This window comes from Thioalkalivibrio sp. ALE19, assembly GCF_000428605.1.
GTDB lineage: Bacteria > Pseudomonadota > Gammaproteobacteria > Ectothiorhodospirales > Ectothiorhodospiraceae > Thioalkalivibrio.
The window spans coordinates 1-50,438 of the sequence record NZ_AUAG01000029.1 but is presented as its reverse complement, the minus strand read 5'-3'; the positions used below and the strand labels follow the sequence as shown (position 1 = coordinate 50,438).

42 protein-coding genes and 1 pseudogene are annotated in these 50,438 nt (G+C 68.4%); 21 read left to right on the top strand and 22 right to left on the bottom strand.

Annotated elements, in window-relative coordinates; translation table 11 throughout:
- The 6 genes from F787_RS16500 to F787_RS0111830 form a co-directional block, all read right to left on the bottom strand.
- Positions 1 to 3,170 (bottom strand): autotransporter domain-containing protein (locus F787_RS16500; RefSeq protein WP_081694128.1); only part of this gene is annotated, 3,170 nt, incomplete at its 3' end.
- A gap of 150 nt (positions 3,171 to 3,320) precedes the next feature.
- Entirely contained in the window at positions 3,321 to 4,859 is a 1,539-nt protein-coding gene (locus F787_RS0111850; RefSeq protein ID WP_028492313.1) for a glycosyltransferase family 39 protein, read from the bottom strand.
- On the bottom strand, positions 4,856 to 5,617 hold the full coding sequence (locus F787_RS0111845; RefSeq protein ID WP_028492312.1) for an SDR family oxidoreductase: 762 nt from the start codon (positions 5,615 to 5,617) through the stop codon (positions 4,856 to 4,858). The genes F787_RS0111850 and F787_RS0111845 overlap by 4 nt, the downstream gene beginning before the upstream one ends.
- Complete coding sequence (locus F787_RS0111840; protein WP_028492311.1) at positions 5,614 to 6,906, bottom strand: FAD-binding oxidoreductase; 1,293 nt, start codon at positions 6,904 to 6,906, stop codon at positions 5,614 to 5,616. Before F787_RS0111840 ends, F787_RS0111845 begins: the two co-directional genes overlap by 4 nt.
- Positions 6,907 to 7,134: 228 nt before the next feature.
- The gene (locus F787_RS0111835; RefSeq protein WP_028492310.1) at positions 7,135 to 8,112 is read right to left on the bottom strand and encodes a lysylphosphatidylglycerol synthase transmembrane domain-containing protein; all 978 of its coding nucleotides are present in this window, start codon (positions 8,110 to 8,112) and stop codon (positions 7,135 to 7,137) included.
- Entirely contained in the window at positions 8,109 to 9,032 is a 924-nt protein-coding gene (locus F787_RS0111830; protein ID WP_019589506.1) for a UbiA prenyltransferase family protein, read from the bottom strand. The genes F787_RS0111835 and F787_RS0111830 overlap by 4 nt, the downstream gene beginning before the upstream one ends.
- Before the next feature lie 166 nt (positions 9,033 to 9,198).
- Between F787_RS0111830 and F787_RS0111825 the strand changes: the two genes are divergently transcribed.
- The 3 genes from F787_RS0111825 (at position 9,199) to F787_RS0111815 (ending at position 11,019) form a co-directional block, all read left to right on the top strand.
- On the top strand, positions 9,199 to 9,702 hold the full coding sequence (locus tag F787_RS0111825; protein ID WP_028492309.1) for a hypothetical protein: 504 nt from the start codon (positions 9,199 to 9,201) through the stop codon (positions 9,700 to 9,702).
- Between the two features lies 1 nt (position 9,703).
- On the top strand, positions 9,704 to 10,597 hold the full coding sequence (locus F787_RS0111820; protein WP_028492308.1) for a DMT family transporter: 894 nt from the start codon (positions 9,704 to 9,706) through the stop codon (positions 10,595 to 10,597).
- Positions 10,598 to 10,665: 68 nt separating this feature from the next.
- Complete coding sequence (locus F787_RS0111815) at positions 10,666 to 11,019, top strand: DUF4870 domain-containing protein (RefSeq protein WP_019569908.1); 354 nt, start codon at positions 10,666 to 10,668, stop codon at positions 11,017 to 11,019.
- A 30-nt stretch (positions 11,020 to 11,049) separates the two neighbouring features.
- On the opposite strand, the gene fdxA is transcribed toward F787_RS0111815, so the two are convergent.
- Positions 11,050 to 11,373, bottom strand: a complete 324-nt coding sequence (gene fdxA, locus F787_RS0111810; RefSeq protein WP_018870469.1) for a ferredoxin FdxA — start codon at positions 11,371 to 11,373, stop codon at positions 11,050 to 11,052.
- Positions 11,374 to 11,490: 117 nt separating this feature from the next.
- Complete coding sequence (mutS, locus tag F787_RS0111805; RefSeq protein WP_028492307.1) at positions 11,491 to 14,145, bottom strand: DNA mismatch repair protein MutS; 2,655 nt, start codon at positions 14,143 to 14,145, stop codon at positions 11,491 to 11,493.
- A gap of 177 nt (positions 14,146 to 14,322) precedes the next feature.
- Between mutS and F787_RS0111800 the strand changes: the two genes are divergently transcribed.
- Positions 14,323 to 15,528 carry a hypothetical protein gene (locus F787_RS0111800; RefSeq protein ID WP_019589503.1) on the top strand — a complete coding sequence of 402 codons (1,206 nt, stop codon included), beginning with the start codon at positions 14,323 to 14,325 and terminating at the stop codon, positions 15,526 to 15,528.
- A 68-nt stretch (positions 15,529 to 15,596) separates the two neighbouring features.
- Here F787_RS0111800 and F787_RS0111795 read toward each other — a convergent pair whose 3' ends face one another.
- Positions 15,597 to 16,334, bottom strand: a complete 738-nt coding sequence (locus F787_RS0111795; RefSeq protein ID WP_018870466.1) for a hypothetical protein — start codon at positions 16,332 to 16,334, stop codon at positions 15,597 to 15,599.
- Positions 16,335 to 16,462: 128 nt separating this feature from the next.
- On the opposite strand from F787_RS0111795, the gene F787_RS0111790 reads away from it, so the two are divergent.
- Together F787_RS0111790 and F787_RS0111785 are read left to right on the top strand one after the other, a co-directional pair.
- Positions 16,463 to 16,789 (top strand): PilZ domain-containing protein, encoded by a 327-nt coding sequence (locus tag F787_RS0111790; protein WP_018945592.1) that lies wholly within the window; start codon positions 16,463 to 16,465, stop codon positions 16,787 to 16,789.
- A complete protein-coding gene (locus F787_RS0111785) occupies positions 16,786 to 17,295 on the top strand; it encodes a CinA family protein (protein ID WP_028492306.1) in 510 nt (169 codons plus the stop codon). The genes F787_RS0111790 and F787_RS0111785 overlap by 4 nt, the downstream gene beginning before the upstream one ends.
- Positions 17,296 to 17,333: 38 nt before the next feature.
- Here the strand turns inward: F787_RS0111785 and F787_RS16495 are convergent, their stop codons facing one another.
- A complete protein-coding gene (locus F787_RS16495) occupies positions 17,334 to 17,510 on the bottom strand; it encodes a PLDc N-terminal domain-containing protein (protein ID WP_018870463.1) in 177 nt (58 codons plus the stop codon).
- A 468-nt stretch (positions 17,511 to 17,978) separates the two neighbouring features.
- Between F787_RS16495 and F787_RS0111770 the strand changes: the two genes are divergently transcribed.
- Together F787_RS0111770 and F787_RS0111765 are read left to right on the top strand one after the other, a co-directional pair.
- Positions 17,979 to 18,425, top strand: coding sequence for a YaiI/YqxD family protein (locus tag F787_RS0111770; RefSeq protein WP_028492305.1), 447 nt, complete (start codon positions 17,979 to 17,981; stop codon positions 18,423 to 18,425).
- A gap of 117 nt (positions 18,426 to 18,542) precedes the next feature.
- The gene (locus F787_RS0111765) at positions 18,543 to 19,766 is read left to right on the top strand and encodes a hypothetical protein (RefSeq protein WP_028492304.1); all 1,224 of its coding nucleotides are present in this window, start codon (positions 18,543 to 18,545) and stop codon (positions 19,764 to 19,766) included.
- A gap of 53 nt (positions 19,767 to 19,819) precedes the next feature.
- On the opposite strand, the gene cysZ is transcribed toward F787_RS0111765, so the two are convergent.
- Both cysZ and F787_RS0111755 read right to left on the bottom strand, forming a co-directional pair.
- The gene (gene cysZ / locus F787_RS0111760; protein WP_028492303.1) at positions 19,820 to 20,530 is read right to left on the bottom strand and encodes a sulfate transporter CysZ; all 711 of its coding nucleotides are present in this window, start codon (positions 20,528 to 20,530) and stop codon (positions 19,820 to 19,822) included.
- 94 nt (positions 20,531 to 20,624) lie between these two features.
- Positions 20,625 to 21,251: a bifunctional 2-polyprenyl-6-hydroxyphenol methylase/3-demethylubiquinol 3-O-methyltransferase UbiG gene (locus tag F787_RS0111755; protein WP_028492302.1), complete on the bottom strand. Its 627-nt coding sequence runs from the start codon at positions 21,249 to 21,251 to the stop codon at positions 20,625 to 20,627.
- Positions 21,252 to 21,471: 220 nt separating this feature from the next.
- Here F787_RS0111755 and F787_RS0111750 point away from each other — a divergent pair, with 220 nt between their 5' ends.
- The 4 genes from F787_RS0111750 to F787_RS17345 all read left to right on the top strand — a co-directional run bounded on the left by F787_RS0111750 (position 21,472) and on the right by F787_RS17345 (position 29,305).
- Complete coding sequence (locus tag F787_RS0111750; protein ID WP_028492301.1) at positions 21,472 to 23,097, top strand: methyl-accepting chemotaxis protein; 1,626 nt, start codon at positions 21,472 to 21,474, stop codon at positions 23,095 to 23,097.
- A 77-nt stretch (positions 23,098 to 23,174) separates the two neighbouring features.
- Positions 23,175 to 25,721 carry an EAL domain-containing protein gene (locus F787_RS0111745; protein ID WP_369774278.1) on the top strand — a complete coding sequence of 849 codons (2,547 nt, stop codon included), beginning with the start codon at positions 23,175 to 23,177 and terminating at the stop codon, positions 25,719 to 25,721.
- A gap of 171 nt (positions 25,722 to 25,892) precedes the next feature.
- Entirely contained in the window at positions 25,893 to 27,224 is a 1,332-nt protein-coding gene (locus F787_RS0111740) for a DEAD/DEAH box helicase (protein ID WP_028492299.1), read from the top strand.
- A 170-nt stretch (positions 27,225 to 27,394) separates the two neighbouring features.
- A complete protein-coding gene (locus F787_RS17345; protein ID WP_028492298.1) occupies positions 27,395 to 29,305 on the top strand; it encodes a methyl-accepting chemotaxis protein in 1,911 nt (636 codons plus the stop codon).
- A 7-nt stretch (positions 29,306 to 29,312) separates the two neighbouring features.
- On the opposite strand, the gene F787_RS0111730 is transcribed toward F787_RS17345, so the two are convergent.
- The 7 genes from F787_RS0111730 to egtC form a co-directional block, all read right to left on the bottom strand.
- Entirely contained in the window at positions 29,313 to 29,666 is a 354-nt protein-coding gene (locus F787_RS0111730) for an ArsC family reductase (protein ID WP_018870451.1), read from the bottom strand.
- Entirely contained in the window at positions 29,659 to 30,480 is an 822-nt protein-coding gene (dapD, locus tag F787_RS0111725; protein ID WP_018870450.1) for a 2,3,4,5-tetrahydropyridine-2,6-dicarboxylate N-succinyltransferase, read from the bottom strand. The genes F787_RS0111730 and dapD overlap by 8 nt, the downstream gene beginning before the upstream one ends.
- Positions 30,481 to 30,553: 73 nt before the next feature.
- The gene (dapC, locus tag F787_RS0111720; protein ID WP_019569928.1) at positions 30,554 to 31,750 is read right to left on the bottom strand and encodes a succinyldiaminopimelate transaminase; all 1,197 of its coding nucleotides are present in this window, start codon (positions 31,748 to 31,750) and stop codon (positions 30,554 to 30,556) included.
- Between the two features lie 97 nt (positions 31,751 to 31,847).
- Positions 31,848 to 32,168 (bottom strand): rhodanese-like domain-containing protein, encoded by a 321-nt coding sequence (locus F787_RS0111715; protein ID WP_019569929.1) that lies wholly within the window; start codon positions 32,166 to 32,168, stop codon positions 31,848 to 31,850.
- Between the two features lie 24 nt (positions 32,169 to 32,192).
- A complete protein-coding gene (locus F787_RS0111710) occupies positions 32,193 to 32,936 on the bottom strand; it encodes an SIMPL domain-containing protein (protein WP_019569930.1) in 744 nt (247 codons plus the stop codon).
- A gap of 34 nt (positions 32,937 to 32,970) precedes the next feature.
- On the bottom strand, positions 32,971 to 34,152 hold the full coding sequence (locus F787_RS0111705) for an SUMF1/EgtB/PvdO family nonheme iron enzyme (protein WP_028492297.1): 1,182 nt from the start codon (positions 34,150 to 34,152) through the stop codon (positions 32,971 to 32,973).
- A 15-nt stretch (positions 34,153 to 34,167) separates the two neighbouring features.
- Entirely contained in the window at positions 34,168 to 34,950 is a 783-nt protein-coding gene (gene egtC / locus F787_RS0111700) for an ergothioneine biosynthesis protein EgtC (RefSeq protein ID WP_018870445.1), read from the bottom strand.
- A 115-nt stretch (positions 34,951 to 35,065) separates the two neighbouring features.
- Here egtC and egtD point away from each other — a divergent pair, with 115 nt between their 5' ends.
- The 3 genes from egtD to F787_RS0111685 are packed head-to-tail and all read left to right on the top strand — an operon-like array spanning position 35,066 to position 38,125.
- On the top strand, positions 35,066 to 36,094 hold the full coding sequence (gene egtD, locus F787_RS0111695; protein ID WP_018870444.1) for an L-histidine N(alpha)-methyltransferase: 1,029 nt from the start codon (positions 35,066 to 35,068) through the stop codon (positions 36,092 to 36,094).
- Positions 36,095 to 36,098: 4 nt separating this feature from the next.
- Positions 36,099 to 36,602: a histidine phosphatase family protein gene (locus F787_RS0111690; RefSeq protein ID WP_018870443.1), complete on the top strand. Its 504-nt coding sequence runs from the start codon at positions 36,099 to 36,101 to the stop codon at positions 36,600 to 36,602.
- Positions 36,603 to 36,604: 2 nt separating this feature from the next.
- Positions 36,605 to 38,125 (top strand): Ppx/GppA phosphatase family protein, encoded by a 1,521-nt coding sequence (locus F787_RS0111685; RefSeq protein WP_028492296.1) that lies wholly within the window; start codon positions 36,605 to 36,607, stop codon positions 38,123 to 38,125.
- 32 nt (positions 38,126 to 38,157) lie between these two features.
- On the opposite strand, the gene ppk1 is transcribed toward F787_RS0111685, so the two are convergent.
- Positions 38,158 to 40,248, bottom strand: coding sequence for a polyphosphate kinase 1 (gene ppk1 / locus F787_RS0111680; RefSeq protein ID WP_028492295.1), 2,091 nt, complete (start codon positions 40,246 to 40,248; stop codon positions 38,158 to 38,160).
- A gap of 232 nt (positions 40,249 to 40,480) precedes the next feature.
- On the opposite strand from ppk1, the gene F787_RS0111675 reads away from it, so the two are divergent.
- The 6 genes from F787_RS0111675 to F787_RS0111650 all read left to right on the top strand — a co-directional run bounded on the left by F787_RS0111675 (position 40,481) and on the right by F787_RS0111650 (position 48,979).
- The gene (locus F787_RS0111675; RefSeq protein WP_018870440.1) at positions 40,481 to 41,062 is read left to right on the top strand and encodes a superoxide dismutase; all 582 of its coding nucleotides are present in this window, start codon (positions 40,481 to 40,483) and stop codon (positions 41,060 to 41,062) included.
- Positions 41,063 to 41,174: 112 nt separating this feature from the next.
- On the top strand, positions 41,175 to 42,371 hold the full coding sequence (locus F787_RS0111670) for an acetylornithine transaminase (protein ID WP_028492294.1): 1,197 nt from the start codon (positions 41,175 to 41,177) through the stop codon (positions 42,369 to 42,371).
- Positions 42,368 to 43,282, top strand: coding sequence for an ornithine carbamoyltransferase (gene argF, locus F787_RS0111665; protein ID WP_018945616.1), 915 nt, complete (start codon positions 42,368 to 42,370; stop codon positions 43,280 to 43,282). The genes F787_RS0111670 and argF overlap by 4 nt, the downstream gene beginning before the upstream one ends.
- Positions 43,283 to 43,285: 3 nt before the next feature.
- Complete coding sequence (locus F787_RS0111660) at positions 43,286 to 44,836, top strand: SLC13 family permease (protein WP_028492293.1); 1,551 nt, start codon at positions 43,286 to 43,288, stop codon at positions 44,834 to 44,836.
- Positions 44,837 to 44,963: 127 nt separating this feature from the next.
- On the top strand, positions 44,964 to 46,874 hold the full coding sequence (locus tag F787_RS0111655; RefSeq protein WP_018870436.1) for a methyl-accepting chemotaxis protein: 1,911 nt from the start codon (positions 44,964 to 44,966) through the stop codon (positions 46,872 to 46,874).
- 194 nt (positions 46,875 to 47,068) lie between these two features.
- Positions 47,069 to 48,979 carry a methyl-accepting chemotaxis protein gene (locus F787_RS0111650; RefSeq protein ID WP_028492292.1) on the top strand — a complete coding sequence of 637 codons (1,911 nt, stop codon included), beginning with the start codon at positions 47,069 to 47,071 and terminating at the stop codon, positions 48,977 to 48,979.
- Positions 48,980 to 49,027: 48 nt separating this feature from the next.
- On the opposite strand, the gene F787_RS0111645 is transcribed toward F787_RS0111650, so the two are convergent.
- Both F787_RS0111645 and F787_RS15685 read right to left on the bottom strand, forming a co-directional pair.
- Complete coding sequence (locus F787_RS0111645; protein ID WP_018870434.1) at positions 49,028 to 49,453, bottom strand: glutathione S-transferase N-terminal domain-containing protein; 426 nt, start codon at positions 49,451 to 49,453, stop codon at positions 49,028 to 49,030.
- Positions 49,454 to 49,518: 65 nt separating this feature from the next.
- Positions 49,519 to 50,296, bottom strand: a pseudogene (locus F787_RS15685) (MBL fold metallo-hydrolase).
- Between the last annotated feature and the right edge of the window lie 142 nt (positions 50,297 to 50,438).

Sequence of the window (50,438 nt, the reverse complement as noted above, 5' to 3'; positions counted from 1 at the left end):
CCGCCGTAGGCGGCGAGGTGGATGGAGTCGACGTCGATGTCGCCCCCGGCGGTGTCGCCGCGGTTGCGGGTGTACCCCATGGCCGCACCGAGATGGAGTTCTTCGGAAATCGGGGCATCAAAGCCGACCGTGAGTCCGGTGAAGCGATAGTCGGCGCCGCTGGCGTTGGTGGTGTCGTCGATGTCACCGCGGCCACCTTCGGCATTGACCCACCAGCCCCGCGATGTTCCCGGGGAGTCGTCCAGCAGCCCTCGGGGCTGTCCGGCGGAGGCGAGCTGGAGGCCGGCGAGCTGCGCCAGGCTGGCGGTTTCGCGCGGTGCCTGCGCGCCCCCGGGCCCGGGCATCCGCCCGGTGAGGCCGGCACGGAAACGCTGGGCACCGCGCAGCCCGATCTGCTGGACGTGGGTGTGGTCGACGCCGGACAGGTCGTCCAGTGAGGCGCGGGCGTTGTCCTCGTCCATCGCGATGAGTGTATCCAGAACGGGAGACATGTCGGCATTCTGCGTCTGTTCATCGAGGCCGCCCGCTACGGCCCGCTGGTTGCGGGTACGCGCTACATCAACGAAATCCGCCACCTGAGTCAGGGTCAGATAGACCTGATCCGAACCGTAGCCCAGTTCGGATTCCAGAAATGCGAAATCATCGGTGACATCGCCAAACTCGCCGTACACCGCCTGCTCGGCGTTGAGGATCGTGTACGTCGTTTCGGGGTCCCACGTGCTTCCGTCATCGGTGCCGTTTTCGGCGGTGACGTGCACGCTGGCACTGTCGTCGATATGGATGTCACCTTCGACGGTCACGTAATCGTTGTGGACCCCGGCGGTATTGCCACCATCGTTGACTTCCACCCGATACACCGAGTCCTGGTCCAGTGTCAGGTCGCCGTTGGTGATGGTCAGGCTGCCGATGGAATTGCCGGGTGCGAGCATCCCGCGAATGGTGGCGTCGCCATGAACCTGTCCGTCGCCTCCCAGTTGGCCTCCGGATTCGACTTCGAGGCCGTCCTGGCTGGCGAGGATCCCGTTGACCACCAGCGTTCCCCGTGCATCCGGATCGTCTGCCACGATCACCCGGCTTCCGGCCGAGACTTCGGAATCCGGGGCGATTTCCAGATGACCCCGGCCCTGGAAGCCGACCGTGAGGCTCTCGGATACGATCCATTCGGAGTCCGATCCGGAGAGGTACACGGAACCTTCAGCGCTGTCGCGACCGCCGATGTACCCCCAGTCGCTGGTGACGCTTGCCCCGTCCTCGATATCGAGCCGCGCGGTGCCTTCGTCTCCTATGACCAGGGGGACATCCGTGTCCCAGGTGGAATCGGGGCCGGCAATCCGCGCACTGGCGCTGCTGTCCGGCTGAACGGCGAGAAGGGCCATGGACTGACTTTCGACTCGGGCGCCATCCAGGATCTCCAGTTGGCCGTGGCCGGCGCGCCCGATTTTCAGGGTGTCGCCGGTCTGCAGAATCGAGTCCGGTCCGGTGATGCTGACTTCGCCATGAGAACCGGATTCGGCCCCGATCCAGCTCTCGCCTCCAACGATGACGTGCCCTCCGTCGCGGACTGCGAGATCGGCCGAGCCATCCCAGCCGATAAACAGCCCGTCGTGCACCGTCCACCCGGATCCGTTGCCCCGGATCGTCGCCGTTCCCCGGGCGCCGTCTTCGATGCCGAGCCCACCGACGATGGATTCCGCCTCCCCGCCGTTGCTGAGCTCGAGGTCGCCTTCGCCTCCGATCCCGATTCCCAGGACGGACTCCGGGCCCTGGCCGGTGATCTCCAGCATCGAATCGGACCCGTCGATGACAACGGAACCCTCCGAGCCGGATTCATCGGCCACAAGGACGCGTTCATCGGCCTCGAGCCGAGCTCCGTCAAGGATGTGGAGTGCTCCTTCGCCCGCTTCTCCGACGAAGAGGTCGTCCCCCGCCTCCCAGCGGGAACCCGGACCGCGGAGCCGGACGAAACCATCGCTGTCTTCAACGTAGGCAATGTGGCTCATCCCTTCGGTGACCAGTTCGCCCCCGTCCAGGACCTCAATCTGGCCACTGCCGGCATCGCCGATGGCCAGGGCACCCTGCGCGGTCAGGCGAGAACCGGAGTCGGTAATGGTTGCTTCGCCCCGGCCCGAGGCCAATCGACCCAGAAACACGTTTGCACTGGTCACTTCGCCCCCGTTCCGGATGTCGAGGTGGCCTTCACCGCTCCATCCGGCCGTCAGGTCGCTGGTGGTCCAGCTGGATTCGTCCCCGTCGCCGGAAACGGTTGCGGTCCCGTGACCGGTAGCGTCAAAGCCAAGATAGGTATTGCCACTGGTGACCTCACCGCCGTTGGCGATGGTCAACTCCCCGTGACCGCCGCGCCCGACGGCCAGATAGGTCGTGATGTCCCACTCCGCATCATCGACTTCAACCGATCCGCTGGAGCCTTCGTGATATCCCACGTCGGCGTCCCAGTGTTCGGCAATCGCTTCGTCGTCCATTTCGAGCGAGCCGGTTCCCCTGTTGCCGACTCGTATGGAGTCCCCGACAAGCGTTGCATCGGTGATCCGGATGGTTCCGTTCGAGTCGGCGCCATTCCCCACGAAGTTGGTTCCCGATCCCTGCTCGAGTCGGGCGCCATCCTCCAGGACCAGTGTGCCGGTACCACCTATGGTACCCACATTCAGATTGAGATCGTTGTGCTGCCATTCCGCATCACCGCCGGAGATCACGGCTTCTGCGTCGGCCGAAGACCATATCCCGATGTCGACACGGGCGTTGGTGACGACGGCGCCTTCCACCTGGAGGTTCGCGGTTCCCCGGAGACGGAAATTGTCGTGGGTTTCGAGCGAACCGTCCGCCGTGATTTCCAGCTCTCCGTCAAGGAGTTGAATCCCGTCGGCTTGCGCTCCCGTATCAGCAATCTGTACGCGGTCATCCTCGTCGAGGATCAGGGCCTCGGTGTCAGCATCGGGGGCATCCTGATCCCAGTTACCGTCCTGAAACCAGTCGATGTTGGCCACAACGTCGTCGGTCCATTCGGTCTGATCGGCGCCGGCTCCGTTGATCCCGATGGCGAGGATGGCGGGGCCCACCAGTCCGGGGATGGTCCAGTGGCGGCGGGCGGAGGCGCGCGGCCTCAGAGCACGGTAAACGGCATGACTGAGCGGGGTGGGTCGAAATACTGGCATCCTGAGTCTCCCTGGAATCCTTGTGTGAACGAAACACGAAGACCCGCGATATCGGCGGGTACAGGGATTCTGGCGCCTCATGGCGCGCCGGGCCCCGTCTGAACAGGGGGGGTGCAGAACTTTTCGGGGCGGTCGTGTCGCCCCGTGGGTTCACGGGGTGTCGGCGTAGCGCTCGCGGAAGGCGCAGCGGCCTTCGGGGAGCCAGGCGGGGATGTCGTAGTAGCGTTCGAGGATCGGGCGCAGGATGTCCTCGTGGTAGGCGGCGTAGTCGAACCCGTGGCCTTCGGCGACCTGCCAGGGGATGCCGCCGGCCTCGCCGGTGCGGATCTCGATGCGGTCGAAGAACGGTGCCAGCTCTTCGCGGTCGACCTCGCCGCGGCGCGGGATGAACACGAAGTTCTCGCCGTCGAGGGCACGGAAATCGGTGATCAGGTCGTCCTGGCGGCCGTAGTGCGAGCCTTCGCCGAAGACCCCGAAGTAATGCCCGGAGTAATGGCTCAGCATGGCCGAGCGCGAGTAGCTGCGGGTGAAGAAATGCCAGTCTGCGTCGGACCGGTCCGCGTTGGAGTAGGGCTCGGTCAGCGCGGCGACCTCCTCGGGCGCGAGGTAGAACACCGCACTGGCGTGGTCGCCGTGGCCGCGCAGCCAGTCCACCGGCAGGGTGGCGATGGCCAGCAGCAACAGCGCGTGCAGCAGGGCCAGCAGGCCGGACAGCCAGACCGAGATCCGCAGGGCGCGGGTGGTGAGGAACAGCGCGGGCACCAGCAGCAGCGGGGCGAACACTGCCAGCCAGTGCAGCCCGATCCCGGCGAACGGCGAGAGCAGGGCGAACAGGCCCAGTGGGATCAGCCCGGCGGAGACGAACACCCCGAGGCGGTGTTCGCGCACGCCCTGCACCACGGCCCGGCGCTGGCGCGCGAGGAACCACAGCAGCCAGGGCGTGAACAGGTACACCAGCAGGGCGGCATAGGTCAGGGTGCCGCCGGGGTCGAAGCCGTCCCCGCCGTGGCGGTTCACCACGTTGAACATCACGTTGTACCAGCAGTTGTCCCAGTTCCAGTACAGGTTGAGGGCCACCGGCGGCAGCACGCCGAGGATGATCAGCAGCAGGCCGCGCCAGTGCTCGCGGGCGAACAGCATGATGTGCAGGCCGATGGCCACGCCCAGCAGCACGGCGAAGTATTTCGACAGGAACGCCAGCCCCAGCGCGACCCCGCCGAGGAAGAAGGCCAGCGCCGCCACGCCCGGGCGCGGTTCCCGCAGCGCGTACCACACCAGGCCGGTGGCCAGCAGGGCGAACAGGATCAGCGGGGTGTCGGTGGCCACCAGCACGGCGATGAACAGCAGCGGCATGAACAGCGCCAGCAGCGAGACCAGGCGGGCGCGCACCGGGTCGTGCCGGTGCCACAGGGCGAGGATCAGCAGCGCCGGGGCCACGGACACCAGGATGCCGGGGATACGGATCACCAGCGGCTGTTCGGACAGCGCGGTGACCGCGCTCAGCCACCAGCCGATCATCGGCGGGTGGTCGTAGTAGCCGAGATCCGGGTGGGCGGCCCAGATCAGGAAATAGGCCTCGTCGCCGGTGATCGGCAGCAGCGCGGCGATCAGTGCCTTCAGCGCGATCACCGCGAGCAGCACCGCCGGGTAGTGGCGGGCGGGCCCGGGGGCGTCGGCGGGCAGGCTCACAGCCGCAGATGCCGGAACAGCGGGTCGGGGATGGCGCGGATGATGGTCATGATCACCCGCCAGAACCACGGCAGATAGGCCACCGCGCGGCCCCGGCGCAGCGCGCGCAGGATGCCGCGGGCCACGCTGTCGGGCGAGGCCCACAGCGGTCCCGAGCGGTCGAAGCCCTCGGTCATCGGGGTGCTTACGAAGCCCGGCTTGAGGGTGACCACGTCGACGCCGGCCGGCGCCAGGCGGTGGCGCAGGCCCTGAAGATAGGTGGCCAGCATGCCCTTGGCGGTGCCGTAGACGTAGTTGCTCTGGCGGCCGCGGTCGCCGGCGACCGAGCCGATGGCGCCGATCACGCCATGGCCCTGCGCCTCGAAGTCGGGGGCGATGCGGGTGAGCAGGGCGACGGCGCTGGTGCCGTTGATGCGCAGCGCCTCCTGGGTGGCCTCCACCGAGTTATGGCTGGTGGCGGGATCGGGCAGGCTGCCCCAGGCCAGCAGCGCGGCATCCACCTCGCCCAGGTGTTCGCGGGCGGCGGTCCAGGCGTTCTCGTGGGTGGCCGGGTCGGCGGGATCGGCGGCCAGGCCGCGGATGCGCTCGCCCGCCGGGTCGTCGCCGCGCACCCGCAGGTCGGCCAGCAGGCTTTCCAGCCGTTCGGCATTGCGCGCCACGCAGAACAGGTGCGCGCCATCGGCGGCCAGGCGGCGGGCCACGGCGGTGGCGATGGCGGAGGTCGCTCCGAAGATCACGACGTGGTTGAGCGGATTCATGCGGTCACCCGGCGCCAGAAGCTGGAGGAGAATTGAGGGTCGGTCAACTTAGCGAACTCGATCCATTCGGGAAACCCGGCGCGGAACATCGCGCCGGACATGCGCGCGTCCTTGGCCGGGTACAGCGCCCCGTGCGCCTCGCGCACCACACGGTCGAGGCGCTCGAACAGCGCATGGGTCGCCGCCCCGCGATCGGGGAAATCCAGGGCCAGGGTGGTGCCCGGGCGCGGGAACGACAGCATCCCGGCCGGCGGCTGGCGGCCGAAGGTCTTGAGCACCGCGAGGAACGAGCCCTGGCCGCTGCGCGCGATCTGGCGCAGCAGTTCGGCGACGGCATCACGCGCGGTGCGTTCGGGGAGCACGCACTGGTACTGATAGAACCCGCGGCGGCCGTAGATGCGGTTCCAGTCGCGGATCCCGTCCAGCGGGAACAGCCAGCCGCGATGATGCGCCGGATGCGGGCTGCGGCGCAGCGGCTGGCGGAAATACAGCTCGTTGAACGCGCGCAGGCCGGGGCCGTTGACCAGCGAGAACGGCGGGTCCACCGGCACCCGCCGCCGGGGTTCGCGGAAGCGGGCGCGCGGGGGCGGGGTGACCGCGTGGCGCCCGGCGGAATAGATCCCGCGGCCCGGGGGATGGCGCCGGCCATCGGCCAGGCAGTCGATCCAGGCCACGGTGTAGGGCCATTCGCGGCGCGCGCGGGCATCCAGGGCCCAGAAATCGTCCAGGCTGTGGAAGCGTTCCGACCACACCGACATCCAGGCCGAGGACACCGGCACCAGCTGCAGGGTTACGGTCTCGATCAGCCCGGTCAGGCCCAGCCCGCCGATGGTGGCGGCGAACCAGCGCGGGTTGTGCTCGGGGCTGACCTCGACCCGGCCGGCATCGCTGCGGTGCAGAGTCAGGCGCTGCACGTGCGCGCCGAAGCTGCCGGCGACGTGATGGTTCTTGCCGTGCACGTCGTTGGCCACCGCGCCGCCCAGGGTCACGAAGCGGGTCCCCGGGACCACCGGCGGGAACCAGCCGCGCGGCACGCTCAGTTCCAGCAGTTCGTCCAGCGTGACCCCGGCCTCGGCGGTGAGGATGCCGGTCGCGGGGTCGAACTCGACGAAGCGGTCCAGCCCGCGGGTATGCAGCAGATGGCCGCCGGCGTTGAGGCAGCAGTCGCCGTAGGAACGCCCCATGCCGTGGGCCAGCAGCGGCCCGGCCGGCAGCCGGTCCGGGCGGAACGCCGGCGCGCTGTGCGCGGCGTGTTCCACCCGCGGGATGCGGTTCCAGCTGGCAGTCATGGCCCGCCCACCTCGTCGTTGCGATCCCCTGCAGGAGGCCAGCCCCCTGGCCGATTGGGCGCAGCTAATATCCTCTGCGCCTGAATGCGCGGGCGTCCACGCATCCGCAGGCCCCCGGTTGCCGGGGGTGCGACATTCCCTCGGGTACAGCCCGACAGCATGACGCCCAATCGGCCAGGGGGCTGGCCTCCTACAGGGCTTCGCCATGACGTGGTGAGAGCGAAGCGCCTACGCATGGTGCTCGTCCGGGAGTTCGCGGCCACGGGCTTCGGGATTGGTGCTCAGCGCGATCAGGCCCAGCAGCACCGCGAACCACAGGGTGGTCAGGCGGATCAGCGTGGTCGCGGCCACCGCATCCGCCGCCGGCATGTCGTGCAGCAGGAGCAGGCCGATCATCACCGCCTCGGTGCCGCCCAGCCCGCCGGGCAGGAAGCTCAGCGCCCCGGCCAGCATGGCCAGGGCGAACACGAAGGCGGCGAACGCGAATCCGGCCTCGAACCCCATCGCATTGAGGATCCACCAGAAGGCCAGCGCCTCGGCGCTCCAGGCCACCACGCTGAGGGCCGTGGCGCCGGCGAGCAGGCCGGGTGCGTGGCAGCGCCGCGCCTGCAGCAGGATGGTGGCGGCGTGATGCAGGCCGCGCCACAGCCGCCGGCCGGGGCGGTCCGCGTGGCGTTGCAGGGCCTCCAGCGGTCGCCGTTGCGACAGCACCAGCAGGCCCGCGGCCACGGCCGCCACGCCGGCCAGGATCAGCGAGGTCCCCTGAGTCACCAGCGTGAGCCCCAGCAGCGACAGCAGTACCACCGCCACCAGATCCGACAGCCGTTCGCTGACGAACGCGGCGAAGCTGTCCGGATAGGGGACACCCCGGCGCTTGAGCAGTACGCCGCGCAGGGCCTCGCCGGCCTTGCCCGGGGTGGTGGTCAGGGCAAAGCCGGCGAGGTAGATGTGCAGGCTGGCGGGCGCGGCGACGTGATGCGCCAGCGCCCGCAGGTACAGCTGCCAGCGGGCGAACCGCAGGCTGTAGTTGACCAGCGACAGCGACAGGGCCAGCAGCAGGCCGAACGGGCCGACCTGCACCAGCGCGTGCCAGACCTCTTCCGCACCGGCCCAGATGGCGATGCCCAGATACGCCGCGGCGGCCACGATCACCGACAGGATCAGTCCGCGCAGGCGCCAGCCGGTCAGGACCGGGTTCCCGCTCACGACAGCACCGCGAGAGTCACGCCCAGCCAGGCCACCACCGTCACCAGCAGATGGGCATCGGTGAACAGGTCGCGCGAGGTGTCGCCGCCGCGCCCGCGAAAATGCAGCAGGTACAGGTAGCGGAAGATCCCGTAGATCACGAACGGCAGGGTGTAGATCAGCTCATCGGTGCCGTGCAGGGCGATGACCTCCGGGCTGACGGTGTAGAGCCCGTAGGCGATCACCGTGCAGGCCGCGCTGATCGCGATGAACTGGTCCAGCAGCGCGGTGGAATAGTCGTCCAGCACGCGCCGGGTGTCGCCCCGAGTGTCGCCCCGGCTGTCGTCCCGGGATTCGGGGGCGGGGTCCGCGGGCGCCGGGCCGGCGGTCACGGCGGTTTCCGCCAGTTCCGAGCGGCGCTTGGCGAAGCCCAGGAACAGGGTCAGCATCAGGCCGCACAGCAGCAGCCACTGCGAAGGTTCGATGCCCAGCCCCAGGGTTCCGGCCAGGATGCGCAGCATGAAGCCGCCGGCGATGCTGAACACATCCAGGATCACGACATGCTTGAGCGCCAGCGAATAGGCGATGTTCAGCACCAGATAGCCCGCCAGCAGCCCGGTGACCCAGGCGCTGACCAGCAGGCCCAGAGCCAGCGCCAGCACCACCAGCACGCTCAGGATGATCCGCGCGGCCGGGATGCCGATGGCCCCGCTGGCCAGCGGGCGGCGGCATTTGGTCGGGTGCCGGCGGTCGGCTTCGACGTCGAGGATGTCGTTGAGCACGTACACCGCGCTTGCCATCGCGCAGAAGGCGAGGAACGCGAGCGTGGCCGCCAGCAGGGTCTCGCCCTCCCAGGCATGCGCGAACACCGGTCCGAGGAACACGAACCCGTTCTTGATGTACTGGTGCGGGCGCAGCAGTTTGAAAATCGGCTGGAGCATCGGTGCGTGCGGAAAGGCCGGCGGAACGGGCTGGCAGTGTAGGCAAATGCGCCGTCCGGTGCACCCGCGAAGATGGGCACGTGCCCGGTTTCGCAGTGTGCGCGGGTGCGATCGGTTACCATCCGGGACGTTTCTCCGATCAATCCGCTGTCACCGGGAGTCTGTCATGCAAGCACTGTCCGTCCTGAAGAAAACCGTCGTCCTGTCTGCCGGCCTGGGCCTGCTGCTGGCCGCCGCGCCGGCGGCCGCCGATCTGTCCGAGGGCGACGCCTTCCCCGACGTCACCCTCAACGACCAGCACGGGGAGCCGCTGGAGCTGCCCGGCGATGCGCGCGTGGTGCTGATGACCGTGGAGATGGCTCCGGCCGACATCACCAATGATGTCCTCGGGGACATGGGGCCCGAGGCGATCGAGGAGGCCGGCATCCGCTACGTGGCCGATACCCACGGCATGCCGCCGTTCGTGCTCGAGAACGTGGTCATGCCGCGCATGCAGGAGCGCCCCTATCGCACCGGGGTGACCGAAGGCCCCGGGGACATGGGCTTCATGCCGCATCAGCGCGATCATGTGAGCGTGGTGTTCCTGGATGGCGAGGGTACGGTGACCGGCACCGGCGCGGCCGCCAGTGAGGCCGCCCTGCGGCAGATGCTGGAGGGCGCCGGCGACTGAAATGGCCTTCCTGCTGGGCCTGCTGACCGCGCTGGGCTACGGCGCGGGGGATTTTCTCGGCGGCCTGGCCTCGCGGCGGGTTTCGGCGCTGGTGGTGGCCTGCTATTCGCAGCTGCTGGTCACCGCACCGCTGCTGATGCTGGCATTGCTGATGGCGGGGCTGCCCGGGGAGGCGGCCCTGCTGTGGGGCGGTGCCTCGGGCGTGGCGATGGCGCTGGGCCTGCTGGCCTACTACCGCGGGCTGGCCGAAGGCTACATGGGGCTGGTCGCGGCGGTGACCGGGGTGCTGTCGGCGCTGGTGCCTCTGGCGGCGGGGCTGGCTCTTGGCGAACGCCCGGGATGGTTGTCGCTGGCCGGGATCGTGGCCATCGTGGTGGCGATCGCGCTGGTGTCGGGCGGGGCCCGGGAGGCCAGTCCGCGTGACCCGGACGCGCCGGTGCGGGGGGCGGATGGCCACGGTCACCGCGGGCCGCATCCGCTGCTGGGGGTGTTCGACGGCGTGCTTGCCGGGGTCGCCTTCGGCCTGGTGTTCGTGTTCCTTGACCAGGCCAGCGAAGGCTCGGCCCTGTGGCCGGTGGTCATGGCCGGCGGCGTGGGCGGGCTGGTGCTGCTGGGCGTGATGCTGCTGCATCGCCCCGAGCGACACATGGCCCGCAGCACGCTGGTGCTGGTTGCGCTGGCGGGCCTGCTGCCGGGGCTCGCCACCCTGGCCTTCGTGGTGGCCGTGCGCATCGGGCTGTTGTCGGTGATCGCGGTGGCCGGGGCCCTGTCGCCGGCGCCCACCGCACTGCTGGCGCGGTTCTTTCAGGCCGAGCGCATGAGCCGGCTGCAGCTGGCCGGCTTCGGCTTTGCGCTGGTCGGCATCGTGCTGATCGTACTGGGCGGGGCCGGGTGAGCCGGGAGGACCATGACCCGTAGGAGCGCGCTCGCGCGCGAATGCAGCAATCGTAGAAGGAGAGAGGCATGGAAACGGAACTGGCGAATGAACCCCGCACCGACCGCACGTTCGTGACGATCATCTACGTGCTGTATTTCGTCGGCTTCTTCATCGCCATCACGGCCCTGGTCGGGGTGATCATGGCGCACGTGAAGCGCAGCGATGCGGATGCGATCAGCGAGACCCACCTGCAGTATCAGATCCGGACCTTCTGGATCGGTCTGCTGATGGCCGTGCTGGCAACCCTGACCGCGGCGATCGGGATCGGCCTGATCATCGGGCTGCTGTTCCTGGTGTGGGTGCTGGTGCGGTGCATCAAGGGCGTGATCCGCAACAGCGACGACCGGGCCATCGAGGACCCGGCCACCTGGCTCTGGTAAGCCCCGCAGTGCGGGGCTCCGGGCGGGTTCTCAGCGCTCCAGGTACTGCAGCTTGCCCTCGACGCCGTCCCATTCTTCCGCGTCTTCCGGCGGGTCCTTGCGCGCGGTGATCACCGGCCAGGTGCGCGCCAGTTCGGCATTGAGCTCGATCATGTGCACCTGGTCCTCGGGCACGTCATCCTCGGGGACGATCGCCTCGGCCGGGCACTCCGGCTCGCACAGGGTGCAGTCGATGCATTCGTCGGGGTCGATGGTGAGGAAGTTGGGACCCTCGTGGAAGCAGTCCACCGGGCAGACTTCGACGCAATCGGTGTACTTGCACCGGATGCAGTTCTCCAGAACGATGAAAGCCATTGCGCTTCTCCATTGGTCGTGTTGCGACGCCACGGCTCCTGTGTGCCGTCGCTCGGTCCGTTCGGCGTATTGTAACCGCTCCTCCCGAGCGGCCGGGAATCCCGGCTGCCGCGGCTGTTATTCCGCGACTCCCCGTTCCAGCGTGTCCTTGAGCCGGTAGAGCGCGTCCAGCGCCTCGCGCGGGGTCAGGCCGTCCGGATCGAGTTCTGCCAGGGCCCGCGCGACGTCCCGCGCCGGCTCGGGTACTTCGGGTGCCCGCGGGGCGGGTTCTTCCGCCGCCGCGGGTGCGGGCGGCTCCGGCGGGAACAGCCCCAGCTGGGGCGAGTCGCTGTCCCGGGCGCGGCTTTCCAGATCGGCCAGATGGGTGCGGGCGCGCTGCAGCACGTCGGCCGGTACCCCCGCCAGCGAGGCCACCTGCAGCCCGTAGCTCTGGTTGGCCGGCCCCTCGCGGACCTGATGCAGGAACACGATGTCGTGGCCGTGTTCCACCGCGTCGGTGTGGATGTTGGCCACCGCCGGTTCGCGTTCGGCCAGCGCGGTCAGCTCGAAGTAATGCGTGGCGAACAGGGTCAGCGCGCGGTTCTCCCGCGCTAGGCGCTCGGCACAGGCCAGTGCCAGCGCCAGGCCGTCGAAGGTGGAGGTGCCGCGCCCGATCTCGTCCATCAGCACCAGGCTGCGCTCGCCGGCGTTGTGCAGGATGCTGGCGGCCTCGGTCATCTCCACCATGAAGGTCGAGCGCCCGGAGGTCAGGTCGTCGGAGGCGCCGATGCGGGTGAAGATGCGGTCCACCGGCCCGATGCGGGCCACGTCCGCGGGCACGAAACTGCCCATGCAGGCCAGCAGCACGATCAGCGCGGTCTGGCGCATGTAGGTGGACTTGCCCCCCATATTGGGCCCGGTGATGACCAGCAGCCGGCGGCTCTCGGGATCCAGTCGGGTGTCGTTGGCCACGAACGGGGTGTCCAGGCTGGCCTCCACCACCGGGTGGCGACCCTGCTCGATGTGGACGCCGGTCTCGGGCACCAGTTCGGGGCGGCTCCAGTCGAGCCGTCGGGCGCGTTCGGCGAGGGTGGCCAGCACGTCCAGCCGGGCCACCGCGTCGGCGATCGCCCGCAGGCGGTCGGCGCGCCCCTGCAGGCCGGCGAGCAGGTCGTCGAACAGCTGGCGTTCGTGCGCCAGGGCCTGTTCCCGTGCGGACAGGATCTCGTCCTCGAAGCGCTTGAGTTCCTCGGTGGTGTAGCGCTCGGCGTTCTTCAGGGTCTGGCGGCGCATGAAGCGCCCGGGCAGCTCCTCCGATCGCGAGCGGCCCACCTCGATGTAGTAGCCGTGCACCCGGTTGTAGGCGACCTTGAGCGTGGCGATGCCGGTGGCCTCGCGTTCGCGCGCCTCCAGGTCTCGCAGGAAGCCGTCGGCGTTGTGTTCCAGATCGCGCAGGCGGTCGAGTTCGGGGTCGAAGCCGGGACGGATCAGGCCGCCGTCGGTGACCCGGATCGGCGGCTCGTCGACCAGCGCGCGGGCCAGGGTTTCGCTCAGTTCCGTCTCCGGCGCGAGTTCGTCGCGCAGGGCGGCGAGGGTGTCGGCCTCGTCCGCGGCGGGCTGCAGTGCCGCGTGCAGGCCGGGCAGGCGTTCCAGCGCCGCCTGCAGCGCAACCAGATCGCGCGGCCGTGCGGAGCCCAGGCTGATGCGCGAGACGATGCGTTCGACGTCGGCCATGCCGGTCAGGGCCTCGCGCAGGCCTTGTTCGGCCGCGTGGTCCAGCAGCGTGGCGATGCCCTGCTGGCGTTCCCGCAGCAGGGCCCGGTCGGCCAGCGGCTGGTGCAGCCACTGCGACAGCAGCCGGGCGCCCATGGGGGTGCGGCTGGTGTCCAGCAGGTCGAACAGCGAGCCGCGGCGTTCCCCGCTCAGGGTGCGGGTCAGCTCCAGGTTGCGCCGGGTCGCCGGGTCCAGCATCAGCATCTGGCCGCGGTGTTCGCGCCCGAGCCCGGTGATATGGGCAAGGTTGCCGCGATGCTGTGCCTGCACGTAGGCCAGCAGCGCGCCCGCGGCGGCCAGGCCCAGCACCAGGTCGTCGCAGCCGAAGCCGGCCAGATCGGTGGTGCCGAAATGGCGGGTCAGGGTACGTTGCGCGGAGATCGCGTCGAAATGCCAGTCGGCATGATGCCGCGGGGCCCAGGCCTCGATCCCGGGGATCGCCGGGGCCGGGTCGGGGACGAGGCATTCCACCGGGTCGAGACGCGCCAGTTCGGCCTCCAGTTCGGTTGCGTCGGCGACCTCCAGCACCCGGAAACGGCCGCTGGCGAATTCCAGGCTGGCGATGCCGTAGCCTTCGTTGCGGCCGCGCACGGCGGCGCTGGCGGCCGGACACACGGCGACCATGCGATTGACCTGGCGGGCCTCCAGCAGGGCGTCCTCGGTGACCGTGCCCGGGGTCACGATGCGCACGACCTCGCGCTGTACCGGGCCCTTGTTCTCGCCCACCTGTCCGGTCTGCTCGCAGATCGCCGCACTCTCGCCCAGCTTCAGCAGCCGCGCGAGGTAGCTCTCCAGGGTGTGCACCGGGATCCCGGCCATGGGGATCGGCTCGCCGGCCGACTCGCCGCGGCGGGTGAGGGTGATGTCCAGCAGCCCGGCGGCGCGCTCGGCGTCGTCGTAGAACAGCTCGTAGAAGTCCCCCATGCGGTAGAGCAGCAGGGTCTGCGGATACTCCGCCTTGATCCGCAGGTATTGCTGCATCATGGGGGTATGTTTTGACAGGGCGTCCGCGTCGCTCACTGGCCGTTCCTGCTGTTCGGGGGCGTCGGTGGCCGGATTGTAACGGGTCCGGTGGGGGGTGCGGGGGGTTATGTGACGCAATCGCCGGAATGTCCGGGGGCCGCGGGACTTCCCTTGCTCAAGGATAAGAGCGTGCTTATATTAGAAAACACTAAATAACAGGAAAGGAGAGCCCGCATGATTCGGAAGAACCTCGGGGAAGAATACAGCCCGATGTATTTCCTGGGCGCACTGGGGGCCGGTGGCACGGCCGTTACGTTTTTCATGTTCCTGATGTTCATGACGCCCTATGACACCCCGATCCCCACATACGAGGCCATGATGGCGCTGATGGCGGGCGAGGGCCCGCTGATCGCCGTGCTGGTGGGTGCGGCCATGGCCGGCATTCTGTTCTTCGTGGCCCTGCATCTGCGCCTGCTGGTGTGGAATATCCGCGAATACCGGCAGTTTCGCCGGACCGAAGCCTTTACCCGGCTGCGCCGTTCCAACCAGGAAGTGGCCCTGATGGCGATCCCGCTGACCCTGGCCATGACCATCAACGCCGGTTTCATCGTCGGCGCGGTGTTCGTGCCGGGGCTGTGGAACGTGGTCGAGTACCTGTTCCCGCTGGCCATGCTGGCCTTCCTGGCGGTTGGCGCCTTCGCGCTGGTGATCTATTCGCGCTTCCTGGCGCGGCTGTTCACCGAGGGGGATTTCGATTTCACCGGCAACAACAACCTCAGCCAGCTGCTGGCGGTGTTCGCGTTCGCGATGATCGCCGTGGGGCTGGCGGCGCCGGGGGCGATGAGCGAGAACCTGGCGATCAACGCCGCGGGGATCTTCTTCTCGCTGACGTTTGCCGCGCTGGCCCTGGTGCTGGGGCTGGTGATGTTCGTGCTGGGCTTCAAGTCGACGCTGCGCTACGGCATCGCGGAGGCGGCCAGCCCGAGCCTGTGGATCGCGATCCCGATCCTGACCCTGCTGGGCATTGCCTTCATCCGTCATCAGATGGGGCTGCACCACGGCTTTGGGGCGCCACTGAACGAGGCGATGCTGTTCGTGTTCACCTCGCTGGTGCTGGGCGCTCAGCTGGTATTCGGCCTGATCGGCTATGTGGTGATGAAGAAGCTGGGCTACTTCCGTGACTACATCCACGGCGAGAAGAAGAGCCCGGTCAGCTACGCGCTGATCTGCCCGGGGGTGGCCCTGGTGGTCTTCTCCTGGTTCTTCATCAATCTGGGACTGGTGTCCAACGGGGTCGTCGAGCCGTTCAGCGTGGCGTATTTCGCCCTGCTGGCGCCGGTGGTCTACCTGCAGGTGGTGACGATCGCCACGCTGTTCCGGCTGAACCGCAAGCTGCTGCGGGCGGAACCGGCGACCGAGGGCGCCTCCCAGCAGGCGTGATCGCGCCGCCCGATCGGTGCCTGACGGGCGGTGTCCGGGGGTTCCCGGGCACCGCCTTTTTTGTCCGGTCAGGCGGTGGCGGCGGGGCGTTCTTCGCGGCCCTCGCGCGACCCGGTGTAGCGCCAGGCCTTGCGGAAGGTGGTGCGCAGGGGCGATTCGAGATGCGCGCGGGCGCGTGCCGGGGCGATGCCGTGGTCGCGGCAGAACAGGGCCAGGGCCCAGGCGAGTTCGTCGCGGCCGAGGTCGGCGTCGCGATCGGCCGACGGACCCTTGCACGCCCCGCAGCCGTTGACCCGCACGCGGAACGCCGTGTTGGCCAGAAAGATGCCGAAGCCCATGCGCGTGGCCACCAGCTCGGCAATGGCGTCGGCATTGCCCTCGGCGGCCGGGGCGGGTTCGCGGATGCCCTCCACCCACCAGGCCGCCAGTTCCTGCGCGAAGGTGCCGACCAGGGCCTGGCGATTCCCGATCAGCTGCGGGTCGTAATGGAAGATCCGCTCGCCACCGGCGCTGGCCGCGCCCAGCGCGGTGACCGGCTGCGGTGCCAGTCCTCCGGGTTCGGCCAGGCGGGCCGCGCGCTGCTCCAGGCCCGCATGCCGGCGGACGCTGGCGAACACCTGCTCGGCCATGCCGTGCGGGCTGTCCGCCTCGCCCGGGAAGTGCTCACGGATGGGCTGCACCAGGGTCGGCGGGTCGAAGGGCCGGTCGGCGGCGGGCTGACGGTCCACCCACGCAAACACCGCGCGGATCCACTCGCGGGTATCGACATCAAGGACCGGATCGGGCTGGAACAGGCGTGCAAGCATGGCGGGCGCGTTTCTGGAGGTGGTTGATCCATCGTATGCCATTCCGTCCCGTCGGGGCAGCCCCTGCTGCAAGCGCACCGGAATGTGTCAGACTCGGAGTCCGAATCCCCAGGGGCAAGGATGGAGACATGTTTGGCGAGGAGGACCGGCGGCGGGATCGTCGCATCCCCGTGGGCGTGACCGGGGAGGTGTACTGGACCGGTTCGGGGCAGACCACGCGAGTGGAAATCCATGACCTGGCCGCCGGCGGCTGTGCATTGATCGCCGGCTTCGAGGTGGATGCCGGGGTGGTGGTGATGGTGACGGTGCCGAGCCCCGATCCGCGCATCGAGAACCTGCAGCGGCGGGGACGGGTGCTGCGCTGTGACAGCGCGGATCCCGACCGTGAGGGCCGGCGCCGATGGCGCCTCGCGGTGGCCTTTGAAGAAGAACCCACGGGAGACGCGACACCATGACCGAATTGCGCAAGGCGGATGTCACCGGGTTGTCGGCCCTGGTCTATGACCTGGGCGAGCGGATGACTGCGCGCGGGCTGGTCATGGCCACGGTGGAATCCTGCACCGGGGGCGGGATTGCCCAGGCACTGACCGATGTGCCCGGCAGTTCCGCCTGGTTCGAGTGTGGCTGGGTGACCTACAGCAACGCGGCCAAGACCCGCCTGGTGGGCGTGGACCCGGCGTTGCTGGACGTCCATGGCGCCGTGAGCGAACAAGTGGCGGCCGCGATGGCCACGGGCGGCCTGACGCACAGTGGCGCCGACCTGTCCCTGTCGGTCACCGGCGTCGCCGGGCCGGCCGGCGGTTCACCGGACAAGCCGGTGGGCATGGTGTGCTTCGGCTGGCAGGCGCGCCACGGAGCCGTGCGCACCGAGACGCGGCACTTCGACGGCGAGCGTCATGAGGTGCGTCGCCAGGCCATGCTGCACGCGCTGGCCTCGCTGCTGGAGCACGAACTGGGCTGAAGCACGCTCCCGCGGAGCGGACCGTGGTGCGCGGAGGCCTACTTCGGTCCGAGCAGCAGCCAGGCGATCAGCCCCAGCAGGGGCAGGAACAGCAGGATCAGGATCCACAGGACCTTCACCACCGGGCCGGCGGGACTCTGCGCGGTCCGGACAATCGCCCAGATGATGATCAGCAGCCAGACAAGGCCCAGAATGCCGGTGATTTCAATGCCCATGCGGTGCTCCGGTAGCGGCGTGAATCGTGTCGAGCGCACGGATATCACGTGCAGGGCCGGAACACCAGCCCGCCGGGGCGATGGTCTATACATAAAAGTTACCAAAGGGTATCGGCGGCACGGGAGGTATGGTCATGCAGAGGATTCCCGCAAGGTCGGGTTCGGGTGCTCCCCCGGATCCGGGCACTCCGACGAGGCGAGCGGAAGCGCGCGACGGCGAGACCGGCGACGAGGGCATGCCGACGGCCGCCGTCCGGAGTCCGAGCATGCACGAAGGCGTGGAGGTCTGGTGCGACTGCTGCTCCTGCGAGGCCGAGCCCTACTGGCTTGCGGTGGCTGCGGACCTGGGAATCGATCCGGACTGAGGCGTCCGAACTGCCGCGAGGGAACCATGATAAAGGGGTCAGTGACCGACCACGGGTCCCGCGCGCCCGTCCGTCGGATGTTGGGGCATGCGGGGGCATCGGTATGAAGATCTGGGTGGACGCGGACGCCTGTCCGGCGGTCATCAAGGAGATCCTGTTCCGGGCCGCGAAGCGCACCGGGGTGGCGATGACCCTGGTGGCCAATCAGCCGGTGCGCACGCCGCCGTCGAAGCTGATCGATTCGATCCGGGTGGGCAGTGGCTTCGACGTGGCGGATAACGAGATCGTGCGGCGGCTCGAGGCGGGTGATCTGGTGATCACCGCGGACATCCCGCTGGCGGCCGAGGTGATCGAAAAGGGCGGCGAGGCGCTCAACCCGCGGGGCGAGCTCTATACCCGCGACAATATCCGCGAGCGCCTGAGCATGCGCGACTTCATGGACACCCTGCGCTCCAGCGGGGTCGACACAGGCGGGCCGGCGGCACTGGGCCCGCGCGACCGTCAGGCCTTCGGCAATGCCCTGGACCGCTGGCTGGCGCGTAACACCTAGGGCAGTGCCAGCTGGGTGTATGGTCCGTGTTCGTCGATCCTGTCGTCGTCGAACTCGAAGGGCGGTCCGGGCGTATTCGTTCCAGTGCAGAACCAGCCGAGTGTTGGAGGGCATGCGATGAAGTGGCAAGTACTGGCGGTGTTCGCGGGCCTGGCGCTGGTCTGCGCCCCGGTGGCGGCCTCGGACCGCGAGGATCCGGCGGAGCTCGACGGGGTCGCTGTCGAGGAGGTGGTGGAGGAGGATGACGGCGAGGAGGACGCGCTGTCGTTCGACCAGCATCGGGCGGTGGAATTGCTGGGCGAAGCGAGCCGGCACTTCGACGAGCTGACCGAGCTGCCGGAAAGCCGCTGGCTGCGGCGCGATCAGCAGAGCGCCCGGGAGGACATCGACGACCTGATCGATGACGCGCTGGAGGTCATGGACGTGCCCGAGATCGTGTCCATGCGTCGCCAGTACCGGGAGTTGGAAGACCGGATCATGACCGAGCAGGAACGTCGGGCCGATCTGCGCGAGGAGCGGATGTTCGCGCCGGATACGGATGCCAGCACGCTCGCTCGGTTCACGCCCACTGAGACCCTGCGCGAGATGACCGCCCGCACGCGCGGTGACTTCGACCGGCTGATCGAGGCGCGCGAACGCAACATCGCCGCCTACGAGGAGGAACTGGAGACGCTCAAGGGCGAGATGGCCGCGGCGCTGGAGGGTGTGGGGCTGTCCATGCCGCCGGATCAGCTGGAGCTGTGGATGAGCTCGGCGATCGGCGACGACGTGGTGTCCATGGCGGTGGTGTTTCGCAGCATCCGCACGCTGACGCAGCGTCTCGAGGAGCTCACCCGCGAGAGCGGAGAAAACCTCAACGTGGCCGGTCGTTACTACGGCATGGTGGTGATCCTGCATCGGCTGGTGGTGACCATGCAGGAGCGCTTTGTCGAACGGGTGGACGAGGAGATCGTGCCGCGCCTGGAGGCCTACCGCGAAGAGGCCGACGAGATCATTGCCGAATCGCGGGAACTGATCCGCGAGGGCGGGCACCGCAACAGCCTGGAGTCCAATATCGCGGCCAACGAACTGACCCGTCAGGCGATCGACCTGTACCTGGAGGTGGTGACCGGCCAGCGCGAACAGGTGGCCGAGGCACTGGAGATCAGCCGTTACGAGAAGCAGGTGGCGGTTAACACCTACCGCACCGTGCAGCTCAGCGCCAACGTGGCGGATCTGATCCGTGATGGCCTGGACACCTTCGAGACCCTGTCCGAGCTGCAGGTCCCGGAGACCGCGGAATTCCGCAACGACAAGATCCGCGAGGAATTCCGCCGTCTGACCGAACGGCTGGAACGGTGAACGGCAGGAAGACCTCCCCGGCGCGCAACGGGTCCTGACCCTGCCCCGTCCTCTCAGCCTCGCGACTGCTGGCGCGCCCACAGGTGGGTGGCGCCGATCACTGCCGCCGGGACCAGCAGCAGGTTGACCACGGGCACCATCGCCAGGAGGGTCGTTCCGGCGCCGAACGCGAGGGTCTCCGGACGCCGTCGGCCCAGACCCTTGCGGATTTCGGCGAAGGTCAGGCCGTCGTTGGCCAGCGGCGGCTCCTGGAACTCCACCGCCAGAACCCAGCTGCCGAAGACGAACCAGGCGAGCGAGGCCAGCAGGTTGAGGCCGGGAATGACGGTAATCAGCAACACCGGGATGAACAGCAGCGCGTAATAGCCGAACTTGCGCAGGGCGGTGGCCGTGGCGTGGCCCATCTCGCCCGCCAGCGAGCGCGCGGGCTGGCGCGGTTCGTGGCCGAGGCCCCGGGCGGTGCGGTAGGCCAGCGGTCCGGAGAAAGGACTGGCGATGATCGCGGCCAGGGCCACCGCGGAGACCCCGAAGCCCACCAGCAGGGTCAGCACGAACAGCGGCCAGAGCAACCAGGCGAGCCAGTCCCAGCCGGCCGGCAGCCAGGTGTCCAGCAGGATCTCGAAACCGAATCCGGCGGCGATGCCGATCCCGACGATGACCGCGATGTTGATCAGCAGCGGACCGATCACCAGGCCGCGCAGGCCCGGGTCGAATACGCGCGCCAGCCCGCGAAACGGTGCGAGGAAGGCGAACAGGGCGTTCATCCCGCCTGCCACTGGGCCAGCCATTGGGGAATCTCTTCGGCCGGCATCGGGCGTGCCATGCCGTTCCCCGGACGATTCCGTGATCGGGTGCGCGTCAGCATGAATCCAGCGTAACACTCTCCGGCGATGCTACCGCGAGGCAGGCGGCCCGGGCGCCGTGGCGTTCGAGCACGGTCCATTCGTCCAGCCGCAGACCGGCGGCGCGCAGCTGGGCGCGGAACTCGTCCTCGTAGGTGACGCGGCCGAAGTCGATGCTGGTAAGCCTGCGCAGGGCGGGCTTGAGACGCTCCAGCATCGGTGACGGGCGCTGCTGGATGGTCTGGGTGAAGTAGATCCGGCCGCCGGGGCGCAGCAGGCCGGCACAGTGGCGCAGGGCCGCCCCGGGATCCGGCAGCAGCATGAAACTGGCGGAGAAATACACCGCGTCGTAGGGACCGCCGGCGTGCTCGTAAACCGATTGCCGGTGCACCGTGACCCGGGCGGACACAGGCGATGCCGCCAGCCGCTGCTGCGCGCGTTCGACGTAGTCCGGGTCGATGTCGATCCCCGTGATCGCGAGCTCCTTGCGGGTGACGGCATCGGCGTTCGCCAGCAGTGCGCCGGCGGTACCGATCCCGACGTCCAGCAGGGCCACCCGCGGCGGCATGCGCTCCAGAACCGCGGCGTACCAGCGCGCGGTCATGCGCAGGATCAGGCTGTCGTAGATGCGGCTTCGCAGCATGGAGCGTTCGAACCGTCCGATCACGGGGTGGCCATGCAGGATACCGGACCCCGCAGCGCGCCGTGGACCCCCTGCATCGGGACCATGCCCCAGTATGGTGCGAGGTCTTGGAAGACGTCCTGTCATTGTTTCATTTAAGTTTCAAGTTTCCGGGACGTTAAATAATTCACAAAACTCGGGGCCGGTCGGATTCCGGTCGGTCGACCAACGGGGGGATACTATGCAATGGCTCGCCAATCTCAAGCTGCGCAGCAAACTTGGGCTCGCCTTTGGCGTGGTCCTGCTGCTGATGCTGGCCATGGCCTTCACCAGCCTCACCGGTGATCGCTACACCACGGCGCAGTATGAAGCCGCGATGGATCGCATGGAGGACGTGCAGTTCCAGATCCAGATGGAGACCCAGCACGTCAAATGGGCGCTGGATCTGTCGCAGTCGTTGCTGACGGGCAGCGAGTTCACCGGCGAGCTGGATCATACCCGGTGCAACTTCGGCCAGTGGTACTACGATTTTCAGGATTCCGAGGCCTACGAGATGGCCAGCCCGGAGTTCCAGCGGGCCTTCGACCGCCTGGAGCAGCCGCATTACGACCTGCATGCCAGTGCGCACGCGATCACCGATGCGGTACGTGACGGCGATGACAGCGAGGCGGAGGAGACCTACAGCCGCCAGACCCTGGCCCATCTGGAGACCATGGAAGAAGGTCTGCAGAACATGCAGCGGGTACTGACCGCCGAGAGCGAGGCGATGTCCGAGGCGGCCCGCAGTGCGCAGGTTCGTGCAGCGGGCATCATGATCGGCACCTCGGGGGTGGCCATTCTCGCCGGCGTGCTGATGGCGGTGCTGCTGGCCGGTTACCTGGTGCGTGCGATCGATGCGCTGCGGGCGCGGGCGGTGGAGATGGCGGACGGCGATCTGCGCGGCGATCCGCTGCCGGTCAAGGGTTGCGACGAGATCGGCGTGGCCACTGAGGCCTTCAATACCATGGAGCAGGACATGCAGATGCTGGTCCGTCAGGTGGTTGACTCCGGCGAGCAGGTGGCCTCGGCGACCGACCAGCTGGCTGCGGTGGCCGAGCAGACCCGCAACGGCGTGGCCAGCCAGAAGGAGGAGACCGATCAGGTCGCCACCGCGATGAACGAGATGTCGGCGACGGTGGCCGAGGTGGCCAGCAATACGCAATCGGCGGCGGATGCGGCGGGGGCCGGCGATCAGGCGGCGACCGAGGCCAACGCGACCACGCGCCAGACCGCCGATGCGGTGGATCGCCTGTCGTCCGAGATCCATTCCTCGGCGGATGCGGTGCGCGAGGTGGCCGAGAAGAGCGAGGAGATCGGCCAGATCCTGAACATGATTCAGGAGATCACCGAGCAGACCAATCTGCTGGCCCTGAACGCGGCGATCGAGGCGGCGCGGGCCGGCGAGGCCGGGCGGGGTTTCGCGGTGGTGGCCGACGAGGTGCGCGTGCTGGCCGGTCGTACCCACGAATCCACCGAACGCATCGGGTCGATCATTACCGGCCTGCAGAAGGGCGTGAAGAACGCGGTGGGGGCGATGGAGACCAACGAAAACAGTGCCCGCGGCGTGGTGGACGAGGTCCACGGCGTGCGTGACCGCCTGGAGCAGCTCAGTCAGTCGATCCGCACCATCGACGAGATGACCACCCAGATCGCCAGCGCCGCCGAGGAGCAGAGCACCGTCTCCGAGGAGATCAACCGCAACGTGCAGAACATCAGCACCGTGGCGGACGAGAGCTTCAGCGCCTCCAGCCAGGTGGCCACGGCCAGCGAGCAGCTTTCGCGACTGGCGTCCGAATTGCGCCAGCGCGTGGAGCGTTTTCGGGTGTAGGATAAGACGGGTCGAACGGTGGAAGGCCGGAGGCCCGCATGTCCACAGCAAGGAACGCCGTAGATCGGCTATGGCGAATGCCTGCGCCCACGCTGGTGGTCGCGGGCTTTTTTGTGCTCGCCGGATGTGGTGGCGATACTTCGCGGGACGACCCGACGATGCTGCGGGTGGGGCTGTACGAGAACGAGCCCAAGATCTACACACGGGAAGACGGACGCCCGGCCGGGCTGTTCCCGGTCCTGCTGGAGGCCCTGGCCGAGCGGGAAGGGTGGCGCCTGGAGTACCGGGACTGCCAGTGGGCCGAATGCCTGGCGCAACTGGAGGGGGGCGAACTGGACCTGATGCCGGATGTGGCCCTGACCGGGGAGCGCGAGCATCGGTTTCGTTTCCACGAAATCCCGGTCGCGCAGTCATGGAGCCAGGTCTATGCCCCGCGCGAGGCTTCGGTGCGCTCGCTGGCGGACCTGACGGACCAGCGGATCGCGGTGCTGGAGGGTTCGGTGCACGAGGACTGGCTGATCCGGGAGATGGAGCCGTCGGGGGATGGTGAGCCGCGCCTGGCAAGCCGCCAGTCTCTGGACCGGGTGCTGGAGGCGGTGGACGCGGGGGCTGCGGACGTCGCGGTGACCAACAATTTCCACGGCGGGCGTCACGCGGAGCGCTCCGGGCTGTTCGAAACGCCGGTCTCCTTCGACCACACGGGGCTGTATTTCGCCGCCTCGCCCGCGCTGGACCCGGCCATCCTGGAGGCCGTGGATCGTCATCTGGCTTCGTGGAAGGGCACGCCCGATTCACCGTATCACCGGGCCATGGCCGAGACGCTGACCCCGGAAGTCCGGGGGGTGCTGCCCCGCTGGGCGGCGCCGGTCCTTGCGAGTGCGGGCGGGCTGGCGCTTCTGTTCGGCGTGCTGGCACTGGTCCTGCGCTGGCAGGTGCGGTGGCGCGCGCGGGAACTGAAACGGGCCAACCGCCGCTTTCGGCATCTGCTCGACAGCTCGCCGGTGGTGATCTACTCGCTGTCCTCCGCCGGGGACCCGCTGCACTGGGTCAGTGGCAACCTCCATCCGCTGTTCGGCTACTCCCCCGAGGAAGCGCTGCGACCCGGCTGGTGGCGTGAATGTCTGCATCCGGAAGACCGAACCCTGGCCCGTCGGGCGCGTGAACAGGCGCGGGAGCAGGGACATGCGGTGATCGAATACCGATTGTATGACGCCCGGGGCCGGGTGCGCCGCGTGCGGGACGAGATGCAGTGGAGTCCGGCGCCCACCCGTAGTGGAGTGGGCGAGATCATCGGCAGCTGGACCGACCTGACCCAGAGCTTTGAACAGCGTGAGCAGCTGCGCCTTCTGAGCCATTACGACAACCGGACCGGGCTGCCCAATCGGACCCTGCTGCACGACCGGATCGGACACAGCATCGAGATGGCGATGGGGCAGGACGAGTCGCGACGGCTGATCGTCCTGCTGGATGTCGACCGCTTCAAGGGGCTGAACGAGACGCTGGGCACGGCGCTGGCGGACCAGGTCCTCCTCGGCGTCGCCCAGCGTCTGTCACAGTATGCCGGCCCGCAGGACACGGTGGCGCGCTCCGGCGCGGACGAGTTTGCCCTGCTGCTGGAACGGCCGCCAGCGGGGGAGGCCCGCGAGCAGTGGCTCGACGGACTCCTGGACGTGCTGCGCGAACCGTTCCGGCTGGCGGGACGGTCCCTGCGGGTTACCGTAAGCGCGGGCTATGCGGAATTCCCGGTGGACGGGGCCACCACCGAAGAACTGGTGACCGCGGCGGAACTGGCGCTGGACGAGGCGCGGCGCGGAGGAGGCAACCGCCGGGAAGCCTACGTCTCCGGTCTGGGGGAACGCACATCGCGGCGCACCCTGCTGGAAAGCGATCTTCGCGAGGCGCTGGTGCGCGAGGAGTTCGAGCTGTTTCTGCAGCCCCAATATGGCCTGGACCCGTTCGTCCTGACCGGGGTCGAGGCACTGGTACGCTGGAACCACCCGGAACGGGGCCGGGTGTCCCCGGGCGAATTCATCCCGCTGGCCGAGGAAACCGGGCTGGTCATGGCGATCGATCAGTGGGTGCTGGACCAGGCCTGCGCCCACCTGGCGGAGCGGGATGCGCAGGGGCTTCATGTCCCCCGCATGGCGGTGAACCTGTCGGTGATGGAGCTGGAAGACGGGCATCTGACCCGAATGGTGCAGTCGGTCCTGGACCGCTACGGCCTGCAACCGCATCGCCTGGAACTGGAAGTGACCGAGACCATGCTGATGCGTACTCCGGAGAACGCACTGGCCGAGCTGGGGCGGCTCAAGGAGCTGGGAGTCGAGCTGGCAATGGACGATTTCGGCACCGGCTATTCCAATCTGGCCCTGCTGCATCGCATGCCGCTGAACCGCCTCAAGCTGGACCAGTCGCTGGTACAGGATATCGGGCGTTCCCGCTCCAACGAGGACATCATTCGTGCGATCCTCGCGCTTGCGCGGACCCTGGATCTTGAAGTGATTGGCGAGGGTATCGAGACCGAAGCGCAGCGTGATTTCCTGCTGCAGGTCGGGTGTCGCGAGGGGCAGGGGTATCTGTGGTCCCCTCCGGTGCCGGCCGAGCAGTGCCCCTGCCGTGACTGAACCAGCCCGCGCTGGCTTGTAATGGGGCCGGGAAGGCCGTATGGTGGCGGATTACCGAACGCCCCGCCCGTCAGCGTCCGTTCACTTGATCGTTTCGATCCCCCCGATGTCGTCTTCCCCGATGGGTGCCCCTTGGCCGAGCGTTGAGCGGCGGGTTGCGCTGGAGCACTCATGTCTGACCAACCGACTTTTGCCGGCCTGAATCTGGCCGAACCCCTGCTGCGCGCGCTTTCCGCCGCCGGCTATACCCATCCCACGCCGATCCAGGCCGGGGCCATCCCCGAAGTACTGGCCGGGCGCGATCTGCTGGCCGCGGCCCAGACCGGCACCGGCAAGACCGCCGGCTTCACCCTGCCGATCCTGCAGAAGCTCGCGGAAAATCCGCCGGCGCGCGCCGGTAACGGCCGTCCGCGCGCCCTGGTGCTGACCCCGACGCGGGAGCTGGCTTCCCAGGTTCACGATTCGGTGAAGACCTACGGCCAGCATCTGGACCAGCGCTCCATGACCATCTTCGGCGGGGTGGGCATGAATCCGCAGATCCGCGCGCTGCGCAGCCGCATGGACGTGGTGGTGGCCACGCCCGGGCGCCTGCTGGATCACGCGAACCAGAAGACGATCGACCTGTCCGGGGTCGAGATCCTGGTGCTGGACGAGGCGGATCGCATGCTCGACATGGGCTTCATCCGCGATATCCGCAAGCTGATCGCGATGCTGCCGAAGAAGCGCCAGAACCTGATGTTCTCGGCCACCTTCTCCAATGACATCCGCAAGCTGGCCGATGGCCTGCTGACCAACCCGGCCTGCGTGGAAGTCGCGGCGCGCAACACCGCCTCGGAGAGCGTGGAGCAGAAGGTCCACCTGGTGGAAAGCCATCAGAAGCGGGATCTCCTCAGCCATCTGATCCGCAGCAACGACTGGGAACAGGTGCTGGTCTTCACCCGCACCAAGCACGGCGCCGATCGTCTGGCGGACAAGCTCACGAAGGACGGTGTCCAGTCGGCGGCGATCCATGGCAACAAAAGCCAGAACGCCCGCACCCGGGCGCTGGAACAGTTCAAGTCCGGCCGCGTGCCGGTGCTGGTGGCCACCGATATCGCCGCGCGCGGGCTGGACATCGACCAGCTGCCGCAGGTGGTCAACTTCGAGCTGCCCAACGTGCCGGAGGACTACGTCCACCGCATCGGCCGCACCGGCCGTGCCGGCTGTGAAGGTTCGGCGCTGTCGCTGGTCGGTGGCGACGAGCTCAAGCTGCTGGCCGGGATCGAGAAGCTGATCCAGCGTCCGATCGAGCGGATGGAGACCGATGGCTACGCGGCGCCGCAGCCGGTGGCGGATGACCGCCCCCGCCGTGGCCGTGGCAAGGGCAGTGGTGCTCCCCGTGGCAAGGGCAACGGAAATGGCGCCGGCAACCGTTCCGGACGCTGCGGCGGTGGTCCGCGTCAGGGGCAGGGCCGCGGCACCGAAGGCCGGGGCCGCGGTCAGGCCGCCTCCGGGCGCCGCTGACACGGCTTCCCCGGTGTCGCGGCGCGGCACCGGGGAATGCGGGGCGAGCGTCTTCCGTCCGCTCCCGAAGAAATGTGAAGCAGTACACGAAACGCACCTCCCGGGGTGCGTTTTTTCGTGGGGCTCAAGGCGGCTGGAGATTGGCCGTCAAAGGGATCAGGAACCGGAGGATGACGATGAAGATACAGGGCCTGCGCCTCAAACTGATCCTGCTGGTGATCGCGGTCAGCACCATCCCGCTGTCCATCATGGGCGGGGTGACCTTCCACAGCATGAAGGGCCAGCTGCAATCCAGCCTGGAACAGACGCTGGTGAATGTCGGCGAGCAGGTGCAGGCGGCAGTCGACCGGCGGGTGCTGGATCATGGTCGGGCCCTGCGCAGCGTGGCCCGGGCGGATATCGACGATCCGGCCGATGCACAGGCCGCGCTGGAGGGCATGCGCGAGGAATATTCCGGCTTCCGCTGGGCCGGCCTGCTGGATGAAGACGGCGAGGTTCTGGCGGAAACCGGTGATGCGGGCGAGCTTCCGGGGGTTGGCAGCGAGGGTACCCGCGACGAAATCCTCGCCGCGGCGCGGGCCGGTGAACGTCTGCTGGATGTGGACGTCGAGGCGGATACGGCCGACGGGCGCTTTATCACCTACCTGGAGTCCCTGAACGACGGTCGGGTGCTGGCGGCCCAGCTGCCGATGGACGTGATCCGCGAAGTCTCTGATCGGGTCACGATCGGCGAGACCGGCCGGGTCACGCTGTTCAATGGCGACGGACGGCTGATCGGGCACCGCGACATGGGCCGCTTCGGCTATGACATGAGCGACTACGCCATCATGGAGTCGCCGGTACACCACCGCGAAGGCGACCCGGGCGGGGAGTTCCTCAGTGGCGACGGGGACCGCAAATGGGGTCTGACCGTGATGTTGCCGGAGGTGGCGCAGGAGTATGACGTCCACTGGGGCCTGATCGTCGACCAGACCCTGGGCGAGTTGTACGCCCCGGTGAACACGCTGTGGTGGCTGTTGTGGGGGCTCTGGGTGGTGGCCTTCCTGGTCGCCCTGGCCATTGGCTGGATCTACGCCGGGGTGCTGACCCGGCCGCTGGAGCGCCTGGCCACCGGCCTGGAGGCGGTAGGCAGCGGTTCGGCGGATCTGGGGTATCGCGTGGATATCGCCACGCGCGACGAGATCGGCCGCACCGGCAGTGCGTTCAACCAGGTGATGGAACGGCTGTCCGCCCTGATCGGCCAGGTGGCGGACGCCGCCGACGGCATCGCCGCGTCGGCGCGTCAGCTGGAAGGCCGCAGTGCGGAACTGAGCCGTGCGACCGGTGAGCAGCGCAGCGACGTGGAGCAGGTGGTCACCGCGATGAACCAGATGTCGGCCACCGTGCAGGAGGTCGCGAACAACACCCAGAGCACCGCGGAGCAGGCCGATCAGGCGACACAGGCGGTGCATGGCGGGCGCGAGGTGGTGACTGCCACGCAGGAGACCATCAATGCCCTGGCCGGGGAGATCAATCGTTCGCGCGATGTGATCGACGATCTAAAGGGGGACAGCGACAACATCGGCACCATCCTGCAGGTGATCGAGGAGATCGCCGACAAGACCAACCTGCTGGCGCTGAACGCCGCGATCGAGGCGGCGCGGGCTGGGGAGGCCGGACGGGGCTTTGCGGTGGTGGCGGACGAGGTCCGGCATCTGGCGCAGCGCACCAACGACTCCACCGGCGAGATCCGCGGGATCATCGAGAAACTGCAGGGTGCGGCGGGGCGCGCGGTGGAGGCGATGGATGCCAGTCAGCGGCAGGCCGAGTCCAGTGTCAGCAAGGCCGACGAGGCCCGCAATTCACTGGACGCCATCGACCAGTCGGTCAGCACCATCGACGACATGACCCGGCAGGTGGCCAGCGCCACCGAGCAGCAGAGCCAGGTCGCCGAGGAGATCAACCGCAACGTGCACCACATCAACGATCTGGCGGCGCAGAGTGCCGATGGGGCCTCCGACATGCAGCAGGCGGTGGAGGCCCTGGAGGCCCTCGCCCGGCAGCTGCAGCAGGAGGTCGCCGGCTACCGCCAGCAGGGCTGACGGGCCGCTACTCCGCCCCCAGGGCCCGGGCGTTCTCCGGGCCCCAGCCCAGCCTCACGCGGCCGGCGTGTTCGATCACCGGACGGCGGATCAGGGTCGGTTTCTCCAGCATCAGGGCCAGAGCGCTGTCCTCGTCGAGGGCCTCGCGCTGTTCCTTCGGCAGCTGGCGCCAGGTCGCGCCGCGGCGGTTGATCAGGGCCTCCCAGCCCAGCTCCATGGCCCATTCCCGCAGCCGTTCGGGATCCAGGCCGTCCTTGCGGAAATCCACGAAGCGATAGTCCACGCCGGCCGCCTCCAGCGCCCGGCGTGCCCGCCGCACGGTGTCGCAGTTGGCGATGCCGTGGAGGACGACCTCAGACATCGCGCAGCAGTTCGTTGATGCCGACCTTGGCCTTCGTCTGCTCGTCGACGCGCTTGACGATGACCGCGCAGTACAGCGAGTACTTGCCGTTCTCCGCCGGCAGGGTGCCGGGCACCACCACCGCGCCGGCGGGCACGCGGCCGCGGATGATCTCGTCGTTCTCGCGGTCGTAGATGCGGGTCGACTGGCCGAGGTAGACACCCATGGAGATCACCGCGCCTTCCTCGACGATCATGCCTTCGACCACCTCGGAGCGTGCGCCGATGAAACAGTTGTCCTCGATGATGGTCGGGTTCGCCTGCAGCGGTTCCAGCACGCCGCCGATGCCGACGCCGCCGGACAGGTGCACGTTCTTGCCGATCTGTGCGCAGGAGCCGACCGTGGCCCAGGTATCGACCATGGTGCCTTCGTCGACGTAGGCGCCGATGTTCACGTAGGAGGGCATCAGCACCACGTTGGGGCCGATGTAGCTGCCGTGACGGGCGGTGGCCGGCGGCACCACGCGTACGCCGCCTTCGCGGAAGTCGCGGCTGGAGGTGTCGGCGTATTTGGACGCGACCTTGTCGTAGTAGTTGGTGAAGCCGCCCTTGATGAACTCGTTCTCCGAGATGCGGAAGGACAGCAGCACGGCCTTCTTCAGCCATTCGTTGACCACCCACTCGCCATCCTTCTTCTCGGCGACGCGGGCACGGCCGCTGTCGAGCATGTCCAGCGCCTCGTTCACGGCGTCGCGCACGCTGGTCTCGACGTTGCGCGGGCTGATCTCGGTGCGGCGCTCGAAGGCGGTTTCGATGGTGTTCTGCAGGTCCGACATGGTGACGTTTCCTTGTGGTCGATCGTAGATGAAAAAACGAAAGGAACGGGTGCGGGAGGATCGGCGGAGCTGATCAGCGATACAGCCCGACGATGCGCTCGGCGGCCTCGACACAGGCCTCGGGTTCGGCGACCAGCGCCATGCGCACATGACCGGCGCCCGGGTTGTAGCCGCTGTCGGGGTGGCTGCGGCCGAGATAGCGCCCGGGCAGCACGGTGACCCCGGCCTCCGCGTACAGCCGGCGGGCAAAGGCCTCGTCGTCGCCGTCCGGTACCCGCGGCCACAGGTAGAACCCGGCTTCCGGCGTGCTGACCTCCATCACCTCCTGGAGCTTCGGCACCACGCGGGCGAACTTCTCGGCATAGAGGTCGCGATTGGCCTCGACGTGGGCCTCGTCCGCCCAGGCCGCGCGGCTGACCGCCTGGGTCGGGGTCGGCAGGGTGCAGCCGTGATAGGTGCGGTACAGCGCGAAGCGTTCGAGGATTCCGGCGTCGCCCGCCACGAAGCCCGAACGCAGCCCCGGCAGGTTGGAGCGCTTGGACAGGCTGTGGAACGCGATGCAGCGCCGGAAGGTGTCGTTGCCCATGCGCGCGGCGGCGCCCAGCAGACCCGGTGGCGGATGGCCGCGCGGATGGTAGATCTCGGAATAGCACTCGTCGGCGGCGATCACGAAGTCGTGGCGCTCGGCCAGCTCGATCAGGGTCTGCAGCTGGTCCTCGGGGATCACTGTGCCTGCGGGATTGCCGGGGTTGCAGACATACACCAGCTGCACCGATTTCCACAGCGATTCCGGTACCTGCGAGAAGTCCGGAAGGCAGCCGCGCTCGGAATCCAGGTCGTAGAACGCCGGTTCGGCCCCGGCCAGCAGGGCCGCGCCCTCGTAGATCTGGTAGAACGGGTTGGGCATCAGCACACGGGACTCGGCGCGTGGATCGACCACCGCCTGGGCGATGGCGAACAGCGCCTCGCGGGTGCCCGCCACCGGCAGGATCTGGCGCTCCGGGTCGACCCCGTCGGGCAGGGTGAAGCGCTGCTGCAGCCACAGGGCGATGGTCTCGCGCAGGGCCGGGGCGCCGCGCGTGGTCGGATAGTGGTTGTAGCCGCTGACCGCCGCTTGCAGCGTGGGCTCGACGAAGTCCGGCAGCGGGTGCCGCGGTTCGCCGATGGACAGCGCGATCGGATCCACGCCCCCGGGCAGCTCCAGATCGGCGAACAGCGCCCGCAGGCGTTCGAACGGATAGGGCTGGAGCCGGTCGAGGTCAGGATTCATCGCTTGCTCGCAGTGGGCCGGAAAACCGGTCAGTATACGGAATGAGGCCGGCACGTCCCAGTATTCCCCGCACCGGCCGGGGCCGGGTCGGGCGGGATCAGTAGACGGGCATGTTCAGGTCCACCTCGCGCGCCCAGGCGTCCACGCCGCCGCGCAGGTTGATGACGTGCGGGAAGCCGGCCCGTTCGAGAAATCCCGCCACCTGCTGGCTGCGTACGCCATGGTGGCAGATGACGACGATCTCGGCCTGCGGATCCAGTTCGTCCCGGCGCGACGGGATCTGGCCCATCGGCAGCAGGCGTGAGCCCTCGATATGGCAGTGCTCGAACTCCCAGGGTTCACGCACGTCCAGCAGCAGCGGCGGCGGGTCCGCCGTGGCGAGGTAGTCGTTCAGTTCCGGCGCGGTCATCTGGCGCATGCGGTCTCCGCTGTCGTGCCCGGCTTATCGGGGTGTCACGCGCAGGGTGTCCGCTCCCAGGGCCTGCATGCGACCGTCCACACGGATGGTCAGGGTGCTCTCGCCGGCTTCCAGCGCGGGGGCGCTGGCAACTCCTTCGGAGCGTGCCATCATCGGCTGCGGTCCGTGGCTGTGCTGGCGCGTGAGTTCCATCTCCAGCGGCCGCAGATGCGAGGCGCCGATGCTGCGCGCCATCGCCCGGGCCTGATCCGTCAGGTCCTCCACCGCATCGTCGATCATCTCGCGGCGTGCCTCCCGTTCGCGCTCGGCGGACACGCCGAAACGGATGCCGCTGACGGTGAGCTCGTGTTCCTGCTGCAGCTCGCCGACGCGCTCGGTGAGGCTGTCGAAGTCGCCGCCGCGCAGTTCCAGACTCTGGCGCACCTGCCAGGCGGTGATCCGGCTGCGGTCATTGCGGTCCTGGATCGCGCGGGTGCTGTAGTCGAGGGTCCGGGTGTCGATGTGTTCGAATGCCTCGAGGTGCGCCAGGGCACCCTCCATTCGCTGATTGACCTGGGCGGCGGCATCACGCGCTTCGGGCGCGCGGGCCTCGGCCACCAGGGTGGCGATCATGCGGTCGTTCTCGACCTGACGCTCGGCGGTGCCGGAGAGCTTGAACACCGTGGCCCCGTCGCCGCCCGCGGCGGCCGGCGTGACGGCGGCCCCGGCCAGGATCAGGCCGCAGAGCAGGGTGGTGATACGGGTCGGGACGGAGGTCGGGGCAGGCATGGCGGTTCCTTCTCGGACATTGATCAGTGTTTCCCTAGCGGTCGCGCACCAGGCGCAGTCCGGCGAACACGTGGCGTTTCTCCGGGGTGAAGAAATTGCGCAGGCTGGGCCGGCACAGGATCGGATCGCTCCATTCGCAGCCGCCGCGCAGGACCCGGTGTTCCCCGTCGAACCACGGCACCGAGAACCCTTCATAAGGATAGGCCCGGAATCCCGGATAGGGAAAGAACGCGTTGTCGCACCATTCCCAGACCTGGCCGGTGGCCTGCAACGCACCTTCCCGCGCGGCGCGTTCCCATTCATGTTCGTGCGGCAGGCGGGCGCCGGCCCAGCGGGCGTGGGCGCGCGCGGCGAACCAGCACAGGCCCATCGCCGGCGCATCCGGGTCCAGCGGGGCCTCGCCATCCGGACGGGTCTGCCACCAGTGCCCATCCCCTGCCCGCCACCATCCCAGCGGGCCGCGGGTACCCGATTGCCGGAGCCACTCCAGGCCGGCGCGATCCCAGAACTCGGGGCGCCGGTAGCCGCCCTGTTCGATGAACGCCGCATGATCGGCGTTGCTGACCGGGCGGGCGGCGATCTCGAAGGGTCCGGTGGTGGTTTCGTGGACGCCGCGTTCGTTGTCGAAGGCGTCGACGCCGGCGTAGCCGACGGTGTGGCGGGCGGCGTCGAACGGGATCCAGTCCCGGTCCGGCACCGGGGTGCCCGTGTCCGCGCCCGGCCGCGGCGGGGCGGGCGCCTGTCCGGGTTGCGCGCCGTGCAGCCGGGCGAACCAGCGAACCTGTTCCAGGGTTTCCAGATGCATTGCATGGTGCTGGGCAAGGAAGCCCGCGAGATAGTCGCCGACCATCAGCGGATGGTCCTGGATCGCGGGGTCCGCCAGCCATTCGCGGTGCAGGGTCTGGCGCTCGTTGCCCCAGGCCCGCAGCCGGTCCCGCGGGGGCAGGCGGCCGCCCCGGCGCCATTTGGGACTCAGTTCGGGGAAGTACAGGTCGTGCCAGTCGCGCTGCGCCTCGGGCGGTTGCTGCGGCAGGCGCTCGCCCAGCCAGACCGCCTCGATGAAATGGCAGTGGGCATAGTGCCAGTCGACCGGGCTCAGATCGCGATGGTACTGATTGCGGCCCGCGGCGGGTGGGGTGCCGTCGAGGGCGTCGTTCAGGCGCGCATGCTGGCTGGCCAGGCAGTCACGCAGATTGAGGGGCGGGTTCGCGGACATGTCGGCAAGAGCACGTTACAGGGCGAGAAGTTCCGGCGGGCTCTCGGGCTCCACGCACAGCAGATGATGCGGCGGCACCGCCCGCCAGGCCTCGCGGTCGGTCAGGGGTTCCGAGGCGATCACCACGCTGCCGTCCGGGAACGTCTCGTCATCGGTGGTGTAGTAAAGGCTGGGCGAGTCGGCATTCACCGCGTGGCGACTGGCCACGATGCGCCGACCGTCGCCGATGATCACGTTGAGCAGGGCGTGTTCGTCCCCCAGCCATTCGGCCACCAGCGAGAAGGCCTCGCCCAGTGCGCCTTCCAGGGTGGTTTCCGGGTCGTCGGCCAGCAGCTGGCGGATCAGCGCGAACAGGTATTCGGAATCCGTGGTTCCCTGGATGCCCTCCTCGATTGCCGGTTCCAGGCGCTGCTGGATGCAGCGGCGGATGCGCGGGAGGAAGCTCCGGATCAGGCCGTTATGGCTGTACAGCAGTCCGTCGCGCGCGAACGGCTGGGCATTGGCGGTGTCGCCGCCGAAGCCGGGCGTCGCGCTGCGGATGGCCGCCACCCACTGGGGCTGGTGCAGGTGTCCGGCGAGGGTCTGCAGGTTGGGGTCCTGCCAGATGGGGTCGGCACGGCGATAGTTCAGCGGTTCGCCGCGCTCGTCGAACCAGCCGAAGCCGAAGCCGTCGGCGTTCACCCGGGCGTAGACCAGTTCCTGCGGTCCGATGGCCTGCTCGGTCAGCGAATGCGGCGGATCCATCAGCAGGGCCCGCAGGGGCAGGGGAGGACCGAGATAGGCGAGGTGGCGGCACATGGGAGTCGGCGGTTCGGGGTGGTTCGGAGAAAGTCCCGGCGAAGCACTCCGGTGCTGGGAGCCGTCGCGGTTTTCATGCTAGCGTGCCGGAAAACCCAGGACGACGGAACCCCCGATGGCCGCATCTCCCGCCGAGCGCATTCCCGAGCGCTATTCCCGCCGCACCGTCGAGGTTCGCGACGCGCACGCCGAACTGCTCGCCGACTTCCGTGCCGGGATGCTGGAACCCCCGCGCAGCCTGCCGCCCAAGTATTTCTACGATGCCCGTGGTTCGGCGCTGTTCGACGCCATCTGCGATACCCCGGAATACTATCCCACCCGTCTGGAGGCCTCGCTGCTGGAGCGCAACGCCGAGGCGATCATCGCGGCGGCCGGGGCGTCCACGCTGGTGGAGCTGGGCAGCGGCACCTCGCGCAAGACCGAATACCTGCTCGCGCCACTGGAACGCGCGGCCGGCGAGCGGGCGCATTACGTCGCCAACGACGTGTGTCCGGAGATCCTCGACGAGGCCGGTGCGCGGCTGGTGGAGCGCTTCCCGCAGCTGAGCATCCGGGCGCTGGCGGGTGATTACATCGCTGCCCTGGAGGCCCTGACCGATGACGAGGCGGAGAGCGGTCACGGCGAGGCTCGTCTGTTCACCTTTCTCGGCAGCAGCCTAGGGAACTTCGAGGATGCCGAGGCGATCGCGCTGCTGCAGACGATCCGCCGGACCATGGGGCCGGACGATCACCTGCTGCTGGGCCTGGACCGGGTCAAGCCGGTGGACGTGCTGGAGGCGGCCTATGACGATGCGGCAGGGGTCACCGCGGCCTTCAATCTGAACCTGCTGTCGGTGCTCAACCGCGAGCTGGGGGCCGATTTCGACGAGCGCGGTTTCGTGCACCGCGCGCCGTTCAATCATCAGGCCTCGCGCATCGAGATGCATCTGGTGGCGCAGGCCCCGCAGCAGGTGCGGGTGGACGCGTTCGACACCACCCTGGAGCTGACCGCGGGCGAAGTGATCCGCACCGAGATCTCGCGCAAGTTCGACGCGACGATGATCGACCGGCTGCTTGCCGGCAGCGGTTTGCTGCGGGATCGCGAGTGGCTGGCCGGCGACGGCTGGTATTCGCTGCTGATGCTGCGCCCGGACCCGGAGGCCTGATCCCGTGAAGCGCCCCGATCTGGTATTGCTGCGCCACGCCCAGTCCGAGGATCCGTCGGCATTCGACGGCCCCGACCGCGATCGTCCCCTGACCCGTGAGGGTGAAGCGAGCGCGGCGGCCATGGCCCGTGCACTGGTGCCGCTGCTGGCGGAGCCGGCGCGGGTCTGGGTCAGCCCCTGGCACCGCGCGGCGCAGACAGCCGCGCCGCTGGCGCGGGCCCTGGCCTGCGAGGCGGAAACCGTGGACTGCCTGCGCCCGGGGCAGCTGGTGGGCCCCGAGCTGCAGGAGCGGCTGCAGACGGAGAAGGATGGCGGCAGCATCGTGCTGGTCGGGCACGAGCCGGATCTGTCGCGGCTCGCCGGCCGCCTTCTCGGGCTGTCCGGCGGCGCGGCACCGGTGGCCATGGGCAAGGGCGATGCCTGCGGCCTGGGCGGCCATCTGCCCGGCCCGCTGCATCTGGTGTGGCACCTGCCGCGCGGGGTGCTGGAACGCCTCGGCGGGGCCTGACCATGACGAACGAGGGGCAGGCTGGCCAGCCCGGGGAGGTCGAGACCGTCGCGGCGGTGGACCTGGGTTCCAACAGCTTTCACATGATCGTGGCGCGGCGTCAGGGCAGCGAGGTCCTGATGCAGGACCGGCTGAAGGACATGGTGCGGCTCGCCAGCGGGCTGGATGCCCGTGGCGGGCTGGACCCGGCGGTGGCCGAACGCGCCATCGCCTGCCTCGAACGCTTCGGCCAGCGCCTGCGCGGGCTGCCGCCCGGCAGCGTGCGCGCGGTGGGTACCAATACCCTGCGCCAGCTGCGCAATGCCGATCGTTTCCTGCAGCGCGCCGAGGCGGCGCTGGGTCATCCGGTGGAGATCATCGGCGGGCGCGAGGAGGCCCGCCTGGTCTACCTCGGGGTCGCCCATACCCTCGCGGACGAGGGCGAGCGGCGTCTGGTGATCGACATCGGCGGCGGTAGCACCGAGTTCATCATCGGGGCGCGTTTCGAGACCGAGCGAGCCGAGAGCCTGGAGATGGGCTGTGTCAGCTTCACCCGCCGGTTTTTCCCGCGCGGGCGCCTGACCCGGCGTGCGTTTGAAGCCGCGGAGCTGCAGGCCGGACGCGAGCTGCAGCCGCTGGTCGGGACCTATCGCCGGCTCGGCTGGGCGCAGGCCCTCGGATCGTCCGGGACCATCCTGGCCCTCAGCCGGATCGTCGAGGGACTGGAGCTGGATCCCGAACCGGGGCTCACGCTGGCCTCGCTGGAGGCCCTGCGCGAGCGCATGATCCGCAAGAAGCGCAGCGCGGATCTGGACGACCTCCCGGGGCTCAACGAGGACCGCCGACCGGTGATTGCCGGCGGGCTGGCGGTCCTGATCGGGGCCTTTCGCGCGCTGGGGATCGAGCGTCTGCATCCCTCGGACGGTGCGCTGCGCGAGGGCGTGGTGCACGACCTGCTGGGCCGGATCCGCCACGAGGACGTGCGCGGACGTACCATCCATCACCTGCGCGAGCGCTTCGCGGTGGATGCGGAACAGGCGCGGCGCGTGCAGGCCACCGCCGACTGGCTGGCCGATCAGGTGGCCGGGGACTGGCAGCTCGGGTCGGACGACCGCGATCGTCTCAGCTGGGCCGCGGAGCTGCACGAGATCGGCCTGGCACTGTCGCACGCGAAATACCACAAGCACGGGGAATACATCCTCGACTGGGCCGATCTGCCCGGGTTCTCGCGGCCGGAACAGCAGGAGCTGGCGCGACTGGCGCGGCTGCATCGGCGCAAGCTCAAGCCCTCGCTGCTGAAGGACCCGCGTCCCGGGGACGACGAAGGGTTTCGTCATCTCGTGGTGCTGCTGCGGCTGGCGGTGCTGCTGCACCGTCCGCGCACCGACGATCCGCTGCCGCTGGAAGCGGTATGCCCGCGCACGGCGGGCCTGGAACTGATCTTCGCCGACGGCTGGCTGGACGCGCACCCCCTGACCCGCGCCGATCTGGAGGCCGAGGCTGCGGAACTCAAACGGGTCGGGGTTCGCCTGGCCTTCGCCTGACCGGGTTCGGGTCGGCGCTGCGCGCCCGGGGGTTACCCGCTGGTGGTCTGGGTCCCCGAGAGCGTGTCCAGCAGCCACTGCTGCGCCGACCACGGCGCTTCGCCATCCGCCGGGGTCACGCGCTGGTAGCGACCGTCCGGCAGCAGGCGCCAGGCCGTGGCGGTATCCCGCAGATAGGCGAACAGCGACTCCTGCGCCACGCGCTCGCGCATGTCCGGATCCTCCACCGGGAACGCGACCTCGACGCGGCGGAAGAAGTTGCGCGGCATCCAGTCGGCGCTGGACAGGTACAGCTCCGGTTCGCCGTCGTTGCCGAACCAGAACACCCGCGAGTGTTCGAGGAAGCGCCCCAGCACCGAGCGTACCTCGATGTTCTCCGACAGTCCTTCCACCCCGGGGCGCAGGGCGCAGATCCCGCGCACGATCAGCTCGATGCGCACACCGGCCTGCGAGGCCTCGTACAGCGCCTCGATGATCGCCGCCTCGTTGAGCGAGTTCATGCGCGCGACGATGCGTGCCGGGCGTCCGGCGCGGGCATGTTCGGCCTCGCGGCGGATCTTCTCCAGCATCGCGTCGTGCAGCCGGAAGGGCGCCTGGATAAGCCGCCGCAGGCGGGACACCTGGCCCAGCCCGGTCAGCTGCTGGAATACCCGGTGGACGTCCTCGGTGATCACCGGATCGGCGGTCATCAGGCCGTAGTCGGTGTACGCCTTGGCGGTGCCGGAGTGGTAGTTGCCGGTGCCCAGGTGGGCATAGCGGTTGATGCCGTTCTCGTCACGGCGCACCACCAGCGCCAGTTTGGCGTGGGTCTTGTAGCCGACCACGCCATAGGTCACGTGCACGCCTTCGTCCTGCATGCGGTTGGCCAGCTCGATGTTGGCGGCCTCGTCGAAACGCGCCCGCAGCTCGATCACCACGGTGACTTCCTTGCCGTTGCGCGCGGCCTCGATCAGGGTCTCGACCAGTGGCGAGCGGGTGCCGGTGCGGTACAGGGTCTGCTTGATCGCCAGCACGTCCGGGTCGCTGGCGGCCTGGCGCAGGAACTCCACCACCGGCATGAACGACTCGTAGGGGTGGTGCAGCAGCAGGTCGTGTTCGCGCACGCAGTGGAAGATCTGTTCGGCGCCCACGTGCGGGCGCGGCAGCGCGGGCACGAACGGCGGGAACTTGAGATCCGGGCGGTCGACCAGATCGTGGACCGCCATCAGGCGATTGAGGTTGACCAGGCCGGTGACCTGGTAGAGGGCCTCGTCCGTCAGGTTGAACTGCTGCAGCAGGAAACGGGCAACCTCCTCGGGGCAGTTGTCCGCGACCTCCAGGCGCACCGCGGCGCCGTAGTTGCGCTGCGGCAGCTCGCCCTCCAGCGCGTTGAGCAGGTCGTCGATCTCTTCTTCCTGCACGAACAGGTCGGAGTTGCGGGTGAGCCGGAACTGGTAGCAGCCGGTGGCCTGCATGCCGCGGAACAGCTCGCCGACATGGGCGTGCAGGATGGAGGAGAGCAGTACGAAGTCGTTGTCGCCGGAGGCGACCTCCGGCGGCAGGCGCACCAGACGCGGGAGCGAGCGCGGGGCCTGCACCACCGCGCGGCCGGATTCGCGGCCGAAGGCGTCCTTGCCCTGCAGGGTCACGATGAAGTTGAGGCTCTTGTTGAGGATGCGCGGGAACGGATGGGCCGGGTCCAGGCCGATGGGCGTGAGCACCGGCTGCAGCTGCTCGCGGAAGTAGTCCCGCACCCATGCCTGCTGCTCCGGTGTCCAGTGGGTACGGCGCACGAAGTGGATGCCCTCGGCGGCCAGCGCCGGGATCAGTTCGTCGTTGAGGATCGCGTACTGCTCGTCCACCAGCTGGTGCGCGGCCGGGCTGATGCGGCGCAGCTGTTCCTGCGCGGACAGGCCGTCGGGTCCGGGCGCGCTGACGTTCAGTTCGACCTGCTGCAGCAGCGAACCGACGCGGACCTCGAAGAACTCGTCGAGATTGGTCGAGGAGATGCTGAGATAACGCAGGCGTTCCAGCAGAGGAAAGCCGGGTTCCCGCGCGAGTTCCAGCACCCGGCGGTTGAATTCCAGCAGCGAGAGTTCACGGTTGAGAAAACGGTCGTTGGCTTCCACGTCGGTATCCTGCATCGGGGACGGGCACATCACGGAATCCGCCCAGTCCAGCACGGCGATGTTACGTTACGAAGAAAAGGTATCACGATGCCCGCACCCGCGGCCCGCCAAAGGTCGAGTGTTGTACTCGGGAATTGCATCGCCCGCCCAAGGTGACTATCGTTAGCGGGTTCGGGATCGCCCGTGAAGGGGCGGTCCCCGCGAGACATCACCACGAATAACGAACGAACGCGAAGAAGGAGGTCCCATGACCTACGAACTGCCCGATCTGCCGTACGCGAAGGACGCACTGGAGCCCCACATCTCCGCCGAGACGCTGGAATACCATCACGACAAGCACCACGCGACCTACGTGACCAAGCTCAACGGCCTGCTGCCGGGCTCCGAGTTCGAGAACGCCTCGCTGGAGGACATCATCAAGAAGGCCCCGGCCGGCGGCATCTTCAACAACGGCGCCCAGGTCTGGAACCACACCTTCTACTTCAACTGCATGGGCCCGAATGCCGGTGGCGAGCCCTCCGGCAAGCTGGCGGACGCCATCAACAGCGCCTTCGGTTCGTTCGACGCCTTCAAGGAGAAGTTCAACGAGATGGCGGTCGGCAACTTCGGTTCCGGCTGGACCTGGCTGGTGCAGAACGGCGACGGCTCGCTGGAGATCGTCAATACCTCGAACGCCGCGAACCCGATGCGCGACGGCCAGACCCCGCTGCTGACCTGCGACGTGTGGGAGCATGCCTACTACATCGATTATCGCAATGCGCGCCCGAAGTACCTCGAGAACTTCTGGAGCGTGGTGAACTGGGACTTCGTCGCCCGGCAGATGCAGTAAGATCGGCGACGAGCCCGGCGGGTTCCCGCAAGAGGGTTCCGCGCCGGGTGTCCGACCCGCATTCCGGAAGCCGGCGGCACCACCGCCGGCTTTCGCGTTTGGAGAACGGAACATGAACGATTTCCTGCAGCAGACCTACAATCGCCTGCCGGTCGCCTTCGAGCGCGGCGAGGGTGCCTGGTTGTGGGACACCGAGGGCCGGCGCTATCTGGATGCGCTGTCGGGGATTGCGGTCTGCGGCCTGGGGCATGCGCATCCGCGGGTGGCCAGTGCGGTCTGTGATCAGGCCTCCACCCTGGTGCACACCTCCAACCTCTACCGCGTCCCGCTGCAGGAGACGCTGGCCCGGCGGCTGTGCTCGCTCGCGGGGATGGATCGCGCGTTCTTCTGCAACTCCGGCGCCGAAGCCAACGAGGCCGCGATCAAGCTGGCGCGGTTGCACGGGCGGGCGAAGGGCATCGAGCGCCCGCGCGTGATCGTGATGGACGGGAGCTTCCACGGGCGCACCATGGCGACCCTGTCCGCCACCGGCAATGCGAAGATCCAGGCCGGGTTCGAGCCGCTGGTCGAGGGGTTCGAGCATGTGCCCTACGGCGATGCGGACGCGGTGGCGGCACTGGCCGGGCAGGAAGACATCGTGGCCATTCTGGTCGAGCCGGTCACCGGCGAGGGCGGGATCCGCATTCCCCCCGACGGCTACCTGCGCCGCCTGCGGGAGATCGCCGATGCCAGCGGCTGGCTGCTGATGCTGGACGAGATCCAGGCCGGCATCGGTCGTACCGGCCAGTGGTTCGCGTTCCAGCATGAAGGCATCACCCCGGACGTGCTGAGCCTGGCCAAGGGGCTGGGCAACGGCATTCCCATCGGGGCGAATCTGGTGGCGGGGGCGGCCCGCGACCTGTTCCGGCCGGGGATGCACGGCACCACCTTCGGCGGCGGTCCGCTGGTGTCGCGCGCGGCGCTGGCGGTGCTGGACGTGATGCAGGAGGAGGCCCTGTGCGAGCAGGCCGAACGCCAGGGGCGGGCACTGCGCCGGCAGCTGGAGGATCGCCTGGGCCATCGGCCGGAGGTCGTGGAGATCCGCGGCCGCGGCCTGATGCTGGGGATCGAGCTGGATCGGCCGGCCGGCGAGCTGGTGGGACAGGCGCTGGAGGCCGGGCTGATCCTGAACGTGACGGCGGAGCGGGTGATCCGGTTGCTGCCGCCGTTGATCATTGACGACGAACAGGTCACGCAGATCGCGAACGGCGTGGCCGACCGGGTGGATGCGTTTCTGGCATCCGGGGCCACCAGGGAGGCTTCTGCATGAATCCGCGCCATTTTCTTTCCTTTCTCGATCTGTCCGCCGAAGAGACGCGCGCGGTGCTGCACCGCGCGATCGAGCTGAAACGCCAGCTGAAGGCGGGCGAACACCATGACGACCTGCTGCGGGGCAAGACCCTCGGAATGATCTTCGAGAAGTCGTCGACCCGCACCCGGGTGTCCTTCGAGGTGGGCATGCAGCAGCTCGGCGGCAACGCGCTGTTTCTGTCGCCGCGGGATACCCAGCTCGGGCGGGGCGAGCCCATCGAGGACACCGCACGGGTCCTCTCGCGCATGGTGGACTGCGTGATGATCCGCACCTACGAGCACGAAAAGGTGGAGCTGTTCGCGCGGCACTCGTCAGTGCCGGTGATCAACGGGCTGACCGATCTGGAGCATCCGGCGCAGCTGTTGGCGGATCTGCAGACCTTCTTCGAATACCGTGGCGACATCCGCGGCAAGCGCGTGGCCTGGATCGGCGACGGCAACAACATGTGCCACAGCTACATGTATGCCGCGCATCTGCTGGACTTCGAGCTGATGGCGGCCTGCCCCGAAGACTACGAACCCGAATCCTCCGTGCTGGAGGCGACCCGCGATCACGTGACCGTGACCCGCGATGCCGGCGAGGCGGCCGCGGGTGCGGATCTGGTGGTGACCGACGTGTGGGCGAGCATGGGCCAGGAACAGGAGAAGAGCGCGCGGCGCCAGGCGTTTGCCGGGTTCTTCGTGGATCAGGCCCTGATGGATCGCGCGCAGCCGGATGCCCTGTTCATGCACTGCCTGCCGGCGCATCGCGAGGAAGAGGTGGCCACCGACGTGCTGGAAGGCCCGCAGAGCGTGGTGTGGGACGAAGCGGAAAACCGCCTGCATGCGCAGAAGGCATTGATGGAATTCCTGGTGCGCGCGGCGGACTGACGCATGCAGGAGACGACCGGGGAGGGGGAGCGAACGCCGCCGCCGGGCGCCGGGGGCGGCCCCGGACAGGATCACGGCGAATCCCCCGCCGGAAGCGCGCTGCGTGCGCGCATCGGTCTGTTTCTCGGGCCGCTGGTTTTCGTGGCCTTTCTGCTGGTCCCGCCGCCGGAGGCCTTCTCCCCGGAGGCCTGGCGGGTCCTGGGCCTGACCCTGTTCATGGCCGTGTGGTGGATCAGCGAGGCGCTGCCCATCCCGGTCACGGCCCTGCTGCCCATCGCGTTGCTGCCACTGACCGGCGTGGTGGCGATGGACGAGGCTACCGCACCCTACGCCAACCCCACCATCTTCCTGTTCATGGGCGGTTTCGCGATCGCCCTGGCGGTGCAGCGCTGGGGTCTGCACCAGCGGCTGGCGCTGGCGATCCTGTCGCGTTCCGGCCGCGGGCTGCACACCCTGGTGGGCGCCTTCATGCTGGCCACCGCCGGGTTGTCGATGTGGGTCAGCAATACCGCCACCGCGGCCCTGATGTTGCCGATCGCGCTGTCGGTGCTGGGGCTGATGGAGCGCGACGGGGGCCAGGGCCTGCAGGGCATGGCGCCGGACAGCCGCAGTCCGGCCCTGGCGCTGCTGCTGGGCATCGCTTTCGCGGCCAACATCGGCGGCATGGCCACCATCATCGGTTCCCCGCCCAATGCGCTGACCGTCGCGTTTCTCAATGACCGCTACGAGCTCGGGATCGGTTTCATCGACTGGATGCTGCTGGGCCTGCCGTTGTCGCTGACCCTGCTGGTCATTGCCTGGTTCCTGCTGACCCGCTGGGTGTTCCCGGTGCATCGCATTCGCCTCAACGGGCTCGACCGCATGCTGCAGGAGCAGGTAGGCGATCTGGGGCCGTGGAGCCATGCGGAGTTGCGCGTGGCGGCGGTGTTCCTGGTGGTGGCGCTGGCCTGGATGTTTCGTCCCCTGCTGGAGGCGTGGCTGCCGCTGGAACTGACGGACGCCGGGATCGCGATCCTCGGGGCCGGGCTGCTGTTCCTGATCCCTTCCGGGGCCTCGGGTCAGCGGCGGCTGCTGTGCTGGGACAACACGCGGGAGCTGCCCTGGGGGGTGCTGCTGCTGGTCGGGGGTGGTCTGAGTCTCGGTTCCGCCATCGAATCCTCGGGCCTGGCGGAACTGACCGCAGAGGCGCTGATGGGCGCGCAGGCGTGGCCGCTGCTGCTGGTGATCGCGGGGGTGGTGCTGGTCACCATGACCCTCAGCCACGTGACCAGCAATACGGCCACCGCCGCCACCCTGCTGCCACTGGTGGCCGCGCTCGCGCTGCGCATGGACGTGCCGGTGGGGCTGATGACCCTGCCGGTGGCGTTCGCCGCGTCGGTCGCGTTCATGTTGCCAGTGGCCACGCCGCCCAACGCCATCGTGTTTGCCTCCAATCGCCTGCGCGTGGTGGACATGATCCGCGGCGGGGCCCTGCTGTCGGTGGTCGCCATCGTGCTGGTCAGCCTCGCGGTGTATGCGCTCGCCGAGCCGTTGCTGCTGCGGCACGTGGGCTGAAAGCGGGGGGAGGGAGCGTGACCCGCGCGGCTCAAGTCAGGCCGCTGCCGGCCGCTAGCGGGAGCGAGAGACTCGCAGAACGGCGCCCGTAACTCCGGGCGCGAAGAAAGCTTCAAGGGAGAGAGAGATGCTCAGGAATATCCGGATCGGAACCCGCCTGATGGGCGGCGTCACCCTCGTGGTGGTCGCGGTCGTGGTGCTCACGCTGGTGGTGGTGATGAACAGCCTCGGCAACATGGCGGACCGTGCGGAACAGCGTGAACTCAATGACCTGAGTGAACTGCTGATCCGGCAGCTCGATCAGGAAGCCGATCGCGGGACCGCGATGGCGCAGGCCGTGGCCGCCATTCCGGACGTGCAACAGGCCTTCGCCCGGCGGGACCGCGAACAGCTGCATGCGATGACCGTACCGGGTTTCGATCACCTCTACGAGGAATACGGCGTACGCCAGTATCAGTTCCATACGCCGCCGGCGACGTCCTTCCTGCGGGCACACCGTCCGGATCGCTACGACGATGACCTCTCCGGGTTCCGCCAGACCGTGGTCGATACCAACCGCGACCGCCGGCCGATCTCCGGGCTCGAGGAAGGGGTGGCCGGCCTGGGCATCCGCGGCATCGTCCCGGTCTCCCACGAGGGTGAACATATCGGGTCGCTGGAATTCGGCATGGCCTTCGACGATGCCTTCTTCGAGGACTTCACGGCGGATACGGAAGCCCCGGTGGCCCTCTACCTGCAGCGCGACGGGACCTTCGAGGCGTTCGGCAGCACCATCAACGGCGACTCCACCTTCAGCCGTGACGAAATGGAGCGGATTGCCGGCGGCGAGGAACTGGTGCGCCGGACCGAGCACGACGGTCGTCCGATGGCGGTGGTCGGGCGTCCGGTGGAAGACTTCTCCGGCGAGCCGGTGGGCGTGCTGGAGCTGATGGTCGATCGCAGCGATTACGTGGCGATGGCCCGCAATGCCACGGCTACCGTGGTGGGCGTGGGCGTGGTCGCCATCGGTCTTGGCCTCCTGCTGGCCTGGCTGCTGTCGCGCAGTATCGTGCGGCCGCTGCGCGATACGGTCGAGCGTCTGGACGACATCGCGTCCGGCGACGGGGACCTGACGCGCCGGCTGGAGGCCGACGGCAACAACGAGCTGGGGGATCTGGCGGCGGCGTTCAACCGTTTTGTGGGCAAGATCCACGAGCTGGTGAAGGAAGTTGCCGCCGGCGGCGACCAGGTGGCGGCCGCAGCCAACGAGCTGTCCGCGACCAGCGAGCAGACCAACGAACAGGTCGGCCGCCAGCAATCCGAGATCGACCAGGTCGCCACGGCCATGAACGAGATGACCGCGACCGTGGCCGAGGTCGCCCGCAACGCCACCGAGGCGGCGGAAGCCGCACAGAGCACGGACAAGGATGCGACCCACGGTCGGGAGCTGGTGGAACAGACCGTCAGTGCGATCAACACCCTGTCCACCCAGGTGGAGAACACCGCGCAGGTGATCGAGCGGCTGTCGACCGATGCCGAGGAGATCAACAAGGTGCTGGAGGTGATCGGGGACATCGCCGATCAGACCAACCTGCTGGCGCTGAACGCGGCCATCGAGGCGGCGCGGGCCGGCGAGCAGGGCCGCGGCTTCGCGGTGGTGGCCGACGAGGTGCGGACCCTGGCGAGCCGGACCCAGGATTCGACCCAGGAGATCCAGGGGATGATCGAGCGGGTGCAGAACGGCACGCGCGACGCGGTGAAGGCCATGGAGGACGGCCGTCGACAGGCGCATTCCAGCGTGGAACAGGTCAACGATGCGGGGCAGTCGCTGCAGTCGATCACGCAGTCCATCAGCAGCATCTCGGACATGAACACGCAGATCGCCAGCGCGGCCGAAGAGCAGTCCTCGGTGGCCGAGGAGATCAACCGCAACGTCTCCAACATCACTCAGGTGCTGGACGAGACCGTGGCCGGATCGCAGCAGATCGCCAACGCCTCGGAGGAGCTGTCGAAGCTGGCCTCGGCGCAGCAGGAGCGCACCGGGCGCTTCCGTGTCTGACCGTGGGTCCTGCCGGCCGGGGTGTTGTGCCCCGTGCCGGAGGATGGGTTTTCGTGACGGCGGCCGATTCGGATCAAGGTTTCCGGACGGCCGCCGTTAGTATGTGAGGGTATGCTGATTTGGCCATCCGGCCGGGCAGGGCCCGGCGGAATGCGCATTGATCAGAATGCCGGAACACCAAAAGAGGGAAAGCCATGCTCAGGAATATCCGTATCGGAACGCGCTTGATGGGCGGCGTCACCATCGTTGTGGTGGCGGTCGTGGTGCTCACGCTGGTCGTCGTGATGAACAGCCTCGGCACGATGGCCGATCGCGCGGAGCAACGGGAGCTGAACGACCTGAGCGGGCTGCTGATCCGCCAGCTGGAACAGGAAGCCGAACGGGGCGAGTCGATGGCGCGGGCCATCGCCGAGATCCCGGTGATTCAGCAGGCGTTCGCCGAGGGGGATCGTGAGCGCCTGCTGGAACTGACCGAGCCGGGATATGGCCAGCTGCGCGCCGAGCACGACGTGCGCCAGTATCACTTCCATACGCCGCCGGCGACCTCCTTCCTGCGTACCCACAGTCCCGACAACTACGGCGACGACCTGTCGGACGTGCGCCAGACGATCCTGGAGGTGAACCGCAATCGGCAGCCGATCACCGGGCTGGAAGAAGGCCCGTTCGGCATCGGGATCCGCGGGATGGTGCCGGTGTCCTACCAGAACGAGCACATCGGCTCGCTGGAATTCGGCATGGCCTTCGATGACGCCTTCTTCGAGTCCTTCACCGAAGAAACCGGATCACCCGTGGCGGTACACCTCGATCGTGATGCCGGTTTCGAGGTCTTTGCCGGAACCATCAATGGCGATTCGACCTTCAGTCGGGAGGAGATGCGGCGCATCCTCGACGGCGAGGAGATGATCCGCAACGTTCGCCACGACGGACGCCCGATGGCCGTGGTCGGACGTCCTGTGGAGGATTTCTCCGGTGAGCCGGTGGGCGTGCTGGAGCTGATGGTCGATCGCAGCGATTACGTGGCGATGGCCCGCAATGCCACCACCACCGTGGTGGCGGTGGGCGTGGCCGCCATCGGTCTTGGTCTGCTGCTGGCCTGGCTGCTGTCGCGCAGCATCGTGCGGCCGCTGCGCCAGACCGTCACGCGTCTGGATGACATCGCGTCCGGCGACGGAGACCTGACGCGCCGGCTCGAGGCCGACGGCAACAACGAGCTGGGAGATCTGGCGGCGGCGTTCAACCGCTTCGTGGGCAAGATCCAGGACCTGGTCAAGGAAGTCGCAGCCGGTGGCGATCAGGTGGCGGCCGCGGCCAATGAGCTGTCCGCGACCAGCGAACAGACCAACGGTCAGGTCACGCGGCAGAAGGACGAGGTCGACCAGGTGGCCACCGCGATGAACGAGATGACCGCGACGGTGGCCGAGGTTGCGCGCAACGCCTCGGATGCGGCCACCGCGGCGCAGACCACCGACAAGGATGCCAACGCCGGGCGCGAGCTGGTGCAGCAGACGGTGCAGTCGATCAACCATCTGACCTCGCAGGTGGACAACACCGCCGAAGTGATCGAGCGGCTGTCGACCGACGCCGAGCAGATCAACAAGGTGCTGGAGGTGATCGGGGACATCGCCGATCAGACCAATCTGCTGGCGCTTAACGCGGCGATCGAGGCGGCCCGGGCCGGCGAGCAGGGCCGCGGCTTCGCGGTGGTGGCCGACGAGGTGCGCACGCTGGCGAGCCGGACCCAGGACTCCACCCACGAGATCCAGGGCATGATCGAACGCGTCCAGAACGGCACGCGCGAGGCGGTTCAGGCGATGGAAGAGGGCAAGAACCGGGCGCATTCCAGCCGCGAGAAGGTGAACGAGGCGGGCGAGTCGCTGGAGTCGATCACGCAGTCGGTGACGACCATCTCGGAGATGAATACACAGATCGCCAGCGCGGCCGAGGAACAGTCCTCGGTGGCCGAGGAGATCAACCGCAACATCTCCAACATCACCCAGGTGCTGGACGAGACGGCCAGTGGCTCGCGCGAGATCGCGAATGCCTCGGAAGAGCTGTCGAAGCTGGCTTCCGAACAGCAGCAGCGGGTGGGGCACTTCCGGGTCTGATCCGGTCCCGAGGGGGCGGCCACGTGCCGCCCCCTGTCATTTGCGGGTTCAGGAGCCCTCGGTATTGCGGTCGGCTCCGGCCCGGTCCGGATCAAAGCGCGACTCGAGGTAGTCGATGATCGCGCCCGACTCGTACAGCCAGCGCACGCTGCCGTCTCCTTCCTCGATCCGCAGGCAGGGGACCTGCAGCTTGCCGCCTTCCGTCTGCAGGGTCTCGCGGTGTTCGCCGGCCGGCTGGGCATTGCGCAGTTCGATGTCCAGTGACAGGCGCTGCATGGCACGGCGCGCCTTGATGCAGAACGGACAGGCGGGGAAGTGGTAGAGCGCGAGGGCGCGGGTCTGTTCGTCCACCCGTGCCTGTTCTTCGGGGTCACGCTGGATTCCGCGCGGGCGGGTCACCTTCTCGCCCACGAGCATGAAGGGCGTGAGAACCAGGCGCACGCCGCGGAAAAAGAGTCGGATCAGGGGTCGCATCCGCCAAGGATGCCACAGCTCCGGTTTGCGACCAATCCGGACGCAGCGGCGCTCGGTGGCCAGGGTCAGCCGGCCAGCTCGAAGTGCTCGTCGCCGTCGAGAACGATCATGTCGCCATTGTTGCGCGCGGCCAGCTGTTCACGGATGGTCTGTTCGTAGCCCGGCTTGAGGTGGGTCACCGCGATACGCGGGCGATGCCGCAGATGGTCGAGATCGCGCGCCAGCTGCAGCGGGGTGTAGTGGCGGGTGGCCCCGGCGAGATGGTCCATCTCGTCCGGCAGCCCGGTTTCGATCATCAGCAGATCGAGGCGGGGCAGGGCATTCAGGGTCTGCCACAGACCGCGGGTCGAAGTGGTGTCGCCGCTGAACGCAAAGGCCCCGGCATCCGGCCGGCTCACCGAATACCCTACCGCCGGGACGGTGTGCATCGCGGGAAGGGCCGTGACGGAGCGTCCGTCGATGTCCATCTGCTCGCCGGCACCCAGCGGACGAAAGCGCAGCGCCGGCTGCTCGGGCGACGGCAGGGCAGTGAAATCGGGCCAGATCACCCAGTTGAAGATGTGGCGCTGCAGGGCTTCCAGGGTCTCCGGCAGGGCGTGCACCGTGACCGGGGGGGGCATCCACCCGGAATACCGTGTCGATCAGCAGTGGCAGGAATGCCACGTGGTCGAGGTGCGAGTGCGTCAGGAAGACGTGGCGAATGGCCTGCAGTTCCTCGAGCTCGAGATCGCCCACGCCGCTGCCGGCGTCGATCAGGATGTCCCGGTCGATCAGGATGGAAGTGGTGCGGCGGCCCGGCCCGATGCCGCCGCTGGCGCCCAGGATACGCACGGAGAGGCTCATTCCGGGCTCCGGCGAAGGGGTATGGGGCCAGTCATCAAGGGAAGATGCGCGTTCATGAGCTGTGGCAAATGACTCGATCAGGGATCTCATTCTAGGCGGCTGCCTGTCCTGCCGCACGCGAAACGGCGCACGGATTGCGGCA

What these genes read in the sequence shown, in the direction of transcription:
- F787_RS0111845 (WP_028492312.1), bottom strand. Translation starts at nt 5,617, where the DNA reads ATGAATCCGCTCAACCACGTCGTGATCTTCGGAGCGACCTCCGCCATC.
- F787_RS0111840 (WP_028492311.1), bottom strand. Translation starts at nt 6,906, where the DNA reads ATGACTGCCAGCTGGAACCGCATCCCGCGGGTGGAACACGCCGCGCAC.
- F787_RS0111830 (WP_019589506.1), bottom strand. Translation starts at nt 9,032, where the DNA reads ATGCTCCAGCCGATTTTCAAACTGCTGCGCCCGCACCAGTACATCAAG.
- F787_RS0111825 (WP_028492309.1), top strand. Translation starts at nt 9,199, where the DNA reads ATGCAAGCACTGTCCGTCCTGAAGAAAACCGTCGTCCTGTCTGCCGGC.
- F787_RS0111820 (WP_028492308.1), top strand. Translation starts at nt 9,704, where the DNA reads ATGGCCTTCCTGCTGGGCCTGCTGACCGCGCTGGGCTACGGCGCGGGG.
- F787_RS0111815 (WP_019569908.1), top strand. Translation starts at nt 10,666, where the DNA reads ATGGAAACGGAACTGGCGAATGAACCCCGCACCGACCGCACGTTCGTG.
- fdxA (WP_018870469.1), bottom strand. Translation starts at nt 11,373, where the DNA reads ATGGCTTTCATCGTTCTGGAGAACTGCATCCGGTGCAAGTACACCGAT.
- F787_RS0111800 (WP_019589503.1), top strand. Translation starts at nt 14,323, where the DNA reads ATGATTCGGAAGAACCTCGGGGAAGAATACAGCCCGATGTATTTCCTG.
- F787_RS0111795 (WP_018870466.1), bottom strand. Translation starts at nt 16,334, where the DNA reads ATGCTTGCACGCCTGTTCCAGCCCGATCCGGTCCTTGATGTCGATACC.
- F787_RS0111790 (WP_018945592.1), top strand. Translation starts at nt 16,463, where the DNA reads ATGTTTGGCGAGGAGGACCGGCGGCGGGATCGTCGCATCCCCGTGGGC.
- F787_RS0111785 (WP_028492306.1), top strand. Translation starts at nt 16,786, where the DNA reads ATGACCGAATTGCGCAAGGCGGATGTCACCGGGTTGTCGGCCCTGGTC.
- F787_RS16495 (WP_018870463.1), bottom strand. Translation starts at nt 17,510, where the DNA reads ATGGGCATTGAAATCACCGGCATTCTGGGCCTTGTCTGGCTGCTGATC.
- F787_RS0111770 (WP_028492305.1), top strand. Translation starts at nt 17,979, where the DNA reads ATGAAGATCTGGGTGGACGCGGACGCCTGTCCGGCGGTCATCAAGGAG.
- F787_RS0111765 (WP_028492304.1), top strand. Translation starts at nt 18,543, where the DNA reads ATGAAGTGGCAAGTACTGGCGGTGTTCGCGGGCCTGGCGCTGGTCTGC.
- cysZ (WP_028492303.1), bottom strand. Translation starts at nt 20,530, where the DNA reads ATGAACGCCCTGTTCGCCTTCCTCGCACCGTTTCGCGGGCTGGCGCGC.
- F787_RS0111755 (WP_028492302.1), bottom strand. Translation starts at nt 21,251, where the DNA reads ATGCTGCGAAGCCGCATCTACGACAGCCTGATCCTGCGCATGACCGCG.
- F787_RS0111750 (WP_028492301.1), top strand. Translation starts at nt 21,472, where the DNA reads ATGCAATGGCTCGCCAATCTCAAGCTGCGCAGCAAACTTGGGCTCGCC.
- F787_RS0111745 (WP_369774278.1), top strand. Translation starts at nt 23,175, where the DNA reads ATGCCTGCGCCCACGCTGGTGGTCGCGGGCTTTTTTGTGCTCGCCGGA.
- F787_RS0111740 (WP_028492299.1), top strand. Translation starts at nt 25,893, where the DNA reads ATGTCTGACCAACCGACTTTTGCCGGCCTGAATCTGGCCGAACCCCTG.
- F787_RS17345 (WP_028492298.1), top strand. Translation starts at nt 27,395, where the DNA reads ATGACGATGAAGATACAGGGCCTGCGCCTCAAACTGATCCTGCTGGTG.
- F787_RS0111730 (WP_018870451.1), bottom strand. Translation starts at nt 29,666, where the DNA reads ATGTCTGAGGTCGTCCTCCACGGCATCGCCAACTGCGACACCGTGCGG.
- dapD (WP_018870450.1), bottom strand. Translation starts at nt 30,480, where the DNA reads ATGTCGGACCTGCAGAACACCATCGAAACCGCCTTCGAGCGCCGCACC.
- dapC (WP_019569928.1), bottom strand. Translation starts at nt 31,750, where the DNA reads ATGAATCCTGACCTCGACCGGCTCCAGCCCTATCCGTTCGAACGCCTG.
- F787_RS0111715 (WP_019569929.1), bottom strand. Translation starts at nt 32,168, where the DNA reads ATGCGCCAGATGACCGCGCCGGAACTGAACGACTACCTCGCCACGGCG.
- F787_RS0111710 (WP_019569930.1), bottom strand. Translation starts at nt 32,936, where the DNA reads ATGCCTGCCCCGACCTCCGTCCCGACCCGTATCACCACCCTGCTCTGC.
- F787_RS0111705 (WP_028492297.1), bottom strand. Translation starts at nt 34,152, where the DNA reads ATGTCCGCGAACCCGCCCCTCAATCTGCGTGACTGCCTGGCCAGCCAG.
- egtC (WP_018870445.1), bottom strand. Translation starts at nt 34,950, where the DNA reads ATGTGCCGCCACCTCGCCTATCTCGGTCCTCCCCTGCCCCTGCGGGCC.
- egtD (WP_018870444.1), top strand. Translation starts at nt 35,066, where the DNA reads ATGGCCGCATCTCCCGCCGAGCGCATTCCCGAGCGCTATTCCCGCCGC.
- F787_RS0111685 (WP_028492296.1), top strand. Translation starts at nt 36,605, where the DNA reads ATGACGAACGAGGGGCAGGCTGGCCAGCCCGGGGAGGTCGAGACCGTC.
- ppk1 (WP_028492295.1), bottom strand. Translation starts at nt 40,248, where the DNA reads ATGCAGGATACCGACGTGGAAGCCAACGACCGTTTTCTCAACCGTGAA.
- F787_RS0111675 (WP_018870440.1), top strand. Translation starts at nt 40,481, where the DNA reads ATGACCTACGAACTGCCCGATCTGCCGTACGCGAAGGACGCACTGGAG.
- F787_RS0111670 (WP_028492294.1), top strand. Translation starts at nt 41,175, where the DNA reads ATGAACGATTTCCTGCAGCAGACCTACAATCGCCTGCCGGTCGCCTTC.
- argF (WP_018945616.1), top strand. Translation starts at nt 42,368, where the DNA reads ATGAATCCGCGCCATTTTCTTTCCTTTCTCGATCTGTCCGCCGAAGAG.
- F787_RS0111660 (WP_028492293.1), top strand. Translation starts at nt 43,286, where the DNA reads ATGCAGGAGACGACCGGGGAGGGGGAGCGAACGCCGCCGCCGGGCGCC.
- F787_RS0111655 (WP_018870436.1), top strand. Translation starts at nt 44,964, where the DNA reads ATGCTCAGGAATATCCGGATCGGAACCCGCCTGATGGGCGGCGTCACC.
- F787_RS0111650 (WP_028492292.1), top strand. Translation starts at nt 47,069, where the DNA reads ATGCTCAGGAATATCCGTATCGGAACGCGCTTGATGGGCGGCGTCACC.
- F787_RS0111645 (WP_018870434.1), bottom strand. Translation starts at nt 49,453, where the DNA reads ATGCGACCCCTGATCCGACTCTTTTTCCGCGGCGTGCGCCTGGTTCTC.